Below are 56,365 nucleotides of genomic sequence, written 5' to 3' on the forward strand. Positions count from 1 at the left end.
GGCGAGGCGATCCTGCTGGGCGAGGTCAACCTGCCCTTCGCCGACCAGCCGCAGTTCTTTGGCGGCCGGGAGGGCAACGAGCTGACCATGATGTTCGACTTCGTCAGCATGCAGGCCGCGTACCTGTCCATGGCCCGCCAGGACGCTCGCCCGCTGGCCAACGCGCTGCTCGCCCGGCCGAAGGACAAGATCTCGCCCGACTCCCAGTACGCCAACTTCCTGCGCAACCACGACGAGCTCACCCTGGACCAGCTCTCGCCGGAGGAGCGCCAGGAGGTCTTCGACGCCTTCGGCCCCGAGCCGGAGATGCAGCTGTACGGCCGCGGCCTCAAGCGGCGGCTGCCGCCGATGCTCGACGGCGACCCGCGCCGGCTGAAGATGGCCTACTCCCTGCTGTTCGCGCTGCCCGGGACCCCGGTGCTGTTCTACGGCGAGGAGATCGGCATGGGCGAGAACCTGCAGATGCCCGGCCGCAACGCCGTCCGCAGCCCGATGCAGTGGACGGCGGAGGAGAGCGCCGGGTTCTCCACCGCCGACGCCGACAAGCTCGCCGCCCCCGTGGTCCCCGGTGGCTTCGGGCCCGAGTACGTCAACGTCGCCGCCGCCCGGAACGACCCGGACTCCCTCCTGAACCACGTGATCCGGATGGCCCAGCGGTACCGGGAGAGCCCGGAGCTCGGCTGGGGCAACCTGGAGGTCCTGGACCAGCCGCACCACGCCGTCCTCGCCCACCGCTGCACCTGGGACGAGGCATCAGTGGTGCTCCTGCACAACCTGGGGCCGGAGCCGGTCACGGTCCCGCTCACCCTGCCGGAGGCGGAGGGCACCGTCCTCATTGACCTCCTCCAGCAGGGGGAGTGTGCCGTGGACGCCGAGCACCGCGTCGAGCTGGCGCTGGACGGCTACGGCTACCGCTGGCTCCGGGTGAAGCGGCCGGGCGACCGCCGGCTGCCCTGAGACTGTGGCGGCGTGCTGCGAGCGTCAGCGGGTCAGCTGGTCAGCCGATCAGCGGGGCACGTCCGCCGGTCGTTTGCAGGAAGTAACACAATCTCGGGGCGGCCGTGATGTGATCTGGCGGAATCCCGCCGCGGCAGCGGCCGGTCACGCCGAGTTTGTGTTACTTCTCGCACAGACGAGCCGGATCTACCGGGGTCAGCGGGTCAGGTCGACCGGCGGGTCAGCAGCCAGATCGCCCGGGTCGACGAGGAAGCCGTCGTCGTCGGTGACCGCCCCGCCGGCGGCGGCGTGCAGGGCCGCGGTGGCGCGCTCGATGAGCTCCCCGGCCCGGGCCCGGGCGCGGCGGACCGCCGGAGCAGGCGCGGCGGCACGGGCCTGCTCGGGCAGGCGCGGGCGCCAGCGGACCTCGTACGTGACCACGCCGCCCTGCGCCCACTCCGTGCCGCGGAGCACCACCGGCGGCTCGTCCTCGCCGGCCACCTCCACGGCGAGCAGGTCCCCGCCGCCCAGGTCGGCGACCAGCGCGTAGCCCTCGAGCTCCTGCACCTCCGCCACCGCGGCGGGGACGTCGTCCAGGACCGACCGGACCTGCGGCAGCACCTGCGCCAGCACCCCCAGGCAGGCGTCGTGCTCGAGCCACACCGGGGAGTGCAGGGTGAGGTCGACGGCGGAGGCCGGGTCGGGCACCAGGACGGTCCCGGTCCCGGCCAGCAGCACACCGCCGTGCAGCCGCCGGGCGAGGGCTCGTAGGTGGCCCAGCGTCTCGGCCTCGGTGCCGGTGGGCACGCCCTCGGGGAAGGCGTCGAGGAGCGGGTCGACCCCGTGCAGCTCCAGCGGGAGCGCGCCGCTGCGCTCGGTCGGGGCGGTCAGGAGGTAGGCCTGGGCGGACCAGTCGGGCAGGCCCAGTCCGGCGCGGGCGCCGTCGTCCAGCCGCCACGGGCCGGTGAGCGTTGCGCCGGGGACGAGCTGGAGCTCCCCCGGGCCGACCCAGCCGGCCGCCTCGCTCCGGGAGACGGCGAGGGCCTCGACCTCCTCGGCGGTGACGTCGGCGGGCAGGACGAGGAGGTGGTGCGGGGCCGCCAGGCCGGGGTCGAGGGGCGGCGGCGCGTCGTCGTCGGGCATCGGGGCGCCGTCGTCGGGAACCGGAGCGCCGTCGTCGTGAACGGGGCCGTTCTCACCGGGCAGCCCCGGGGTGCCGTCGTCGCCCAGCCGGCCGCCGTCGTCGCGCATCATCCGACCGGGGTGCGGTGGAAGCCGAGGTGGGAGCGGGAGGCGGTGGGGCCCCGCTGCCCCTGGTAGCGCGAGCCGGTGGCGCCGGCGCCGTAGGGCCGCTCGGCGGCGGAGGAGAGCTGAAAGAAGCAGAGCTGGCCGATCTTCATGCCCGGCCAGAGCATGATCGGCATCGTCGCGGTGTTGGACAGCTCCAGGGTGACGTGGCCGGTGAAGCCGGGGTCGATGAAGCCGGCGGTGGAGTGGGTGAGCAGGCCGAGGCGGCCCAGGGAGGACTTGCCCTCCAGGCGGGCGGCGATGTCGTCGGGGAGGGTGACCAGCTCGTAGGTGGCGCCGAGGACGAACTCACCCGGGTGCAGGACGAGCGGGTCCTCGGCGCCGACGTCGACGAGCCGGGTGAGCTCGGGCTGGTCCTGGGCAGGGTCGATGACCGGGTAGCGGTGGTTGTCGAAGAGGCGGAAGTAGCGGTCCAGGCGCACGTCGATGCTGGCGGGCTGGATCATCGCCGGGTCGTAGGGGTCCAGCCGGACCCGGCCCGCGTCGACCTGGGCGCGGATGTCGCCGTCGGAGAGCAGCACGGGTGCGATTGTGCCATCGGGGCCGGTGGGCGCCCGTGGGCCGTGAGCGGCGGTCGCCTGGCGGCCTGCGTGGCCCCGGCCGGTCGCGCCGGCGGTGGCGTTCGATACTGCTCCCCGGCCTTGGGTATAGTGGCGGGCGCGCTGGAGGCAAGCGCGACGCGGGTGTAGTTCAATGGTAGAACTTCAGCTTCCCAAGCTGACGGCGCGGGTTCGATTCCCGTCACCCGCTCCACGCATCGCCGCGCGCACAGCACGCCGGCAGTCCATGGCCACGGCGCTCTGTGGTGTCCCTGCCATATGCGGCCCCTGAACACCGGGTCGCCGACGTCGCACACAGCCCGAAGCACTGGCTACCGCAGTCGAGACGGCCCCACCGGCCCGTCTGTGCTCTCTCGCGGGATCACCGTGTGCGGCGCGACGACCTCGATCGCAGGCCCATCGGGCTCCGCGATCCGCGCCGCGATGCGCGCCACCGCATGGTGGGCGATGAAGGGCGTATCCAGCGAGACGGTGCTCAGGCTCGGCCGCGAGTACCGGCCTTCCTCGATGTCGTCGACGCCGATGATCGCCACGTCCTCCGGGACCCGGAGCCCTGCGTCGAACACCGCACGCATCGCGCCCATCGCGAGCAGGTCCGAGTAGCAGAAGATCGCGTCGGGCCGCTCCGGCAGCGCGAGCAGCGCCCTCGCCGCCTCGTAGCCGTCGGCGCGCCGGTAGTGCTCGGCGGGCTGCAGGTATCGCGGGTCGACGTCGTGCCCGGCCGACACGAGCGCCTGCTCGTACCCGGCCGTGCGCTGCTGGGGTGTCGCATAGTCCTCTGCGGGCTGCACTCCGATCGCCGCAATGCGCGAGCGGCCGAGCGCCACCAGGTGCTCGACGGCGTCACGGGCAGCCCGGACGTTGTCGATCGCCACGTGGTCGTAGCGCCCGTCGAAGTCGTGCTCGCCGAGCAGGACAAGCGGCATCGAGGTCCGGGTGTTCATCTCGAGCAGCTCCGCCTTCGTGACGAGCGGGCTGAAGAGGATGCCGTCGAAGAGCATCGTCCGGTCGGTCCCCGCGAGCAGGTCCCGCTCACGCTCGTGGTCGTGCCCGGTCTGGTCGATCATCACCCGGTACCCAACAGCGGCTGCCGCGTCGATGACCTCCCGGGCGAGCTCTGCGAAGTACGGGACGTCGATCTCGGGGACCACGAGGGCGAGCACCCCGGTGCGCCCCGTGCGCAAGGTCCTGGCCACCGGGTTGGGGCGGTAGTCCAGCTCCTCGATCGCGGCCTGCACACGCCGGCGCATGCGCTCGCTGACGTGCTCGTAGCCGCTCACCACGTTCGACACGGTGCGCACCGAGACCTCAGCCCGTTCGGCCACGTCCCGCAGCGTTGCGGCCATACCGTCTCCCTGCCCTCGAGCTCCTCCGCACAGCATAGGCGTTGCAACGTTGGCAAACCAGGAGTACGTTTGCGCACGTTGGCAAACCGAGGCGGACGGCCCGCATCGGGAGAACGCACAAGGGAGTGCTCATGCACCTGCTCCACCACGGCCCACGCCGAGCCACCCCAGTCGGCGGCCACCGTCCCGCTGTCATGGCGGTCGGGTTCCTGGCGGCGGCCACGGTCCTCGCCGCCTGTGGCCCGTCCATCGCACCGGAGGGTGCATCCTCCGAGCCCACGGCCGCCGATCCGGACGCCCTCCAGGCCCCCACTGACGAGTCACCGTCGGGCGAGATCACCATCTGGGACCGGTCGGGTGACCTCTTCAACGTGTTCGACGCCGCCATCGCGGCGTTCAACGAGAAGTACCCGGACATCACCGTGCACCACGAGGCCGTCGACATCGACGCCAAGCTGCAGAACACGCTCATCACCGGCAGCGACGTGCCCGACGGGGTCTTCCTCGACGACGCCAAGGTGGCCGGCTTCGCCGACTACCTCTGGAACCTCGAGGGAGTGCTTGAGCCCTACGTCGACGACATCGCCCAGCAGAAGGTCGACGTCAACACCCTCGACGGCGGCATGTACGGCGTCCCGTTCGACCTCAACCCGGGCCTCCTCTACTACAACGCCACGGCACTCGAGGCGGCCGGCGTGGACGCCGCCACCATCGAGACGTACGACGACCTGCTCGAGGCGGCCCGGCAGTACAAGACCGCAGTACCCGCCGCGGGCCCGATCCACCTCGAGCAGTCGGCGTTCCTCGGCCAGCTCCAGCTCGACATGTACGCGAGCCAGCTCGGCACGAGCCTCGCCGACGAGAACGGTGCGCTGCGCATCGACTCCCCCGAGTACGCGCAGGTCCTCACCTTCCTCGACACCGTGCAGAAAGAGGGGCTCGGCACGCGCGCCGAGTACCTGACCCAGAGCGACGTCGGCGCGCTCGAGTCCGCGAAGCAGGTCTTCTACCCGTGGGCCATCTGGTTCAGCTTCGCGCCCCAGCAGCAGCTCACCGAGACGTTCGGTGACTGGCGCGCCATGCCGCTCCCCGCGTGGAGCGAGGGCGGCGCACGCAGCGGCGCCATGGGCGGCTCCTCGTTCGTACTCCCGAAGGACGGGGAGAACTCCGAGCTCGCGTGGCTGTTCTACGAGTTCCTGATGTACGACGAGGCCGGGTACACCGCGGTCTACGGTCCGAACGACGTCTACCCGAACGGCCTCAACACGTCGGTCCCGGCCTACGAGCCCGCCGCCGACCCCTCGCGTCCCCTGTTCGGGCCGCTCGAGGCCCTCGGCGGTCAGGACCTCTGGGCCGTCGCCGTGGAGGCGGGACGCCAGATCCCGGGCGGCGCACCGACCCCGGCGTGGTGGGCCGGGGCGGTCGACTACCTCGGCAACGACGTCCAGCGGATGCTCGACGGCGAGCTGACCCCCCAGGAGGTCATGGAGCAGTCGAGCGCCGCCATCCAGACGAACCTCGTCGATCGACAGTAGCCCCCCGCCCAGTCCCGACCGACGACGGACCGGAGGACTCTCCCTTGACCCTCATCACAGCCCCGCACCCGACGCGCGTGGCCTCGCCGCCCCCGCGGCGGCAGACCTCCCGCTCCTCGCTGCGCCGCAGGGCGGCTCCCTACTTCTTCATCGCACCGTTCCTCGTGCTGTTCGCCGCCTTCGCCGTCTACCCGATGCTCTTCACGCTCCGGCTCAGCTTCACCAACTGGCGCGGGTCGGGTGCTGCGGAGTGGGTCGGCCTCGGCAACTACACCTACCTCATCGGCAACGAGGCGTTCTGGGCGTCGCTCGGTAACTCCGCCACGCTGTGGCTGCTCATCGTCCCGGTCCAGCTGGCCCTTGCGCTGGTCGTCGCCGTGCTGCTCGACAACGCGAAGCTACGGCTCCGCGGCTTCTACCGCGTCGCATTCCTCGTCCCCTTCGTGACGCCGCTCGTCGCCGTCGCGCAGATCTGGGTCGTCGTCTTCGACCAGGACTATGGCGCCGTGAACAGCCTGCTCAACGCCGTCGGCCTGCCCGACGTCGGCTGGCTCACCACGAGCCAGTGGGCGAAGCCGACGCTCGCGCTGCTCTTCCTCTGGAAGACGACCGGCTTCATCGTGATCATCCTGCTCTCGGGGCTGCAGTCGATCGACCGGAGCGTGTACGAGGCCGCCTCCATCGACGGGGCCTCCCCTGCACGGCAGCTGTGGAGCATCACCGTCCCCCTCGTCCGGCGGACGCTGATGTTCTCCCTCGTGCTCCAGACGCTGGCCGTCTTCCAGATGTTCGCCGAGCCCTTCGTCGTGACCGACGGCGGGCCCTACAGCTCGACCACCACGGCCGGCCTGTACCTCTACGACCACATCACCCGTGCGGACCTGGGCACCGGCGCCGCCAACTCGTTCCTGCTGGTCATCGTCGTGATGGCGCTGTCGCTCTTCTTCGTGCGGCTGCTGCGGACGGAGGACTGACCGATGAGTGCACCGATCCTCGTGACCACCACCGCGGACCCGACGGGGGCGGCGTCGTCCGGCCGGCCCGCGCGAACCCTCGCGACCACCGTCGCCTCGCAGGCGTTCCTCGTCGTCCTGACGATCGCCTTTCTGGCGCCCGTGGTGTGGGCCATCCTCTCGGCGTTCAAGCCCGCACACGAGATCGTGGCCGACCCGCTCGGCTTCAGTCCAGGCGACGCGACGCTCGAGAACTTCACCCGGATGTTCGCCGACGTGCCGATCGGTCAAGGTTTCCTGAACACGACGATCGTGCTCGTGCTCAAGGGCACCCTGACTCTGGTGTTTGCGCCGCTCGCTGGCTACGCGTTCGCGAAGTACGAGTTTCCGCTGAAGAACCTGCTCTTCGGCACGGTGCTGATCACGCTCATGCTGCCCACGATCGTCCTGATCATCCCGCTGCTGCTGGAGATGAAGACGCTCGGCTGGGTCAACACGTACCAGGCCCTGATCCTCCCCGGTGCTATCGACGCATTCGCGATCTTCTGGATGCGCCAGGTGATCGCGGCCGTGCCCGACGAGCTGCTCGACGCGGCGCGCGTCGACGGGTGCAGCGAGATCGGCATCTTCGCGCGGATCATCGTGCCGGTGATCCGGCCGGCCCTCGCCGGGCTCGGCGTGCTCACCGTGATGAACATCTACAACGACTTCGTGTGGCCGGTCGTCGTCGCGAGCTCCGAGCGGATGGCGACCCTCCAGGTCGTGCTCTCGACGCTCGCCCAGAACATCACCGGCAACCGCATCGGCGCCGACTACGCGACCGTCACGGGCGAGCTCCTGGCCGCCGCTTCGATCGCGCTCGTGCCCCTCCTCGTCATCTTCGTCCTGCTCCAGCGCCACTTCATCAACGGCATCCTCGCCGGCAGCGTCAAGGGCTGACCCCCGTTCTCGAAAGGCTACGACCCCATGACCGACCTCGCCCCGGCGACCCCTGCCCTCGATCGTCCCCAGGGCGACGTGCCGCGTCCCGAGTACCCGCGTCCCGACCGGGACCGCTCCGACCGGTGGCTCAACCTCAACGGCACCTGGTCGCTCGACACGCCTGCCGGGAGCACGTCGATCACGGTCCCGTTCGCCTGGGAGACGCTCGCCTCCGGCGTCGCCCGGACGTGGCTGGAGCACGCGACCTACCGCCGCACCGTCACGGTCCCCGCGGGGTGGGCCGGCGCTCGCGTGGTCCTGTGCTTCGGCGCCGTGCACCACCGGGCGCGCGTGCTCGTCGACGGCTTCGAGGTAGGCACGCACGTCGGCGGCTACGACCCGTTCGAGCTGGACCTCACGGACGTCGTCGAGCCTGGTACCGAGTCGACGCTCGAGGTCGAGGTCGAGGCCCCGGCCGACAAGCGAGGGATACCTCACGGCAAGCAGCGCTCCATCCCGCGCGACGACTACGACGGTGTCTCCTTCCGGCCGACGTCCGGCATCTGGCAGACGGTCTGGCTCGAGGCCCGCGGCCGCACGTACGTCGACGAGGTCCGGCTGCGCGGCGAGTCCCTGGTCGGCTTCGACCTGAGCGGGACGCTCCGGGGTGACGCACCAGCGGGCGCCGTCGTGCACGCGCGCATCGTGGGGGGCTCCTCTACTGGTGAGCACGTCTCGCTCGTGGCCGACGCCGACGGACGCTTCGCCGGGCGGCTGGAGCCGGCCGACCCGCGGACCTGGGGGCCGGCCGACCCGCACCTGTACCAGGTCGAGCTGACGGTGGGCGCCGGAGCCGGCACCGACCGGGTCGTCGTCACCGGCGGCCTGCGGTGCGTCGAGGTGCGCGGCGAGCAGATCTTCCTCAACGGCGAGCGTCTGTACGTGCGCGGCGTTCTCGACCAGGGTTACTGGCCCGAGACGGGTCTGACCGCGCCCGACGACGACGCGCTGCTGCGGGACCTGGAGATCGCGGCAGGCGCCGGGTACAACCTCGTCCGCAAGCACGTCAAGCTCGAGGAGCCGCGCTGGCTGCACCACGCCGACCGCGTGGGCATGCTCGTCTGGGCGGAGCCGCCGGGCCCGAGCAGGTTCTGCGGTGCCGCGGCCGACGCCTTCGAGGCCCAGCTGGCCCCGATGGCCGCGCGCGACGGGAACCACCCGTCGATCGTCATCTGGGGCCTGTACAACGAGGAGTGGGGCCTTGACTGGGACATCTCTGGCTCCCCCGAACGGGCGGCGGCAGCCGCGCGGGCGTACGACACGCTGCGCGCGCTCGACGCCACCCGCCCGATCGTGGAGAACTCGGGCTGGTCGCACGTGCGGACCGACCTGGTGGACTGGCACTACTACGACGAGGATCCCGCGGCGTGGGCGACCAACGTCGCCGGCCTGGCCGACGGCACCCGCGAGACCTTTCCCGTGAAGCTGGGCCCCAACTTCGTCGTCGACAAGTCGCTCTACGGCACCACCGACCAACCGCGGACGGGGGTCCCGATCCTCAACAGCGAGTACGGCGCGGGCTTCACGAGCCTCGAGCGCGCGTGGAGCATGCGGTGGCAGACGCAGGAGCTGCGCCGCCACGACCGCTTCGCGGGGTACGTCTACACCGAGCTCGCCGACGTGGAGCAGGAGATGGCCGGCATCGTCGACTCCGACCGTCGCGCCAAGGACATGGGCGGTCTCGACCCGGCCGACGTCAACGCGGAGACGACGATCGTCGTCGACCTCGTTCCGCGGCACGCCGGGGCGGACATCGCCGTGCCGGACGGTCCACTCACGCTCGGGATCCACGTCTCGCACCACGGCAGAGCACCGGTCGCGGGGCATCTGCGCGCTGCATGGGTGAGCGCGGGGACGCCCTTCCGGGAGACGGAGTTCCGAGCGGAGATCGAGTCGGAGGCGGTCGAGGCGGAGCCGTTCGTCCTGACGCCCGTCGTGACTCTCCGCGTCCCGACGCCCGGGGCTGTCAGCGCTGCGCGCCTGCACCTGTGGTTCGTCGACGAGTCCGGGGAGACGCTGGCCCGGACCTTCGTCGACGCCGGACCGATCGAGCCTCCTAACCGACGGGGCGCGCGAACCTGAGGCAGCAAGGGCGATTGATGTCGCCTGGTACGTCCGTCACTGCCGGCTGCCGGCTGCCGGCTGCCGGCTGCCGGCTGCCGGCTGAGGAGCCTCGCCGACCCCGTCGTCAGCTCCACGCCGACGGGGGGTTCGATCTCCCCACCCGCTCCACCCGTCACTGCAGACCCAGCAGCGTTCGTACCGCGAGCCAGGCCCACCACGTCGCCGCCGCCAGCACGAGGGCGAAGCTGACCAGCCAGCACCACCGCGGTACGCGGGTCAGCCGGGCCAGCACGCCGACGTCGGAGCCGGGCCCGGGCCGTGCCGCCACCACCGCGAGGTGCCGCCAGGACCCGATGAGCTGGAACAGCCCGGTCCCGGCCAGGACCTGCGCCTGCCAGGTCGGCGGGGCCCACCACCACAGCGCCGCCGTCGCCACCCCCACGCCCACGACCACCGCCGCCGTGTAGAACGAGCGCACCCGGAGCAGGGCGAGGAGGAGGACGAGAACGGTGAGGCCGAGCAGCGGCGGCGCCCAGCCGGCCGCGGCTGCCTGGACGGCGGCCGCTCCCACGATCGCCGGTGCCGGGTAACCCGCCCAGGCCGTCAGCACCAGGCCCGGACCGCGGGCGGGGCCGACGGTGACGGCATGGCCGGACATGTCCCCCCGCAGCACCAGCCCGGTGAACCGCCGGCCGCCGAGCACCCCGACCAGGGCGTGCCCGAGCTCGTGCACCACCGTGACGAGCACCCGAAGCCGCCGCCACACCGGCCCGGCCAGCACCGCCGCCGCGACGGCCGCGAGCACGACCCAGGTAACCGCTCCGCCCGCGGGGTCGGGCTGCAGCCGGACCCAGACCTGCTCCCACCAGCCGCTCAGTGCCTCCACCCGGACATCCTCTCCCGGCTCTCGGCGGCTCCCCCGGGTCGTCGCGGAGGTCGGGAGTGTTCACGAACGACCACAAAGCCTTCCGGCGCACCGGCCGCAACCGCGGAATCGTGCGGATGCCGGCACCGGCACTCGGGCCCAGGAGGCCGCTTTCTGGTCGTCCGGCGACACCTGACCTCACGTCCGCGAGCCGGCACCGGGCCGTGCCCCCGGGCGATCCCGGCCGTCGACCCTGACCGTCCCCTGGCCGTCAGCCGGGGACAGGAGGGGGATCTCCCCTACGACTCCGGGACCACTGCCGGCCGCGGAGTTCATCCCAATGGCCGATGTCGCACGAGCAGCCCCCGGCCATGCTGGTCGCAGCCGGTGGCAGCAGGTCGCCGGCCGAGACGAGCAGAGGAGGTGAGGGCCGTGGCGGAGGTGACGACGGTCGGTCCCCCGCGCCACACCCTTGTCGCCATCGGGGCCGGCCTGCCCGCCATCGGCATTGTTGCCGGGCTCGCCCTGGCCCTCGCGCTGGAGTGGCTCTCGCAGGCCAGCCCGACCATCGACGGCGTGCTGGGCCGGGGCGACCACCTCGGCGAGCCCGTGGCGCTGATCATCGGCGCCGCCCTCGGTGCGGTGGTCGGAGCTGCCGGCGCGGCCGCAGCGCTCGCCGAGCGGCTCCGGGCGACCGTCTCCCCGCGCACGCTCACCCTGTCCTGGGACGACGCCCGGGTGAGCGTCCCGCGGGACGTCATCACCAGCGTCATCCTCGACGGCGACCTGGTCCTGCACGGCCCGCGCTCGGTGGAGCTGGCGCGGGTGCGGTGCGACGTCGACCGGCCGGCGCTGCGCGCCGCGCTCGCTGCGCACGGCTACCCCGAGCCTGCCCCGGAGGACCCGCACCGCGGCTGCTTCCGGTCCTGGCGCGCCGGTCAGGACCTCGACCGGGACGCGGACCGGCTCCTCGCCGCACGGGCGCGGGCGGTCGCCGCCCGCGCGCACGGAGACGCCGAGCTGTTGCGCCGCCGGCTCGCCGCCCGCGGCATCATGGTCCGCGATGTCACGGCCCCCGGCCGGCACGAGGTCCAGCAGCAGTGGCGGACGGTGGAGCTGCCAGAGCTCGCAGCCTGACCGGGCTGGCAAGTGCGCGGCCCCACCCGCCTACCCTGGCCGCATGACCCAGGCCCACCCCGACGGCCGCCGCCTCGTCGTGGCGGCCGCCGTCGTGGACCGCCTGCACCACCCGGCCGCGATCCTCTGCGCGCGGCGCTCGGCGCCGGCCGCGCTGGCCGGCCGGTGGGAGCTGCCCGGCGGCAAGGTCGAGCCCGGCGAGACGCCGGCGCAGGCCCTGCACCGCGAGCTCGGCGAGGAGCTCGGCATCACCGTCCGGCTGGGCGCCGTGCTGCCGGGACCGCGCGGGGGTGACTGGCCGATCCTGGGCGAGCGGACCATGCGGGTGTGGTGGGCGGAGGTCGTTTCCGGTACGCCTCACCCGCTGCAGGACCACGACGAGCTGCGCTGGGTGGCGCCGGCCGCCGTCGAGGAGCTGGACTGGCTCGACCCGGACCGGCCGATCGCCGCCGCCCTGCGCGCGGGCGCCACGGCCCGCACCGTGGCGGCCCGGTAGCGCCGGCAGCGCGGCCGAACAGCAGCACCGACCACCGGCACCGCGGCCAACGACTCCCCCGCCCTGACGACGACGCCGGCACCGCCCAGGGCGCCCGGGGCGCCTGCGTCGCGCTCCCCGCCCCGCGTTTCGCGACGATTCGTCGCAATCCGTCAGTAACTGGCATCATGGGCCGGTGCCCAAGATCCTCGGCGGCTCCCTGACGGAGCACCGCGAACGGACCCGCGACGCTCTGTTCGGCGCGCTCGCCCAGCTCCTCCGCGAGCGCGGCTTCGACGCCATCTCGCTGGCGGACATCGCCGCGCAGGCAGGCATCGGCCGGACCGCCGTCTACAACCACTTCCCGGACAAGGAGTCCGTCCTCCTCGGCTACATCGAGCACGAGACGTCCGCCTACGTCGCCGCGCTGGAGCGCTCCCTCGCCGGCATCACCGACCCGGTGGACCAGCTCCGCGAGTACGTGCGCCACCAGCTCGCCCTCGAGCGGACCTACCACCTCCCGCCCGGCCCTGACCTGCGCGAGGTCGTCTCGCCGGACGCGGCGAAGCGGCTGCGCGGGCACGTGCGCCAGGTAGAGACCGTGCTGCGCCGGATCCTCTCCGGCGCCATCGACGCCGGCGCGATCCCGGCCCAGCACCTCGACGCCGTCGTGCAGCTCGTCCACGCCTGCCTGAGCGGGCGCAGCGTGCCGACCACCGACCCCGAGCGCGGCGAGTTCGTCGCCGCCACCGAGCTCTTCGTGCTCCGCGCCGTGGGGGCCCGGGCCGACGGCGCCGTGCACGCGGTCGCGGAGCCGGTCACCGACGTGGCCTGATCCTCGGGGTCGCGGGACCGGTGGGCGGCGCCGCCTCCAACCGGCCGCGCCGCTGGGCGCTGCTTGTCACCAGTTCTTGCCGCTGCCCGACCCCCCGCCCGACCGCTGCTCCTGCTCCTGCCGGTCCCGCTCGGCCTCCCGGTTGCGCTCCTCCAGCTGGCGCTGGCGCGGGTCGCCCTGACCCGGGCCGGGGACAACGTCGCCGGACCCGTCCTGCCCCTCCGCCCCCGGGTCCTGCCCCCCACGCTGCTGCTGCTCGGCGGCGCGCTCCCGCTCGGCGCCCTCCGCCTTGCCCCGCTGGCGCTGCTCGGTGGCGTCCTGCTCCGTGCCGCCCGACGGCGACCCCGGATCGTCCGGGGGCTGCTGCTGCCCGCCGTCGGCAGGAGACCGCCCGTCGGAGGTGCACGCGCCGATGACCTCCATCGCCTCGGTGTAGTACGCCACCGCCATACCCGGGTCGGCGCCCGCGCGGGCGTCGTCGCCCATCGCCTCCAGCGCCAGGGACAGGTTGGTCCGCACCCGGCACTCGGCGGTGCCCGGGTCGGGCCGCCCGTCCCGGTCGGTGGTGCCCGCCGGCACCCGGTCCCAGGCCTGCCGGAGCTGCTCGACGGCGGCGAAGTGCTCCCCCGCGGCCAGGTAGGCCGTGCCGGCGTTGAACCACGCCTTCCACGGCTCGATGAGCACCGGGGTGAACCGCTGCTGGCCCTCGTACCGCTGGGCGGCGGTCAGCGGGTCGCCTCGGTCCAGGGCGGCGCGGGCGTGCAGGTTGCCCAGCGTGACCCCGATCAGCAGGGTCGCGGCCAGCAGCGCGAGGAGGACCGCCGGCGCCGAGAGGGCGAGCAGCCGGCGCCGGCGGCGCAGGTGCTCGGGCCGGCCGGCCGCCGGGGCCGGGTCCGGCACGGCTGGGGGCCCGGGCGGCGGGCCGAGGGGGCGCAGCAGGGTCATGCCGGCACCTCCGCGCGCGGCACCTGCTCGCGCAGCCGGCGCCAGGACCGGGCCTGGTGGTACGCCTCCCACGCCACCAGGGCGGCGAGGACGACGGCGGCCGGCCAGTACACGTCCCGGTAGGTGGTCGTCACCCGGCGGCCGTCGGCGGCGATCTGCTCCACGTCGATCCCGGCAACCAGGCCCTCCACGCCGGTCCGGCCGGTGCGGTGGGCGTAGTCGACGCCGAGGTCCGCGGCGAGGCGGCGCAGGGCGGTCTCGTCGAGGCGGGAGACGGCCGGCGGGTTGCCGGGCTGGGTCTGGTCGGTGATGTAGGGGGCGGAGGTGCCGGGGCCGGTGGCGTCGGTGCCGTCGTAGCTGCGCATCCGGCCGCCGTCGGCGGTGCCGTAGCCGAGCACGGCGCCGGCGTCGACGAGCGGCGCGAGGGCGGCGTAGCCGCCGACAGGCGGGCCGCTGTCGGCGCTCGCCTGCCGGGCACCGGCGGCGGCAGCGGCGTCGGCACCCGTGCCGCCGCCGTCGGCGAGATCGACGTTGGGGTCCGTACGACCGTTGGGGCGGAAAGCGGCACGGACGCCGTCGGTGTCCGTACCGACGACGTCCGCGTCCGCCCGGACGCTGTCGGCACCCGAACCGGCACCGGAACCCGCACCACCGCCCGCACCGGCGGTGTTCTCCCCGTCGGAGAGGAAGAAGACGATCCGCACGTGGGCCGGGTTGCGCTCGGCCGCGCCGGTCAGCGCCGTGGTCAGCGCGGTCAGCGGCCGCTCCACGCTGGAGCCGGCGGAGTAGCCGGTGATCTCCTGGCGCAGCGTCTCGGCCCAGCTGCGCACGGCCCGGGCGTCGGAGGTCAGCGGCAGCTGCCGGCTGGCCTGGGAGTCGAAGGCGATGACCGAGTACCGGGCGCCGGGCAGCGCCTCCAGGAGCCCGACCAGGTCCTCGCGCACCCCGGCCAGCCGGGGCCGGCCGCCGTCGTGGTCCTCCGCGGCCATCGACCCGGTGCGGTCCACCACGAAGAACACCTCGGCGTCGGTGGCCACCCGGACGGTCTCGGCCGGGACGGCGGGGGCCAGGCCGATGACGAGCGTGGCGAGCACCATCGCGGCCCGCCGCAGCCACGGCCCGCCGTCGTCCCCGCCGCGCCGGGCCTGCCACCAGGCCCACCCGCACAGCAGGAGCAGCGGGCCGAGCACGACGGCCAGCGCCCACAGCGGCCACACCAGGCGGAGGATCATCCGCGCACCCGCCAGAGCAGCACGAGCAGGGCGCCGAGGCCGGCGACCAGCCAGCCGAACCACCGGTCGGGGCGGTCGGTGAGGACGACCTCGGGGTTGGCGTCCAGGTCCACCGCCTGCTGGGCGTTGATCTCCTCGATCAGGCCGGCGACGGCGGCCGGGTCGTCGGCCTCGAGGAAGAGCCCGCCGCCGCCGGTGACCACCCGGGCGAGCTCGGCGCGGGCGGCCGCGGAGTCGGCGTCGGCCAGCGAGGCGTACAGGGCGTGCACGGTGATGTCCCGCTCGGCGGCCAGGGCGTGCGCCGCCGGCAGGGTGTAGATCGGGGCGCCCAGGACGAGGTTGTCGGTGGCCAGGATGATCGAGCGGGACCGGTCGGCGTCGGCCTCGTCGAAGCTCAGCGCGCAGGTGGCCAGCCCGTCCCCGACCAGGGAGGAGGCCTCGCTGTCCAGGGAGACGGTGCCGGTGAGGAACTCCTCCAGCCGGGCCACCGCCTCGGCGTCGTAGAACCAGGCGTCCAGGTCGAAGTTCAGCGTCTCGGCGGCCTCGTCGAGCTCGGCCCGGACCAGCGGGTAGTCGTCGGTGAGCGGGAAGACGGTGCGGGTGGTGTTGTTCCACACGTTCAGCGCGATCCGCTCGCCGGCGAAGGAGTCGACGAGCTCGCCGAAGGTGCGCACGATCTGGCTGTCGAGCTCGATCATCGACCCGGAGACGTCCAGGCACAGCACGATGTCCCGGGTGGCCAGGGCCTCGGCCCGCACGTCCCGGTCCACCGGGCGGGCGGCGAGCACCGCCGTCGCGACCGCGACGACGGCGAGTGCGCCGGCCGCCGCGCCCAGCCCGGTCCGCAGCCGCCGCAGCCGGCGGCGGAAGCCGGGCAGGGCGGCGAGGAAGGCGGAGTTGGCCACCCAGGCCCGTGGGGCGGGGCGGCCGCGGCGCAGCCAGCCGGCGACGGCGGCGCCGACGACGGCGAGCAGCACGGCGGGCACCAGCCAGGGGCTCACCACCGGGCGATCACCTCCCGGGCGCCGGCGACCGAGGCGGCGGCCTCGGCGTCGGAGCGGCGCGCGAACGCCGGCTCCTCCCACACCGCCAGCAGCGAGCCGAGCCGGCGGGTGGGGTCGTAGCCGGCCACGTCCGCCCGGGTCCAGGCGCGCACGTCCCGGCCGGTCCGGGCGGAGGCGAAGTCCCGCATGGTGCGGGCGAGCGCGAGGTGCAGGGCGCGCAGGTCCAGGGTCCCGGCGCGGTAGGCGGCGTGGTGCGCCTCGACCTCGGCGGTGTACCGGGCCCGCAGCACCCCGGCGGGCACCGTCGGCGCGGGGCCGGCCGGCGCCGGGCCGGCGGCGGCCGGGCGCGTGCGGCGGCGGACCCAGAGGGACCACAGGGCCACCGCGGCCAGCAGCGCGACGCCGAGCGCCGGCACCCACCAGGCGTAGGCCTCCGGCGGCAGGGCCTCACCGGCGGGCACGGCGCTGCCTCCGCAGCAGGTCCACCAGGGCGTCCACGACGTCGTCGGTGCCGGCGACGCTGACCTGCTCCACGCCGCGGCGGCGCAGCATCGCCCGCACCCGCGCGGTCCGGTCGGCGGCGGCCGCGCGGGCCTCGGCGTGCAGGTCGGGGTCGGCGCGCAGGTACGCGGGCAGGACCGGGCCGTCGACGTCGGCGGTGGGGCCGATGCCCGGGGCGGTGGGCAGGGCGTCGGCGACGGCGACCACCATCACCTCGTGCCGGGCGCGCAGCCGGCGCAGCGCGTCCTCGTGCGCGGGCTCGGGCCGGGCGTCGTCGGTGATGACGACGACGAGGCAGCGGCGGGTGGACCAGGTCAGCACCCGGTCGAGCACGCGGCCCAGGTCCGAGGGCGGGGCGGGCAGGGCCAGGGCGCGCTCGAGGGTGCGGAGCAGGGTCTCCAGGTGGGCGGTGCCGTGCCGGGCGGGCAGCTGGACCAGGCGCCCGGCGTCGCCGGCGACCAGCCCGACGAGGTCCCCGCGGGCCCGGGCCAGGTAGGCCACGACGTCGGCGACGGCGAGCGCGACCTCGGGCTTGGGCTCCCCGCCCGCGGCGGTGGCGGCCATGGTCCGGCCGGTGTCCACGGCCAGCACGACGGCGAGGTTCGACTCGCGCACGAACCGGCGGATGATCGGGGTGCCGGCGCGGGCGGAGGACTTCCAGTCGATGTCGGTGACGTCGTCGCCGGGGCGGTACTCGACCTGGTCGTCGAAGTCCTGGCCGCGGCCGGTGAAGACGGAGCGGTGGCGGCCCTCGAGCAGGCCGGCGGCGCGGCGGACGGTGGGCAGGTCCAGCCGGGCGCGGACCCGGGCCAGGCGGGACGCGGCGGACGCGGCGGGGGCGGGGGGCGCCGTCGGGCCGGGCGCCGCGGCCGGGCCGGGCCCCATGGCCGGGCCGGGTCCCACGGACCGGCCGGACGCCGTCGGCGTTCCCGGCCCGGGCGCCGTCGCCGTCGACGCACCGGGCGCCGGCGCGGGGCCGGGCTCCCCCGACGTCCCCGGGCCGGGCGCCGGGGACCTCGCCGACCGGGCGGTCGGCGGGCGGCGCAGTGGCAGGCGGGGCATCAGGGGGCCGGGACGGCGGCGAAGACGGCGTCGATCAGGGACTCGGGGGCGACGTTGTTCGCCAGGGCGTCGTAGCTGCGGACCAGCCGGTGGCGCAGGACGGCGTGCCGGAGCTGCTTGACGTCGTCGGGCACGACGTAGGCGCGGCCCTCCTGCAGGGCCACCGCCTGCGCCACCCGCATCAGCGCGATCCCGCCGCGGGGCGAGGCGCCCACCCGCACGTGGTCGCCCCAGCCGGGCAGCGGGCGCGGCCCGCCACCGCGGCTGGTGCTGACCAGGGCGACGATGTACCGCTTGATCGAGGTGTCCACGTAGACCCGGCCGACCAGGTTCTGCAGCAGGCGCACGTCGGCGAGGGAGATCGACCGGGCGGTGGCCGGGGCGGTGAGGGCGCCGGTGGAGGTGCGCTCGAGGATCTCCACCTCCTCGTGCGGGGTGGGGTAGGAGACCACCTCCTTGAGGAGGAAGCGGTCCATCTGGGCCTCGGGCAGGACGTAGGTGCCCTCCTCCTCGATGGGGTTCTGGGTGGCGAGCACCATGAACGGGCGCGGAACGGGATAGATCTCCCCGCCGATGGAGGTCTGCTGCTCCTGCATCGCCTCGAGCATCGCCGACTGGGTCTTGGCGGAGGAGCGGTTGATCTCGTCCAGCAGCACGAAGTTGGCGTGCACCGGCCCGAGCTGGGTGGTGAACTCCCCGGTGGCGTAGTTGTAGATCTGGGTGCCGACGATGTCGTTGGGCATCAGGTCCGGGGTGCACTGGATGCGGTGGAAGCTCGCCGAGACCGCGCCGGCCAGGGTCTGCGCGGCGGTGGTCTTGGCCAGGCCGGGCACCGACTCCAGCAGCACGTGCCCGCCGGCCAGCAGCGTGGTGAGCAGCGCGGTGCGCAGCCCGTCCTGGCCGACGACGCGCTGGGCGAAGACCTGCCGGACCCGGCGCAGCAGCGCCCCGGCGCGGTCGAGCTCGGCCGGCGTGATCGTGCCGCTGCCCAGGCCGTCCTCGTCGGGGATGGCGCTGCCCTCGGGTGGGGTGACGCCAGCGTCGTCCTCGGCCGGGCCGACGTCGACGTCGGCCGGGGTTGGCGCGGTCCGGACCCGCCCGTCCCCGGCACCGGGCCGCACCGTCGCGCCCGACGGCGCCCCGGGCCCGCCCGTGGGTGTGCTCATCGTGCCCCCAGCCTCGCAGGGTAGGTCCGCAGCCTATGTCAGCGACGGCGGCTCGAGCGCACCGGTCCTCCGCGGAGACGTCCCGGTTCCTTGCGCAGATGTCACTGTCAGTGGCCGTACCGTCGGGATTGTGGACGGGCAAGGTCAGCACAGTACAGGGGAGGTTGCACCGCACCGTCGGCGAGCCCTGCCGTGGTCCCGGCATCTGCGCGTCGACGGGAAGGAGCAGGGCACGGCCAGGGTGGGGCGCCTGGTCGTCGCAGCCGTGACGCTGGCCGTTGTGGCTGCTGCGGCGGGCCTTCTGCTGCACCGACCCGAGCCAGTTCCAGCCGAGGACCAGGGGGACATCACCGGGGTCAGCTACGTCGTGCTGCCGCACGCCGACGACGAGGCGCAGGTGTGGTCGTTGCTGGAGCACACACCACAGCGCTACAAGGTTTTCATCCTCGCGACCCGTAGCGAGCAGTCCGGCTACTGCGAGCCCGCGACCTACACCGGCAGCGGCTGGCAGCCAGACCTGGAGCCGGCAGCCACCCCGGCGCCGCAGGGACGCTGGAGCAGCGAGTGCGAGCAGGCGCGGCTGGCCAGCTTCGTCGGCTTCCTGACCCAGATGTCCCGGAGCGATCCCAGCATCCCCGGCAGGTTCGAGGCGCCCCGCACCGTCGGCCCCTTCCCGGCGGAGGGGACCGACCTGTGCCGGCGCGACACCCTGGAAGACGCCGGCTCCGCGGCCTGCACGCCGCAGGACCTCCGCGACGCGGGCGCCCGGGTGCTGCTGGACACGGAGGGCCGCGGCGCCGTCGTGCAGTTCAATCTTGGCGACGGCGACCTGACCGCCGAGGAGGTGGCCTGGGCGGTGCGCACGGTTCAGGGGCACCGAGCTGAGCTGGGGCTGAACACCACCGCGGTCGACCATGACGTGCTGGCCATCTTCTGGAACGAGGGCCTGCCGGACTGCAAGAGCTACCCGCACCCCGACCACCGGGCGGTGCACGAGGCGGTGCTGCACGTCGACTTCGGCGCGCGCTACCAGGCCGGTGCGACCTGCGCCAGCGACCCTCGCGCGCGCTGGTCGCGCACGCTGAGCCCGGCGAGCGTCCATGCCGCCTGGCAGCTGGGACCCGACCAGGAGCGCCTGGGGGCGCACGTCAGGAACTACGGCTGGCTCTACAACCCCTACTACCTGCTCGACGAGGAGGGGCAGGCGGAACTGTTCCACAGTCACCAGTCCTTCTGGCTCAGTCACCAGCACTGAGACCTGCTGCCTACGGACAGCGGGGTCTCCTCGTGGCCGAACTGTGCGCCTCGTGACGACGCTCGCTGCGCGTGCCCTTGGCTGCCCCGCTGACCGTCCGTTCCTTCTGTTGCGGCCTGCGTAGGCGGGCTCAGGGGCGCAGGTATATGCGGCGCTGATGCAGCAGGCAGGCCAGCGCCATCCAGGCCAGCACCGCCAGCACCGTCCAGGTGACCTGTGGGTGCCCGGCGATGGCGATGTCGTGGCCGAGCTGCTCGGCGAGCCCGGGCTCACCAGGCGCGGGAGGACGCATCAGCAGGGCCATGACCACGTGGGAGCCGAAGTAGACCAGCAGGCTGTTGCGACCCAGCGCGATCAGCGGCCAACTCACCGCCCGCAGCGGGCGCGGCAGTGCGGGGCGGTCGAGGAGGAGATGGGCCACCAGCAGCGCGAGGACCACCCCGGCGGCGACCTCCAGCGCGAAGGGCGCGGTCCACAACCGCTTCATCACCGGCAGCGGCGACCCACCCAGCCAGGCCGGCAGCTGCACCAGCAGCAGCGCGGCCCCCACCAGGCCGACGCCGAGCGCCCCGAGGCTCACCGTGGCCACCGCCCCGCCGCGCCAGGGACGCTCGGGCGTCTGGCGGGAGCGGAGGCTGAGCAGGAGATGGCCAACGGTGGCTCCGGCGGCGGCGGAGACGAGTGCTCCGCTGATGGCGACGACACCCTCCGGGTCATGGCCGAGAAGGCCGCCGGCGTACATGTGCGCCGGGGTCAGCAGCGCGGTGTCGAGGGCACCAGAGGGGTTGCACTCCAGCGTCAGGGCACCGCCGGGACAGCCGCGCGCCCAGGTGGCGAGCAGCAGCGTGTGGGCGCCGGCGCTGGCGGCGGTGAGCAGCGCCCATCCTCGCCAGGAGCGGGTCAGCAGATGTCCCAGCGTCATGACCGCGACGACGACGGCGTACAGCTGCAGCACCCCGCTGAAGCGCCAGGTGGCCGGGTCCCACGCGTTGACGGTCACAGCGTTGTAGAGCAGACCGACCAGCAGCAGGACGAGCACCCGCCGGACCAACGGGCGGACGTTGATGCGCCGGTGCATGGCGAAGGCGAGCCCGCAGCCGGTAAGGGTGACGAACACCGGGAAGATCAGATCGAGCGGGTGCACCCCGTCCCAGGGCGCGTGCTCGAACCACTCCGGTGCCGCCCACAGACTGTTGACCGAGACGCTGGCGATCAGCATGACGCCCCGCACGGCATCCAGGCTCTGCAGCCGCTTCGAGCCCGCGCGAGGCGCTGCCCGGGTCGCAGGTCGTTCCGCCGACAGCGACACGGCACTGCTGTCCGCCGACGAGCGGACCTGCCTGTCCGCCCCCTCGCTCAGGGACGTCGGCTGCTGGTCCACGACACCCATGTGCTTCGGCTCCCCTCCCCTGCGCTCTCCTGTGCCCGAGTATGGAGGCTAACCGGACAAGCGCACCGGGTGCCGACGACGACACGAGGTCAGGCCGAAGTCTGCGGTCGCCCGCCCTGGCAGGCCCGCCGCGTGAGAACACCCACCCAGTTGGAGCGGCGCCCCACCTGCTGACCGTTGACCAGGTGCAGTCGGTCAGTGCGCGAACTTCGTCCAGAAGTACTGATGCGTGTGGAAGATGTCCTTCTGCGTCGTGCGGGACAACGGGTAGTGCCAAACCGAGTTGCTGTTCTCAGCCGAACGGTTGACGTTCATCAGCCAGCCATAGTTGTTATTATGCGCGCCCGTGCTTACGGTACCGCTTACATCGTACTTCCAGGCCGCGTTGGCACTGGCGTCGGTTACCGTCTTGCTGCGCGTGACATCGGTGTCCATAGCACAGGTAGCGGCTGACTGATACTTCATGTTGAAGTCCGTCTTGTACAGCGCTAAGTGTACTGAGCGGTGGTCGCTGTGCGGATAGACCTTGCAACCGTCGGCGTAGGTGGTGCTGTTTGCGAAGGTGCCCAGCAGGTTGTAGTTGGGCAGACTGGTGTTCAGGCCCAGGGCAGCGCGGTTGTCGCGCACCGTCTTGACCGCCCAGACGGCCTCGGCCTCGGTCAGGTCGCCATCACCGAGGTTGAACATGACGATCGCGCCGCGGCCTTGGGTGTCGACGAGGACACGGGCAGTTGTATCCACCTTGTCCCTCGGGGAGGTGCCGGTGCTGTTGCACACGCCGTCCGGCGGCAGACTGTCTTCTCGGCAGATGGGTGTGCCGTTGGCAGGGAAAGGACCCTTGGTCACCTGGGGGCCGAAGGAGCCTGGAATGGTCGGGTCCGTGGCGCTCATCTGAGCGAAGAACGCCTTGAGGCTGTTCATGCGGGCGCTCTCGCAGGAGGCTGACCAGCGGCCCGTTGGTACGGGGTTCGCCGCCTTCTCTTTGCCTGACTGGTAGCCGCTCGGATACGTGGCCGGGTCGCAGTAGCCAGTCTCCTCGCTGCGGGTGGCGTAGATGAAGACCTTGTAGTTGGCGGGGGAGTTCTCGATCAGCGACCAGGCCTGGAACTCGTCGTCGGCGTGGGGGACGAGGATGTAGCTCATCCCTGTGGGGGAGGCAGCTGGAGCGGGCTGGGCGTGGACCACGGACCAACCCGCGAGAGCTACTACCAGGGCCGCGACTGCTGCAGCCAGGCGCAACTTCGTAGACGAGATCACCTGAGTCTCCGATCCATGACTTCGAGAGGTCCGGGTCTTGCAGATCTGATCACGGCCCACGTTGATGTTGTGGCCGCGGATCTACTCCTACGCACACGGTAGCCCACAACGCTGTCGGCGTTACAACAGTTGAGAGGAGCGGCAGTCCGGCGCTCTACGAAGCGACCGATGGTTCCCACTCGATGAGAATGGCCGACGGCGGTCCCGGCACGTACACGCCGTGCTGTCGGCTTCCAGCATGGACGCCAGGGCCGCGTGCTCGAGCGCCCCGGGTGCCGGCTGCCGGTGCGACATCCCCGACGCCTACCCTGGACGGGTGCGCACCCCAGCCCTGGCCCGCCCCACCTGGTGGTACCTGGCCGGGGCGCTGCCGCTGGCGCTGGTGGCGCTCGTCGGCGGGCTGCTCCTCACCGGGGCCGCCGCGCCGCACCCCCTCTTCGACCCGGGCCCGCTGGTGCGGCTGGGCCTGCCCGTCGTCCGCGTCCTGACCGACGCCGGCGCCGCCCTGACCCTGGGGGCGGCGGCGCTCTGCGCGTTCGTCCTGGCCCGCCCCGAGCGGCGCGGCGCCGGCCGGGCGGCGGCCGGGGCCGCGCCGTCAGCGCCGGCGGCCGATCGTGCAGCACCTGGGGCCGACCGTGCAGCATCTGGGGCCGACCGTGCAGCATCTGGGGCCGACCGTGCAGCATCTGGGGCCGACCGTGCAGCATCTGGGGCCGATCGTGCAGCGCCCGGGACCGCCCCGGCAGCGAAGGGCTCCGGCGCCGCCTGGACCCGCGCCGCCCGCACCGGCGCGGTGGCCGCCGTCGGCTGGGCGCTGGCCCAGCTCGCCCACCTGCTCCTCACCCACGCCTCCGTCGCCGGCACCGGCCTGGGCGGGCCCGACTACGGCCGGCAGCTGGCGCAGTTCCTCACCGAGATCCCTCTCGGCCAGACCCTGCTGTGGGCGACGCTGCTGACCGCCCTGGTGCCGCTGGCCGCCGTCGCCGTCGCGGGCTACGGCACCGCCCTGACGACCCTCGTCCTCGGCCTGGCCGCCCTGGTGCCGGTGGCCCTGACCGGGCACGCGGCCGGCGCGGCGAGCCACGAGCTGGCTGTGTCCTCCTGGTGGATGCACGCCGCCGGCGTCGCGCTCTGGGTCGGCGGGCTGGCCGTGCTCTGCCTGGCCGCGCCGGCCGCCGAGACCGCCCTGGCCCCGGTGGTGGCGCGGTACTCCGCCCTGGCGCTGTGGTGCTTCGTCCTCGTCGCCTTCTCCGGCGTCGCGAACGCCGCCGTCCGGCTGACCTCCCCCGCCGAGCTCCTCACCCACCCCTACGGCCGCCTGCTGCTGGTCAAGATCGTCCTGATGGCGCTGCTCGGGCTGGCCGGGTGGATGCACCGCCGGGCCGTGATCCCCGCCCTGGCCGGGGCCGACGGCGCCGCGGCCCGCCGGCGCTTCTGGCGGCTCGCCGGCGGGGAGGTGCTCCTGATGGGCGCCGTGGTCGGCGTCGCGGTGGCGCTGGGCTCCTCCGCCCCGCCGGTGCCTCAGGACCCGGTGGCCGACCCGACGCCGGTCTTCCTGCTCTCCAATGCCCCCGAGCCGCCCTTCCCCACGGTGGCCACATACCTCACCCAGTGGCGGCTCGACCCGCTGACCGCGGCCGCGGGGGTGGCGGGCGTCGTCGTCTACCTCCGCTGGATGGTCCGGCTGCGCCGGCGGGGGGACGCGTGGTCCGCGCCGCGGACGGTCGCCTGGGTGGCCGGGCTGCTGCTCTTCGCCTGGGTGACCAACGGCGGCCCGCGGGTGTACGGCTCGGTGCTGTTCAGCGCGCACATGATCGAGCACATGCTGCTCGTCATGGTGGTGCCGATCTTCCTCGTCCTCGGCGCGCCGATCACCCTGGCGCTGCGGGCGCTGCCCCGCCGGCGGGACGGCTCGCGCGGGCCGCGGGAGTGGCTGCTGGCCCTGGTGCAGTCCCGGTGGGCGGGGTTCTTCTCCCACCCGGTGGTCGCCGCGGTGAACTTCGCCGGCTCACTCGTCGTCTTCTACTACACGCCGCTGTTCGAGCTGGCCCTGACCACGCACGTGGGCCACGTGCTGATGATCGTCCACTTCACCCTCGCCGGGTACCTCTTCGCCAACGCGCTGATCGGGATCGACCCCGGCCCCACCCGGCCGAGCTACCCGCTGCGCCTGGTGCTGCTGCTCGGGACGATGGCGTTCCACGCGTTCTTCGGCATCTCCATCCTGTCGCTGAGCACGCTGCTGGCGGCCGACTACTTCGGGTGGTTGGGCCTGTCCTGGGGGGTGGACGCGCTAGCCGACCAGGAGAAGGGCGGGGCGATCACCTGGGGCATCGGGGAGATCCCCACCCTGGCCCTGGCGATCGCGGTCGCACTGTCCTGGGCCCGGGACGACGAGCGGGCCGCCCGGCGCCTGGACCGCAAGGCCGACCGCGACGACGACGCCGAGCTGCGGGCCTACAACGAGATGCTTGCCGCCCGCGCGGGGCAGGGGGCGGGACCCGGTTCGGGCGAGGAGCGCCGGCCGGGGTGACGGGGGCCCGAGGCCGCCGTCGTCGTGGGCATCCGCCGAGCGGTCACGGGTGGCCGTGGCCGCCGTCGTCGTCGGAGACCCGCCGAGCGGTGACGGGAGCGCCCCCTCACTCCTCCACGACGACGTCGCTGCCCTCCAGGGCCACGCGCAGGCCGTCCGCGGCCGGCTCCACCCCCACGACCCGCAGCCCGAGCGGCAGCTCCGGGACGGGGATCTCGACCTGCAGGACGTCCCGGCCGACGAGCGCGGCGAGCCGCTCGGCCTCCACCGTCCGGCCGCCGAGGGTCACCGAGCGGGCCTGCACCTGGAGCACCTCGCCGGCGAGGACCGGCTCGGCGCGCAGCGACAGCTCCGCCCCGAGCACCTCGGTCGTCAGGCGCACCCCGTCGGTGCCGGCGGCGACGTCGACGTCGAGGTCGGGCACCCGCGCGCGCACCAGGCGCTGGAGCTCGGCCGAGGTGACCGTGCCGGAGCCCGAGACGTGGGCGAGGGTGACCGGGCTGACGAGGGCGACGCCGCGGGCGTGGGCGGTGACGTCGGTCAGGACCAGCTCCTCGGCCGGCAGCTCTGCGGCCGTGGCGCGCACGCTGCCGAGCTCCCGGGCGGCGAGCTGGGTGAGGAAGGGGAAGCCCTCGATGGTGACGTCCGGCCGGGCGCCCACCTCCTGCTCGATCCGGTCCGCGGCCTGATCCTCGGCGCGGCCGGCGACCACCCGGTCCACCACGACGGCGGCCGCCAGCAGCAGGACCAGGGCCACCAGCACACCGAGGAGTCGCCGCACCGCCCCACCGTAGGGGCCAGCGGTGCTCTGACGTGGCGGGTTGTACCCTCGTGCGAGGTCTGACGAGGAGGTGGCAGTGGCGGACGACAGCGACCTGGCCCGGCAGGCGGCCGACCCGGCGACGCCGCTCACCACGCTGCAGCACCTCGCCCAGCACCACCCCGAGCTCCGCCCGGCCATCGCGGCGAACCCTTCGACCTACCCGGCGCTGCTGGAGTGGCTCGGCGACCTCGGCGTGCCCGAGGTCGACGCCGCGCTGGCCGCGCGCCGGGCCCCGCAGGGATCGGTCACGGTCGAGCGCATCCCCACCGCGGAGCGGCTGCGCCGGCAGGCCGAGGCCGGGCGTGCCCAGCGTGGCCGGCCGGTCTCCCGGGGCGCGTCGCCTGCGGCCGGGTCTGTGGCGGCCGGGACGACGGCGGCCCAGCCAGCCTCGGCGCAGCAGACCTCGGCCCCGCCGACGGCGGCCGGCACTGACTCGGCGCAGCCGGCACCGTCCGTGGCCCCGGCCGGGGCGACGCCAGGACAAGGCGTTGCGGCCACGTCAGGTAGCGAAGCTGCCGCCGAGCCCGACGGCGAACCGGCCACCCGCACAGATTCAGGACCGCACGCCGCCCAGCCAGGGCCGGCCGCCACCGAGCTTGACGCCGGACCGCCGTCCAGTGCCTCATCGGCCACTGCCCGGCCCGAGCGGGCCCAGCCCGAGAGCGGCCGACCCGGCCGACCTCCGGTGTTCACCCCGGCCACCCCGCGGTCCGAACGGCCGACGGCGGCACGGCCGACGGAGTCCCCCACCGAGGTCTTCCGCGCGGTGCAGGCCGGCGATCGCGCCGACGCCGCACCAGCCGACGCCGCATCCGGCGACGCACCGACCACCACCTCGCCGACCCGCACGTCGGCGGCTGCCGCAGCCGCGGCGACCCCGCGGTGGGCCGGGGTGCGCCGGGAGCCGGCCGCACCGACGTCGGCCGCGCCCACGACCGTCGGCGCGGCGGTCGGCGCGAGCGCCCGCCAGGCCACCGCCCCCGCCGCCAACGCCCCCGCCGCCAACACCCCCGGCGCCCCCACCGCCGACGCCCCCACCCGCGACGCCCCAACCGGCCCGACCGGCAACGGGCCCGGACGGCGGGCCCTCCTCGCGCTGCTCGCCGTCGTCGGGGTGCTGGTGCTGGTCATCGTGGTGTGGGCGCTGACCGACCGGACCGCCGACGACCCCACCGCCACCCCGACGGGCGACGCGCAGGGCACCACCAAGGCTGCGCCCGAGACCGGCGCCGCCGAGGAGCCGGCCGACCCGGCCGCCGCCCTCGCCGCCCTTCCCGAGTCGTCCAGCTGCTCGGACCCGGCCGCGGACGCCGCGGTGCTCACCGGGTTCGCCGGCCAGGCCGCCGAGGGCGGCCAGTGGGCGGACCCGGCCGACGGCCAGCGGGTCATCGACGCCCTCACCGGCCTGCAGCAGAGCTGCTCCCCGGTGCACGCGGTGGCCGTCAGCGACGCCGCCGCCGCCGACCCGGGCGCGCCGGAGGCGCTGCGCACGACGCTGACCACCACCACCGACTGGGTGGAGCTCGCCCGGCCGGCACCGCCGGGCGCCGAGGAGCGCACCAGCTTCGCCACCCCGTCGGGCAACATCGCCTGCACCCTCGGCGGGACGACGTCGTGCACGATCTCCGACGTCGGCTTCGAGCCGCCGGCGGGCTGCACCGGCTCCGTCACGCTCGTCGTCGGGCTGGTCGACGAGGCGCGGGCCGACTGCGCCGCGCCGGCGGCCACCGGGGACGGCACCCTGGAGTACGGCCAGGCCGCCACCGCCGGCCGCTTCGCATGCACGAGCGAGGAGAGCGGCGTGACCTGCTGGAGCACCCTCACCGGCCGAGGCTTCTCGGTCGCGCGGGCCGGGATCGAGACCTTCTAGGCCTGCCGGGCTCAGCTGGTGCTCGGCCCGCTCGGCTGGTGCTCGGTCCGCTTGGCTGGTGCTCCGCCGGCTCGCGCGGCCCCGCCCCTAGGCTCCGCCCGCCGACGACGCCTGGCCCGCCCAGGCTCGCAGCCCCTCGACGACGGCCGCGGCGTAGCGCGTCCGGCCCTCCGGGCTCTCGGTGAGCGCGGCCTCCTCGGGGTTACGCATCTCGGCGAGCTCGAGCAGCACCGCCGGCCGCTGGGAGTGGTTCAGCGTGGCCATGTCCGGCCGTTCGCTGAGCGCCCCGGGGTAGAGGGACGACGGCGGGAACCCGGCCGCGGCGAGCGCGTCCAGGAGGGCGGCGGCGAGCTCGCGGGAGGGCGTGCCCTGGGCGTCGTGCACCGGCGGGGCGGCCACGATGGCGAAGTAGCCGCGCGGCTCCGGGCTGGGCGAGCCGTTGGCGTGCAGCGAGACGAGGACGTCCGCCCCGGCCTCTTGCGCGGCGCGGCCGCGGGCGTCCACGCACGGCCCGACGCCGTCGTCGGTGGTCCGGGTCAGGGTGACCTGGGCGCCGTCGGCCTCGAGCAGGTCCCGGGCGCGCAGCGCGACGTCGAGGGTGAAGGCGTGCTCCGGGTAGCCGCCCACCGTTGCGGTGCCGACGGTGTTGCAGGGCTTGGTCCCACCCCGACCGTCGTCGACGGGCGCGGCGATCTCGGCCGCGGCGGCGGCGTTGCCGCCGTTGTGGCCAGGGTCGAGCACGACGTGCAGGCCGGCCAGCGGCGGTGCCGGCGTGGTCGGCGCCGGCTCGGCCGCGGGCGACGGCGTCGCGGCGGGGGCCGGCTGCTCCCTGCCCGGCGCGGGGAGCGTGACCGGCCGGGCGCCCAGCACGAGCCCGGCGACGGCGACGGCGAGGACCGCGACGACGGCGAGCACCCGCCCGGGCCACCAGCGGCGCGCGGCGGGCGGGGCGGGAGGGGGCACGGCGCCCATCCTCGCACCCGCACCCGACGCCCCCCGGCGGGGCCGGCCGCCGTCGTCCGGTGCCGTGCCTGCCGGGTGCCATCACCGCCAGGCCCCGGGCCGGGCCCGGGCGCCGTCGTCAGAGACGGAGGACGAGCGCCTCGCGGTCGAAGCGCCTGACGAGCACGGTCACCACCACGATGTCGAGGACCACGACGATCGCGGCCAGCGCGAGCGCGAACCGCACGTCGAAGAGCGCGACGCCCGTGACCTGCCCGATCACGAGGGCGACGAGCGGGAGCACCAGGAACGCGGCGACCGACTGCGCCGACTGCACGGTCCTGGCGTGCAGCGACGCGCCGACGACCAGCCCCACGACGAGGAACGCGACCGCCGGCGCGAGCAGCACGGCGAGCACGGCCCAGGACGCCGTCGGGAGGATGGCGCCGCCGAACAGGCCGCTGCCGAGGGTGTTGACGACCACGGCGTACAGCACGAACGCGAACCACGTGAGCACGATCGACGGCAGGAAGGACGCGACGATCTTCGCGGGCACGAGCTCGCGGGCGCGCAGCGGGCTGTACAGCAGCCCCTCGAGCGTGCGGCGCTCGCGCTCCCCGGCGAAGCTCTGGCTCGCGGCAGTAACCGACGCCGCGACCGGGATGAGCAGGAACATCGGGGCGAAGAAGTAGACGAGCAGCGCGTAGACGGTGGTCTGCGTCTCGTCGTAGCCGGCCGGCACGACCCCGTCGGGCAGGTTGTCGAGGAACGCGTCCATGCCGTTGACCGCCCCCGTGACGGCGGGGTTGCCGCCGAGCACGATGAGCAGCGCCGGCAGGACGCCCACGAGGACGAGCGGGAGGACCACGACCGGCACGACCGCCTGCGGATTCCGCAGCAGCTCCTTCCAGTCCTTGACGACGACGGCCGCGATCCGCTGCCGGCTCACCGTGCGTCCTCCTCGATCGCGTCGAAGTAGAGGTCCTCGAGACCGCGCTCCCGCCTGGCCACGCCGAGCACCGGCACGTCGGCCGCGACGAGCGCGCGGACGACGGCGGGCGCGGCGTCCGCGGCCTCTGCGGCCTCCGCGGCCTCCGCGGCACCTGCGGCCTCGACGCGCGCGAGGATCCGGGCGGAGGACCGGCCGCTCCCCTTCTCCGCCCCGGTCGTCGTGCCGGGCACGGCGCGGACGATCGCGTCAACCGCCCGCGCCAGGTCAGCGGGGGGCACGTCCACCTCGATCTCGGTCTGCGGCCAGCGCGCCGCGATGACCTCGGCGACAGCGCCGTGCACCAGGACCTGCCCGCGGTCGATGATCGCGACGTCGTTGCAGATCGGCTGGATCCCCTCGAGCTGGTGGGTGCACACCATGATCCCGATGCCCGAGGAGTCACGGAGCCCGACGAGGATCGCGTAGAGGTCGCGGACCGATCCCGGGTCCAGCCCCGCCGTCGGCTCGTCCAGCAGCAGGACCTCCGGCCGCGCGAGGATCGCGCGGGCGAGCGCGACCCGCTGGCGCAGCCCCTTGCTCAGCGTGCTGAGCCGGGAACTGCGGCGGTCGCCGATCGAGAAGAGCTCGAGCAGCTCGTCGACCCGCCTCGCGCGGTCCTGCGGGCCGAGGCCGTACAGCCGTCCCCACAGGTCGAGGTTGTCGTGCACGGTGAGCTGCTCGTACAGGGCGCCGTCGCTCTGTACCCCGAAGGCCGACCGCAGCCGGTCGGCGTTGGCCGGCGTCAGCCGCTCGCCGAGCACCTCGACGTGGCCGGCGTCCGGTCGGACCAGGCCGGTCATCGTGCGCACGCTCGTGGTCTTGCCCGCGCCGTTCGGCCCGAGGAGCGCGAGCAGGCGGCCCTGCGCGATCTGCAGCGAGACGCCGTCGAGCACCGTCCGGTCCTCGATCCGCTTCGTTACGCCGACCATGGCCACGAGCGGCTGGTCGGTCGCCGGCAGAGCGGTGCGGCTTCGCGACAGAGGCCGTCCGGGCCGGTGGACTTGATCAGGGCGGTCGAGGGTGGCGTCAGGCACGTCGCGATGTCTCTCCGGTGGGTGGCGTCGGAACTCCCATCATCGGGCGACTCCTACCCCTGGCCGGTCAGCGACGCGCACCCGCGCAACACCCACAACGGTGCGCCCTGTCCACCCACAAGGAGATCCCACTGTCTGTTGACAGCGCAGCCGGTAACCCTCACCGGTGAGGAGCCAGTAGTCCTCGCCTGTGAGGAGCCGGCAGTCAAGCGGGCACACGGAACGTCGGCTCGGCGCGCCCCCGGCGTCCCGGGGACGCGCCGAGCCGGTGCGCGGTGCGGCCAGCAGCACCGCGCGAGATGAGCCCGTCCGATCCCCCGGCGGGCGGGCCCATCAGTCTCTCAGTACTTGTACCCCGGCCAGCAGAGCGCGCACTGGGTGCCCTCGGCCTTGGCGCTCGAGGGTGCGGCGGTCATCCCGAGCATCGCGAGGGCGAGCAGGGCACTGGCGCCAATCTTCTTCAGCATGATCTCTCCTTGGTCCGGTTCGGGGCCGGGCTGGCCACCCGTCCCGATCATCTCGAAGCCCGGGTTGTGCAGACCCGCGCCACCGTGGCCGCTTCGTGCCATGGCAGGAAGTCCCCCTTGTGGATAAACGGACGGCGGGCAGTCTGGTGAGGCCGAGATGCCAAGCGGAGGGAGTTGGTGAGCAGCGGCGGCTACGCCCTAGCATCGGACCAGGCGCAGATCAGGAGGGTCATGTTCGAACCACTGGGCCTGGATGACCGCGCCGTGGAGGTCTACCTGGCGCTGCTCGCCGCACCGGGAATCCCGCTCGAACGGTTGGCCGCGCGCACCAGCACCGATCCCCTCGAGCTCCACCGCTACCTCCAGCTGCTCGAAGAGAAGCAGCTCCTGCGCCGCTCCCACACCGACCCCCGGGAGCTGCGCACCGAGTCACCCGAGGTCGCCTTCGAGCGGCTCGTCGGGCGGCGGGAGGCCGAGCTCCACCGGACGCAGGAGGCCCTCAGCGCGGCCCGGGCCCGGGCCGCCGAGCTCATTGAGCAGTACCACCGCACCATCCAGAACACGCGCCTCGGGCAGATCGAGCACATCGTCGACACCGACGCGATCGTCGCCCGCCTGCTCGAGCTGAGCCAGAACGCTGCTCGCAACATCGACTCCATGCTGACCAAGGCCCCCACGCGGCACATGCTCGACCAGGCGAAGGTGGACGAGGGCATCGTGGCTGCCCGCGGGGTGCGGGTGCGGTCGCTCTTCCCGGCGGCCGCTCGCCATGCCGACGGGGTGATGGAGTACGCGGAATGGCTAACCAGGCAGGGGGGTGCGGCCCGAACCGTGCCCAGCATCCCCAATCGCGTGCTGGTCTACGACGGCGAGGTCGCCGTCGTCATGTTCGATCCCGCCAACCCCGACCAGGGCGCGATCGTGCTCAGCGCACCCGGGGCTGTGGCGTCCCTGCACGCTATGTTCAGGCTGCTCTGGGACACCGGGATCGACCTGGTCGCCCCGCAAGAGACCGAGTTGCGCCCCGAGGAGCGGGAGCTGCTCCGGCTCCTCGCCCGCGGCATGAAGGACGAGGCGGCGGCCCGCATGCTCGGGCTCTCCATCCGGACCGTCCGACGTCTGCTGACGACCCTCAGCGAGCGGCTGGACGCACCCAGCCGGTTCACGCTCGGTGTCCGGGCCGCAGAACGCGGCTGGCTGTGATCCGGTGTTAGTCGTGGGTCAGCCGATGGGTTAGCCGGGCGTTCGCCGGCGGCGACGACAGGCCGGAAGATGACCAGCCGTTGGCCAAGGCCATCCACCCCGGCCATCTGCCGGCATCACCAGCAGTTGGCGTCACCAGAAGAACGGGATGCGCCGGTCCTCCGCGCCGAGCAGGGTCTCCAGCGCCAGCAGGATGCCCGCCGTCCCGGAGACGAGGTCGACCGGGGCCGTCCCGCCGTCGTCCAGGGACGCCGTCGACGCGCTGTCCGCACCGGTCGGCAGGCCGAGCCGCTCCAGGTGCGGGTGCAGGATCGTCCGCCGCCGCTCCGGGGTGTCCCACGGCGTCCGGCGGAGGTACCACAGGGCGACGGCGGTGCCGGCCCGCCCGTCGAAGAGCCCGGGCGCCTCGGGGACCTGCACCTCGCAGGCGAGGGTGATCCAGTCCAGCGCCTCAGCCAGCCAGGGCGCCGAGAGGTGCTCGCGGGCCTCGCGCAGGACCATCGCCAGCCCCGCGCTGCCCGGGCCGAGGACCGGCCGGTCCCACCACTGGCCGGCGTTCTCCGATGTCCCGGTCTCCAACGTCCCCGGCGGGCCCCAGCCCAGCCGGTCGAGATCCTGGCGCAGGGCCCTCTCGACGGCGGGCAGGAGCGTCTCGTCCTCGGTGAGGTCGACGAGCCCGAGGAGGAACAGGGCAGCGCCCGTGCCACCGTCGAGAACGCCCGCGCCGGACGGCTCGTCCTCGAGACGGTCGACGAGCTCGGCGGCGAGCTCGGCCAGCCGGGCCATGAGGCACGTCTCGTCGGGGATGGGGCTGCGTTCGAGCAGGGCGAGGCCGAGACCGGCCAGCCCGCGGGTGACCGAGACGTCGAGGTCGGCCAGCGGGGCCTGGGCCACGCGGTCCCAGATCCGGGCGGCCTGCGCCGACCGGCCCAGCTTGTCCAGGGTGAGCGCGACGCCGCTGAGGCCGTCGAACAGGCCGGGGCCGGCGTCGAGCCGCTCTGCCGCGGCGCTGAACCAGTCCACGAGCGGCTCCGGCACCTGCGCGCCCACGTCCGCGAGCGCGTAGAGGACGCCGGCGGCGCCCCGGCCGAAGGTGACGGCGTCGGGCCCGCCCGGGCCGGGGAAGAGACGCTCGGGATCCTGCGGGGTGGCCGCGGCGAGGATGCCGGCGACCATCCGGTCCTTGAGGAGCTGGTAGTCGGCGCCGGGGTCGGGGAGCATGAGGTCCTCGGCCGGCTGTGACGGCGCGGGGCCGGGCGAGGCGAGGGTGCGGACCGGGGCAAGGGCCGGGCCGTCCGGCGCGGGCCGGAGCGGCTCGGTGACGAGCAGCTCCAGCACCGCGCCAGACCTGATCTCGGACGCCGCCTCCAGGGAGGACAGGTCGGCTCGTGCCAGTGCCAGCGCTGGTGCGACGCGGTGCGGCTCGGCCGGTTGCACTCTCGCCCTGTCCATAGCGACCCCTCCTGGGTGTCCGGATCGTCGCCCCCGGAACCCTCCATCCGGGGGCGACGTCTCGAACGTAGGCGGCCGGGATCGGCCGGGGCCAGCATTACGGCTGGCCGGAACGTGCCATGTCCGGTTCCGGCCACGGGAGGTCCGGGGGGCGCCTGGTGGATCGCGGGCTCAGGTGAGGCGTGGAGCGGGCGCCGGACGCCGTCGCCACGGGGGCTCAGCCTGCGCCGGCCGCCGTCGGCGCGGCCTGCGTCAGCCCCAGACCAGCCCCTGGGCGGGGTCCTGTAGCACGCGGGCGACGTCGGCGAGGACCATGCACCCCAGCGCGCCGTCCACGAGGCGGTGGTCGAAGGAGAGCGCCAGCTGGGCGACGTGCCGAGGCTTGACCTGGTCGTGGTGCACCCAGGGGCGTTTGGCGATCGTGCCGACGGCGAGGATCGCCGACTCCCCCGGGTTGAGGATCGGGGTGCCGGCGTCGGTGCCGAACATCCCGATGTTGGTGATGGTCACGGTGCCGTCGGCCATGGCGGCCGGCGGGGTACGGCCGGCGCGGGCGGTGCTGACCAGGTCGCCGAGGGCGGCGGCCAGCTCGCGGAGGTTCAGCCGGTGGGCGTCCTTGATGTTGGGGACCAGGAGGCCGCGGGGGGTCTCCGCCGCGATGCCGAGGTTGACGTAGTGCTTGTAGACGATCTCCTTGGCGTCGTCGTCCCAGCTGGCGTTGACCTCGGGGTGGCGGCGGATGGCCAGCAGGAACGCCTTCATCACCACGAGCAGCGGGGTCACGTGCACGCCGGCGAACTCCCGGTCGGACCGCAGCCGCTCGACGAGCCGCACGGTCCGGGTCACGTCCACGGTCTGGAAGACCGTCACGTGCGGGGCGGTGAAGGCCGAGGCGACCATGGCCTCGGCGGTCCGCCGGCGCACCGCCTTGGCGGGGACCCGGGTCTGGCGGCCGTCGGCCGAGACGGTGCCGCCGGCCAGCCACGGCCGCTCCTCGTCGGCGGTGGTCGGCGTGCCCGGCTCGACGGCCGCCTCGGCGCCCGGTCGGAAGGCCTCGACGTCCTCCCGGGTGACCAGCCCGCCCGGCCCGGTGCCGACGACGGCCTCGAGGTCCACGCCCAGGTCCTTGGCGAGCTTGCGCACCGGCGGCTTGGCCAGGGCCCGGGCAGGCGCCGGGGCCGCGGGCGCGGGAGCTGCGGGCGCGGGGGATGCCGCCGGCGATGCGGCCGGAGCCGGGGCTGCGGCCTGGGGCGCCGGCACCGGGGCTCCGGCCGAGGGCGCGGCCGGGGCAGGCGCTCCGGCCGGTGCGGGGCCTCCGGGTCGACGGCGGCGCCGGGCGGCAGCACCGGGCCGGGTGCCGTAGCCGACGAGCACGCTGCCGGAGGAGTCGGGCGCCGTCGCCGCCTGCCCCTGGCCGGCTGACGCCCCCTCACCCGCCGCGCCTGCCGCGGCCGCCGTCTCGGCCGCGACCTCGCCCACCTCGGCCACCACCTGGGCGGCCTCGCCGGCCGCGGCCTCGCCCGCCGAGGCCTCGCCGGGCCCGCCCGGCGCCGCCTGGCCGCGCTGGCCGTTCGCGGCCGGCTCGCTGCCCGCCGCGCCCCGCGCCCCGCCGTCGTCCGACGGCGCCCCGCCCGGGTCGACGTCGATGACGATGATCGGCGAGCCGACCGGGACGGTGGCGCCCTCGGGGGCCACCAGCTCGTGCACGACCCCGGCGAACGGGCTCGGGAGCTCCACCACGGACTTCGCCGTCTCGATCTCGCAGAGCTGCTGGTCGACCTCGACCGTGTCGCCCACGGCGACCGACCAGGCGACGATGTCGGCCTCGGTCAGGCCCTCGCCGACGTCGGGGAGGCGGAACTGCTGGTAGCTGGGCACACGGGCTCCTTCTCGCTCATCGGGCGCCCGGCCCGCCCGCCGGGGCACGCCGGGCTGTCGTGACGTCAGTACGCCAGGCTGCGGTCGACGGCGTCCAGCACGCGGTCGAGCCCGGGCAGGTACTCCTCCTCGTGCACCGCCGCCGGGTAGGGGGTGTGGAACCCGCCCACCCGGAGCACCGGGGCCTGGAGCAGGTAGAAGCAGCGCTCGCTGATCCGCGCGGCGAGCTCCGCGCCCGGGCCGAAGAAGACCGGTGCCTCGTGGACGACGACGAGCCGGCCGGTGCGGGCGACGGACGCGGCGACGGCGTCGACGTCGAGCGGGGAGACCGAGCGCAGGTCGATGACCTCCACGCTGGTGCCCTCCCCGGCGGCCACCTCCGCGGCGGTCAGGACGGTCTTCACGGTGGGGCCGTAGCCGACCACGGTGACGTCCTCGCCGGGTCGGACCGTGCGGGCCGCGTGCAGCCCGGTGGTCACCGCGCGCTCGTCGAGGTCGACGGCGGCGGTCAGGTCCACCTCGCCCTTGTCCCAGTACCGGGACTTCGGCTCGAGGAAGATGACCGGGTCGGGGGCGGCGATCGCCTGCTGGATCATGGCGTAGCCGTCCGCCGCGGTGGCCGGCGTGACGATCCGCAGGCCGGCGGTGTGCGCGAACAGCGCCTCGGGGGACTCGCTGTGGTGCTCCACCGCGCCGATCCCGCCGCCGAACGGCATCCGGATGACGACCGGCAGGCTCAGGTAGCCGTTGGAGCGGTAGGTGAGCTTGGCGAGCTGGGAGGTGATCTGGTCGAAGCCGGGGAAGACGAACCCGTCGAACTGGATCTCGCACACCGGCCGGTACCCGGCCATGGCCAGCCCGATCGCGGTGCCGATGATCCCGGACTCGGCCAGCGGGGTGTCCACCACCCGGGCCGGGCCGAAGTCCTTGTGCAGGTCGGCGGTGACCCGGAAGACCCCGCCGAGGGGGCCGATGTCCTCCCCCATGAGCATGACCTTCTCGTCGTGCTCCATGGCCCGGCGGAGCCCGGCGTTGATCGCCCGGGCCAGCGGCATCGCGCTCACTGGTCCGCCTCCGCGAAGGAGGCCTCGAACGCGGCCTGCTCGGCGCGCTCGGCGTCGATGAGGGGGTGCGCGGCGGTGTAGACGTGGTCGAACATCGCCGAGTGCGGGGGCGGCTCCAGACCCCGGGCGAAGGCGCGGACCTCCGCGACGAGGGCGGCGGCGTCGTCGTCCACGCCCGCGACGAACGCCTCGTCCGCCAGGCCCTCCGCCTCCAGGTGGGCCCGCAGCCGGGTGATCGGGTCCCGGGTGCGCCACAGGTCCTCCTCGGCCCGGTCCCGGTAGCGGGTGGGGTCGTCGGAGGTGGTGTGCGCGCCCATCCGGTAGGTGACGGCCTCGATGAAGGTCGGCCCGCCGCCGGACCGGGCCCGCTCCAGCGCCTCGGTGGCGACGGCGTAGCAGGCCAGCACGTCGTTGCCGTCCACCCGCACCGACGGCATGCCGAACCCGCCGCCGCGAGAGGCGAGCGGGACCCGGCTCTGGGTGGTGGACGGCACGGAGATGGCCCACTGGTTGTTCTGGCAGAAGAAGACCACCGGGGCGTTCGTGGAGGCGGCGAAGACCAGGGCCTCGTTGGTGTCCCCCTGGGAGGTGGCGCCGTCGCCGAAGTAGGCGACGACGGCCCGGTCCCGCGCCGGGTCCCCGGTGCCGACGTCGCCGTCGCGCTGGACGCCCATGGCGTAGCCGACGGCGTGCAGGGTGTGGGCGCCGATGACGAAGGTGTAGATGTGGAAGTTGTGCGTGCGGGGGTCCCAGCCGCCGTGCCGGGTGCCGCGGAAGACCGGCAGCAGCTCGCGCAGGTCCAGCCCCCGCACCTGGGCGACGCCGTGCTCCCGGTAGGAGGGGAAGACGAAGTCCCGCGGGCGCAGGGCGTGGGCGGAGCCGACCTGGGCGCCCTCCTGCCCCTGGCACGGCGGCCACAGGCCGAGCTCGCCCTGGCGCTGCAGAGCGGTGGCGGCGGTGTCGAAGGCGCGCGTGAGGACCATGTCGCGGTACATCGTCCGCAGCTGGTCGGTGGTCAGTCCTGCCGCGAGCGGTCCGTAGAGCGGGTGATCGTGTCGCCTGCCTTGCGGATCCAGGAGCTGGACCTGCGGGCCGGGTGCGGCCTCGGGTCCGACGATCGCGGTGAGCGGTTCGGTCACGCAACCTCCTCGGCGACGGTGCCTCGTTCCGGGCACGCTACCTCACCTGTCGACGCCGTGCCCGCGGTTCCTGGTGGGTTCCGCGGGCGCGGCGCGGTCCGGACCGCCGGGGGTGGTGGCGGCCGCGAACCTACGCCAGCGTAGGCTACGGCTGCGTAGGTACAGGTTTGCCGGATCCTCCAAGTTTGGGATGGCTGGGATGGCAGAGCTGGCAAAATCTTGTCCGGTGTCTACAGATGGCTGGCGCGCAGGGCCCGAGTGCGGGCGTCCGGGCGGTACGGCCGCCCCCGAGGCCGCGCCGCCGGTCTGTGGGGCACCGAGAATGGCAAAACGGTTGTGATCAACAACCGTTACTAAGGCGGTCGTAAGTAGGTCGACTCCGGCGGCCTTTTCTGCCATAATGGTTCTATGCGCGACAACGACGGCCGGAAGCTGGACCACGCCACCTTGGAGCAGATGCGGTTCCGCGCGGTGGACGCGGTAGAGGCCGGGGCCCACCCGGAAGATGTCGCGAAGATGCTGGGGATGCACGCGAAAACGGTGTACGGGTGGTTGGCCAGAGCGCGTGAGGGTGGCCGGGATGCGTTGAAGGCCAAACCGGTCCCGGGTCGGCCACCAAAGCTGGACGGAAGCCAGCTGCGCCGGCTTTACACACTGATCGTCGGGACCAACCCGCGCCAGCTCCAGTTCGACTTCGAGCTGTGGACCCGGGCGATGGTGCGTGAGGTGATCCGGCGCGAGTTCGGGGTGCACCTGTCGGAGGTGTCCGTGGGCCGGTTGCTCAGGAAGCTCGGCCTGTCGCCCCAGCGCCCGCTGTGGCGGGCCTGGCAGGCCGACCCCGAGGCGGTGGAGCGGTGGAAGGCGGAGGAGTTCCCCGCGATCCGGGCGGCGGCCAAGGCCGAGGGCGCGACGGTGTACTTCGCGGACGAGGCCGGCATCCGCTCGGACTACCACGCCGGGACCACCTGGGCCCCGGTCGGGCGCACCCCGGTGGTCAAGGCCACCGGGGCCCGGCACTCCCTGAACATGATCTCCGCGCTCACCCCCGCCGGAAAGCTGCGGTTCGCCACCTACACCGGCTCCTTCACCGCCGACCAGTTCATCAGCTTCTGCAAGAAGCTGCTCGCCGACACCGGCCGCGACGGCGGCGGCGGGGTGTACCTGGTCGTCGACGGTCACTCCACCCACAAGGCCAAGAAGGTCAAGGAGTTCATCGCCTCCACCGACGGCCGGCTGAAGGTGTTCATCCTGCCCGCCTACTCACCACAGCTCAACCCCGACGAGTGGGTCTGGAAGAACGTCAAGCACGACCGCGTCGGGCGCACCGCCCCACGCACCGCCGAGGAGTTCAAGAGCAACGTCATCGCCGCGCTCCACCGCCTCCAGAAACTACCGCACCTGGTACGCGGGTTCTTCGCCGATCCAGATCTCCGCTACATCACCGCATAACGGACCGGAGTCGACTTACTTACGTTCTCCTTAGTATGCCAGTTTCGATGCGCAGCCAGGGCCGGAGCCGCCGGGAGGTCCCCGGGGAGGAGCCCCGGCCGGAGCACCGAGGCAGTCGAGCGTCAGCCGCGCCTGCGTCCGTGCGGACGCCCGCGCCGCCGGTCGCCGCGTCAGGAACCCACGCGCTCGATCCACCCCTGGGCGACCTCGAGGAAGAGGTCGTTCCCCTCCGGCTCGCCGACGGAGACCCGCACCCCCTCCCCGCCGAAGGCGCGCACCAGCACGCCGCGGTGCCGGGCGGCCTGCGCGAACGTCGTCGACCGGCGGCCCAGGGCCAGCCAGACGAAGTTCCCCTGCGGGTCGGGCACCTGCCAGCCCTGCGCGCGCAGCCGGCCGACGACCCGGTCCCGCTCGGCGACCACCTGCACCACCCGCGCCCGCACGGCCTGCTGCTCGGGCAGGGCGGCGAGCGCGGCGGCCATGGCCAGGGAGCTGACGCCGAAGGGGGTGGCGGTGGCGCGGAAGCCGGCGGTCAGGCGGCGCCGGGCCAGGGCGTAGCCGACGCGGAGCCCGGCGAGGCCGTAGGCCTTGGAGAAGGTGCGAAGCACCACGAGGTTCTTGTGCGCGGCCAGCAGGGCGGGCCCGTCGGTGGCGTCGGGCTGGCGGACGAACTCGATGTAGGCCTCGTCCAGGACGACCAGGACGTTCGCCGGCACGGCGGCGAGGAAGTCGGCGACCTCGGTCTGGGTCAGCGCCGGGCCAGTGGGGTTGTTCGGGCTGCACAGCAGGACCGCCCGGGTGCGCGGGGTCACCGCGGCGGCCATGGCGGTCAGGTCGTGCCGACCGGCGGCGTCGAGGGGGACGGTGACCGCCATCGCCCCGGCCACCTGGGTCGCGATGGGGTAGGCCTCGAACGACCGCCAGGGCAGGACGACCTCGTCGCCGGGCTGGCACACGGCGGAGAGGATGTGGGCCAGGACGGCGACCGAGCCGTTGCCCACGGTCACCCGCTCGGCACCGACGCCGTGCCAGGCGCCGAGGGCCTCGACGAGCGCGGTGGCGTGCATGTCCGGGTAGCGGTTGACGTCCGCGGCGGCGTCGGCCAGCGCGGCCAACACGGCGGGCAGGGGCGAGAACGGGATCTCGTTGCTGGAGAGCTTGAAGACCTGGGTGCCGACCGGGCGCTCGCCCGGCACGTAGGCGGGCAGGGACTCGATGTCCGGGCGCAGCCGGACGGCGGGGCTCTTCGGCATGGGCCCAAGGATGGCACCTGCCGACGGCGCCCGTCCGGGGTGGCCGTCGAGGTCGGGTCCCGCCTGCCCGTTGAGGTACCCGTCCCAGTTGCCCGTCGAGGTACCCGTCCCATTTGCCCGTCGAGGTGCCCGTCCCAGTTGCCCGTCGAGGTGCCCGTCCCAGTTGCCCGTCGAGGTGCCCGTCCGGGCGGGACGGTACCGTCAGCGGTCGGCGATGGATCCCGCCGGGGCCGCGCTCAGGCCCGAACCGCCGCCAGGCTGATGGTTCCTGTCTCGTCGACCCACGGCGGGCAGGACCGTGCCCGCGGGAGGAGATCCACGATGCGACCACCTGCCTGGTCCCAGATCGGCCGGATGAGCGTCCTGGTCGCCGTCGGCGGCTCGATCGGCACCGCTGCCCGCGCCTGCCTCGAGTCCGTCTTCCCGCCGCCACCGGGCGGGCTGCCGTGGGTCACGCTGGTGATCAACGTCGCCGGCTCGTTCGCGCTCGGCCTCATCCTCGAGCTGCTGCTCCGCGGCGGACCGGACAGCGGATGGCGCCAGGCCCTGCGGCTGGGCTGCGGCACCGGCGTGATCGGCGGCTTCACCACGTACAGCACCTTCATCCTCGAGATCGACCGGCTCGCCCGGGAGGGCGCCCTCGCGACCGCCGTCGGCTACACGGCGCTGAGCGTCGGCCTCGGCCTCGTGGCGGCGGGCACGGGCATCGCGACTGCGATCCGGATCGCCCGGCACTCACGGCCCGCTGGGTCCGCAGGGTCCGCAGGACCCGCCCGGTGATCGCCCTGCTCGCCGCGCTCGCCGGCGGGCTCGGCGCCGCCGCCCGCTTCCTCCTCGACACCCTGGTCGCCCGCCACAACCCGCTCGGCGTCCCCCTGGGCACGATCGTCGTCAACGTCACCTCCTGCCTCCTGCTCGGGCTCCTCACCGGCTGGGCCATCGCCCACCCCGCCGGGACCGCGGTCACGACCGTCCTCGGCGTCGGCCTCCTCGGCGGTTACTCCACCTTCAGCACCGCCACCGTCGAGGGTGTGCGCCTGCTCCGCGGCGGTGACGCGTGGGCGGCGCTCGTGCACACCGGCGGCATGCTCGCCCTGAGCCTCGCCGCCTCGACGCTGGGGCTCCTCGTCGCTGCGTGAGGCCCCGATGCTCCCGCCGCGCAAGGACGCGCAGATGCCTCCCGCCCGGTAAAGACGAGGCCCGGGGCACCGGCGATGGCATGATCGGGGACCATGTCGCTGCTCGTCAGGTTCGTGGTCAACGGCGTCGCGCTGTGGCTGTGCTCGCTCATCGTCCCCGGCATCGCGCTGCCCCCGGGGGCCACCACCGGCGAGCAGCTGCTCGGCCTCGCGGTCGTCGCGGCGGTGTTCACCCTGGTCAACCTCGTGGTGCGGCCGGTGGTGAAGCTGCTCTCGCTGCCCTTCTACCTGCTCACGCTGGGCCTGTTCTTCCTCGTGGTCAACGCCCTGATGCTGCTGCTGACCGGCTGGCTCTCCGGGCTGACCGGCTTCGGGCTGGAGGTGGATGGGTTCTGGCCGGCGGTGCTGGGCGGGCTGATCATCTCGGTCGTCAGCTGGATCCTGCACGCGGTGATCCCGGGCGACCACGACTGACCGCACCCGTCAGCGCCCTGGCTGCTGGACCGTCAGCGCCCCGGTCGCTGAACCCGTCAGCGAGCGCCCGGGCCGCTGGACCCGTCAGCGCTCCGCCCGTTCCTCCGTCGTCCGGAAGACCTCGAAGACGATCGCGTCGGTGCGGGCGCCGGGCACCCCGGCCGCCCGGGCGGCGTCGTCCCGCGCGAGCCACGCCTGCACGCCCGGGTCGTCGATGCCGCGGAGCAGGTCGGCGGTGCGCTCGTAGCCGGGCAGCCGGTGCGCCTGGCCGGCCGCGGCCTCCCCGCCGGCGACGGCGACCGTGACGTGGTTGAGGCGCGGCGCGTTCGGCTGGCCGTCCAGGCCGACCACCGGGTCCTCGACGTCCTCCAGGCTCAGCACCGCGACGTCGTCGGGCAGGCGGACCGGCCCGATCGGGCTGCCGGCGGTGAGCACCGTGGTGATGGCGTACCGGGCGCGGACCACCGGGTCGGCGGCGAGCCGGGCCGCGACCAGGCCGCCCTGGCTGTGCCCGACCAGCGTGACCGGCTCCCCGGGCCTGACGCCGGCCTGGTCCAGCGCGGTGGTCACCCCGGTCTCCATGTCGCTGGGCAGCCCGGCGAGGGTGCGCAGGTTCGTCTCGTTGTCCATCGGGTTCGCCCCGCCCGCCCAGGGGCTCTGCGTGCCGGGGACGACGACGGTCCAGCGCCGGGCGCCGTCGGGCGTGGTGGTCCGCAGCACCTCCACGGCACCGGTGCCGCGCTGGCGGATCTGCCGCTCCAGCGCCGGGATCCGGCCGAGGACCTGGGCCGGGCCGGCGGGGGTGGCCACCGGCCGGGCCAGGGCGGTGGCGACGGCGGTCGGCGGGCCGAAGGTGCCCCCGCCGCCCTGCCACGCGCCGGCCGGCGCCGCGCCGTCGGCCGGCGGTCGACCGGGCGCGGCGGGCGGACCGGTCCGCCGCCCGGTGCCGGTGGTGCCCGTGGCCCTGCCCGGGTCGGTGGCCCGGACGGTGAGCCCGGGCAGGTCGCCGTGCCCCAGGAGCACGCTGGCGCCACCGACGACCGGCAGCAGCCCGACCGCGGCCCGCTGGACCGGGGTGAGGTCGGTGACGTCGACCATCTCGCCGTCGACGAAGACGATCCCAGTCAGGGCGGTGTCCTCGAGGAACTGCAGGTCCTCCCCCAGGGCACGGACGTGGCGCTGCACGGCGACGGCGTCCGGGCCGTCCTCGCCGAGGGTGTCCGCGGTGGCGCCGACGTGGCCGGCGATGTTGACCAGCTCCGCGGCCCGCGCGGCGAGCCGGAGCCGGACCGGGACGAGCCGGGTCGGCAGCCAGTAGACGAGGTAGCGCCACAGCGGTGGTCGGAAGCTCGCGACGACCTGCTGCTCGGCCTCCTCGTACCACTGCTGCTGGAGCTCCAGGTCGGCGGCGAGGTCGCGGACGGCGGGCGCCAGGCTGCGGAGGGAGGGCGTGCCCCAGCGCAGCTCCTGGATGCGGGCGTCGACGGCGTGGGCGGCGGGGACGGTCTCGACGTAGTACCCGAGCAGCGTCCCGCCGGCCGCGCCGAGCGCGGCGTCCGCGCCCTCGGCGCTGTCGGCGGCGGCGAGCAGGGCCTGGCGCAGCGCTGACATCTCGGCGGTGTCCACGGCGGTGCCCGGTCCGCCGGTGATCATCACGGTCGGGCCGGCGCCTTGCCCGGCGCCCGCATGCGAACCGGTGCTTCCGCCCGGGCCCGGCCCGGGCCCTGACCCCTGATCGTGCAGCGGACTGGGGTCCAGGGAGTAGACCCGCCCGGCGGTCACGTCCCGGCCCTCACGGCGCGGAGGGCCTCGCGCTCCTGGTCTGCCGTGAGCGCGGCGGTCAGCACCCCGGCGAGGGCGGGGTAGAGGCTGTGAACCTGGTTCAGCAGCGCCCCGACCGCCTCGGCGTAGGCGCGGGCGCCGCTGCCCGACCACTGGGCGGGCAGCGCGTCGGTCAGCTGGGCCGCGGCGGTGCCGAGCGCCTCCCGGCTGGCGCGGAGGTGGCTGACCAGGTCGGAGGGCACCGGCGGTGCCCACGGCAGGCACTGCTCGGCGGCGGGGATGCTCACCGCGGCACCTCCTCGGGTCGGGCCTGGCTGGACGCTAGGCCGCGGCGCTGCCGGCGGGACCACCCGGGCCGAGGGGCTGTGGAGGAGGAGACCGACCGACAGGTGCTGTGCGGAGGCGGGCGTTGGCGCGGCACCTGGCGGTGCCGCTGCCTTCCGAGAGCGCGATGCTCAGGGCGGCGTACCGCAAGTCCGGACGACCTGCGTGTCGTGAGAGGCGTATGCCGGGAAGCAGCTCGAGCCAAGGGCGGTGCTGGCCCGGCACCCGCGCGGCCGACGCGCCAGGATGTCTCCATGTCCACCTTCCGCAAGCAGGGTTCGGCAGCGACCGTCGGCTTCGAGGCGGCCGGCCTGCGCTGGCTCGCCGCCGCCCCGGACGGGGCCGCCGTCGTCGAGGTGGTCGACGCCGGGGAGTGGTGGCTGGAGACCCGGCGCATCGCCGAGGGCCGGCCGGACGCCGACGCCGCGGCCGCGTTCGGCCGGGCCCTGGCGCGCACCCACGCCGCGGGCGCGCCGCACCTGGGCTGCCCGCCGGCGGGCTGGGACCAGGACGGCTTCATGGGCCGGGCGCCCCTGCCGCTGCACCCTACGCCCGGGCCGTCGAGCTGGGGGGAGTTCTACGCGGCCGACCGGCTGCTGCCCTACCTGCCGGCCGCCGTCGACAACGGCGCGATCGACGCCGCCGGGCTGCAGACGGTCGAGCGGCTGGCCGCCCGGCTCGCCCGCGGGGAGCTCGACCACGACCAGCCGGCGGCGGTGACCGGCGCCGCGGCCCGGCTGCACGGGGACCTGTGGGCCGGCAACGTGCTGTGGGCGGCCGACGGCGGCCAAGGCCGCTCGGCGGTCGCCGGCACCCTCATCGACCCGGCCGCGCACGGCGGCCACGCCGAGTCCGACCTGGCCCAGCTCGGCGTCTTCGGCGCCCCGCACCTGGACCGGATCGTCGCCGGCTACCAGGAGATCTCCCCGCTGGCCCCCGGCTGGCGGGAGCGGGTCGGGCTGCACCAGCTGCACATGCTCCTCGTGCACGCCGCGCTCTTCGGCGGCTCCTACGGCGTCCAGTCGGTGGCGACGGCGGCCCGCTACGTCTGACCGGTGTCCGGGGCGCCGGCAATCCGGCCTGCGGGGCCGGACGCCAGCTGATACTCCTCGCCCACCGGGGCGGGCTACCTATGCGCCTATCGACGTCGGTGCTCAGCACCCACCCTCGTCCATACTTCTGGAGCCGCGACCGGGCATGTGCGGGCCGCCACCTCCGGCCTTCCGTGGCTCGCTAGCTGACCGAGCCGGACTCAGCGCCGAACCGGGGGCACCTTGCGGTGTCGCTCGGCCGCGGCGTCGACACGACGCAGGTACTCGTCATGGTCGATCGCGCCGCGAGCACGATCGGTCAGGTTCTCCACGTCCTCACGGTTAGGGGTCCAACCCTCGTGCCAGGCCGACGCGAGCGACTGCACCACGGCGCGCCGCTGAGTCTCGTCGAGCTGCGCGAACAGCTCGGGCCACCGCTGCTCAATGTCGAACTCCTCGGCCATGACGGGCCTCCCCTCTCGGTGGTCTCATGGTGGTCTGTCTCAGCTCAGACTACCGGAGTTCCCGAAAACGATGTAGGGGTAGCTCTGAGTGAGTTCGTTTCGGTCGCCCGAGGTCCGAACGTTGCGTTTTGCCACGCATGTGGCACGATTACGTTAATAACCTTGTAACGGTTGGCTCTGGGGGGCGTGGAGTGCGGGCACTGGCTCACGTGGATAGGTTCGGAACTTCGGGTTCCGAGAGCCAGCCATTATCGGCAGGATCACCTGCCCTTCATGACTGCCGCGACCGTCGCCGACGGGTGTGCAACTCCGTGGGGGCACGAGCTTGAGCCAACGGAGATGCAACCGATCGCCGCCGCATCCATCACCACTTCGCCGCTACCTGCGGACGCTATGGAGACTTCGCCGCCAGATGCAGGAACCAGCATCCTCGGTGACACGGAAATTTACGATGCCACACCTATATGACACCGCCAGCTAAATGTACGGTTGCGTGAGACGTAGCACCGACCCACAACTCATACCTGCAGGGCTGCGTAGCCCGCGCAGGAGTAGTTTGGGGCGGCTGGAATATCGGATCGATGGGTAGGCGAGAAATATGTGCCCAAGGACTGCTGTGCCGAGAGAAACGATCTTCGGCAAGATCGCCCACCGTCGGGACAGGCCGCGACTGTTGCCGATCGTCAGAGTGGTCAGGCGAACAGTCTGGTCATGTAACGCTACTGGCTGTGCCGGCCATGTAGGGGTGACAGGCACTACCGAGCACAGGGAGACCGGATGTCCGACGAAGACCGGTTCGAGGACCTCTACCGTCGGCACCGTCCCGACGTCGAACGGTTCGTGCGCCGTCGGGTACCTCCTGCCCAGGTCGAGGACGTTGTGGCGGACACCTTCCTGGTCGTTTGGCGCCGGCTCGACGATGCGCCCGACTCGCCACGCCCGTGGCTGTTCGGCATCGCACGCCGGACCATCCTCTCCACCACTCGGTCGCACGGACGTTGGGAGGCCCTCAGGGTCCGCATCGCATCCGAACCCCACCTGGTCGACGGCGAGCTGGCGAGCGAGGTGGCCTCGCGCGCCGATCTGCTAAGGGCGTGGCGGCGGCTCAACGATGGCGAACGCGAGGTACTCAGCCTCGTTGCCTGGGACGGGCTGAGCGTTCGCGAGGCGGCCATCGTGCTGGGCTGCCAACCCGGCACCTACCGAGTGCGACTGCTGCGGGCTCGCCGCCATCTGCTGCACATCCTCGAGCACATCCCGCTCACCGACTTCATTCCTGCCGTCCCGCTCAGCGAGGGAGCACAGTGATGACCACGATTGACCGGACACTCGTGTCCCGTCTCGCCGACTTCGACCCAGTGCGCCACGAAGCCCCGGCGCCACAGGAGGAGGCAGAGGCCACCCTCCAGTGGGTCCTCGCGCACGACCGCCCGCAACCTCCCGCCGAGCGTCACGTCGCCAGGCGCAATGTCCTCGTCGGAGCCGCCGCGGCCGTCGCACTCGCCGTCGGCTCCCTCACGCTGCCGTCCCTGCTGGGCGAGAGCGCGATTCCGAGGGCGGCCGCCATCCCGATGCTCGACTACGCGCAGCCCAACGGCACCGACGCCGCCACCGACCTCAATCACCTCGCCGACCAGCTGCGTGGCTCATCGGCCACCGCCAACGACGAGGCTGGCCGGTACCACTTCGAGCATCGCCGGTACGTCGGCTACTCAACGCACGAGGCAGAGGTGTCGGAGGGATATTGGGAGGTCGACGGGCTCGAGCTCAGCGAGGTCGACTCGTATTACTGGGTTGACACCACTGACTTCTCCGGCGGGCGGCGGGATGTCGGAGGTCCCACCTTCACCATCCCTCCAGGTGAGGCCGGAGGTCAGGGCGGCGTCCCCGACACACCAGAGGCTCTCTACAACATCATGCTAGACAGCGACCAGCGTCAACGCTTCCCGGGCCATTACCTAATCGACGCCTATAATCATCAAGCCAACCGACTCGGCTACGACGACCGGGCTACTTTCCTCAGCGCGATCGCCCTTGCGGACGACGTCACCTCCTACGGTCAGGTCACAGACCGAGACGGGCGCGTCGGGGTTGCCTTCGGCGCCTCGCGCGCGGAGGAAGACGAAGAGGGCGAGATCGTAGAGATCGAGCTGATCATGGTCATCGAGCCCTCCACCGGGAAGGTGCTCGAGACGGACACGATCTACCCCAACGATCTCCCCGGCGCTCCAGACGTCGTCGAGGAGTACGAGCTCGTGGTGGAATCCCGTTACACCGACACGCTGCCGTCCTGTGGGAGCGCCACCTGCCCTGGCGCGAGTACTACCTACAATTAGGCTATCGGGCTATCGGATCAGGCGCACCCGTATAGGAAGGTCGAGGTCGACCCAAGCTCTGTCGGCGGTAAGGACTACGGGAGGGTTGCTCCGCACCGCGAGCGCGAGGCAGCACCTGTCGCCGAGGGAGAGGTTCGCCCCTCCCTCCAATGCGCGCATGGCTCCTGCAAGCTCAGCGTCTTCTTCGAGTACCGGCTCGATCTTCACGCCTGCGGTGACGAGTAGAGCGCGGACACGGGTGACATCAGCTCGCGCGTCCACCAGCTTTCCGATCACCTCTGCCAAGTTGGCCGCGCCCAGCGATGCCGAGGGCAGCTCGGCAGCCACCATGTCCGCACCGGGCTCGCCATGGACGAGCGCGAGGACGGCCGAGGCGTCGAGGACGCTCACTCGGCCCTCGACGCCGCGAGGCGTCGTTCGGCCAAGAGTTCATCGACCAGCGAGCGCGATCCGGGAACCTGGTGAGCCAACCCCCGCAGCTCAGCAACTGCATCTTGTGGCCGCTCGAGCACGACACGCTGACCCGACACCCGCATGTGCAGCCGATCTCCGGGGGCAAGCCCGAGAGCTGCCCGGACCTCCACCGGGATCACCAAACGACCTTGTTGGCCGAGCACCAGTGTGGCATCCATCCCCCGATCATGCCATGTCGCCGGGAGCCCTGCCACACCGCGCCAGCCCTCAGGCCGTTGGGTAACGCCCGGAGCCCGACCGTGCAGGCACTGGTCTGCCGCAGGTGTGTGAGGAGGCCCGGGCTGGAGCCGGCGGCGCGGGTACGAGGGCACCGCCAGGGACACCACCGTCCGGCACCTGTTCTACGAACCGAAGCACGCCACCGTGAGCGTTGACCTGACCCCGCTGGAGGGCACCGGCCCGACTGGTGGACATGGCCGGCAGCCGGTCGAACCAAGTGCTCAAGGACTGGCTCGGCGCCCGCCTGCCGAGCGCACGGACGCCATCACGTTCGTCGCCTTGGAGAGGCTCACCGGCTCCGCACAGGGCTTCCGCAACCGCACCTGCTACATCACCACGTCCCTGATCCAGGCCGACGGGCCCCGGCTCCAGCTGCGCCTCGATCGTGAGGAGCCGGGTCACTTCGCCCGGCTCCTGGGACTTCTCGCGATTCGTTCGCACACATGCATGAATATCCTCAGGATGGGGGTATGGGGGTCTACTCGACGGACGAGCGAGATGCCGACGTGGTACGACGGCGGACGCCTACCGCGTGATGATCGTGCAGCCCCGGCCGTCGGGTGAGCGCGTACAACATCGACGCGGCGACCGTCGAGGACGTCAAGGCGTGGGCGGTTCACAACGCTGGGCAGGGCGGGTACTCTCGGGCCGCTCGTTTCGGCCAGTCAGCGGGGTATCACCCTCATGTGGCTGACCCCGCCCCCCGAGGGCGTGATGGAACAGCTGGACCGCTAGCGAGCAGGGGCAGCGACTCTAGCCAGACTCGCCCCGGCACCGACCCGCACTACCCGCGCGGCTGCCTCGCCACCCACTCCGCCAGCGGCACCCGTGGGCCGGTGTAGAACGGCACCTCCTCGCGCACGTGCCGGCGGGCGCCCACGCCCCGGAGCTCGCGCATGACGTCCACGATCCGGTGCAGCTCGCCGGCCTCGAAGGCGAGGATCCACTCGTAGTCGCCCAGGGCGAAGGCGGAGACGGTGTTGGCGCGCACGTCCGGGTAGTCCCGGGCGGCCATCCCGTGCTCCCGGAGCAGGTCCCGGCGCTCGTCCTCGGGCAGCAGGTACCACTCGTAGGAGCGCACGAAGGGGTAGACGCACAGGTAGGCGCCCGGCTCCTCCCCGGCCAGGTAGGCCGGCACGTGCCGGCGGTTGAACTCGGCGGGCCGGTGCAGCCCAACGACCGACCACACCGGCGCCAGGTGGGCCCCGAGGTCGGAGGCCATCAGGCGGTGGTAGGCGTCCTGCACCTGCTCCACCGCGGGCGCGTGCCACCACACCATGAGGTCGGCGTCGGCGCGCAGGCCCGCGACGTCGTACCAGCCGCGCAGCACCACCCCCGCGCCGGCCACGGCCTCCTCGGCGGCGGCCACCAGGGCGGCCCGCTCGGCGTCGTCGGACGGCAGCGGGGCGGCGGTCGCGAACACCGACCACATGGTGTAGTCGATGGTGGCGTTGATGCTCTCGGTGTCGGCGCCGGCGCCGATGCGGGCCGGGCTGGGCTGGGTCATGCGGACCTCCTGATCTGGGTGGGACGGGCGGCGGGGTGGCGACGGTGCGGGGCGCGGGGCGCGGTCCGCCGTGGGCGCGGGGCCGGGCGACGACGCCGGCTGGTGCGGCCGGGCAGGGCCGACGACGGCGGCGCCGGCAGCGCGCGGGTCAGCGCACCGCCACCGGGGCCTCCTCGCACGCCGCCGGGACGGCGTCGGCGCCCTCGCGCACGAGGCAGCACCCGGGCGGGCAGACGTCGTGCCAGGGGCCGGCGGTGCCGACGGCGACCCGCGGGACGTCCTCGCCGCGCTCGGTGGCGGCCCGCTCCACGAGCAGGTCCACCAGGCCGCCGACGAACCGGGGGTGGGTGCCCGCGGTGGCCGCCCGGGCCATGGTCAGGCCGAGCCGGTCGGCGGTCTCCCGGGCCTCGGTGTCGAGGTCGTAGATGACCTCCATGTGGTCCGAGACGAAGCCGATCGGGGCGAGGACGACGGCGCGCGCGCCGCCCGCGACGACCTCGGCCAGGGCGTCGTTGACGTCCGGCTCGAGCCACGGCGTCGCCGGGCTGCCGGACCGGGAGCAGTACGCCAGGCGCCAGTCCAGCCGGTGGCCGAGCCGCTCCTCCGCGGCGGCCACCACCAGCGCGCCGATGTCGAGGTGCTGGGCGGAGTAGGTCGACCCGCCCGGCGCCCGAACCCCGGACGCCACCTCCATGGCCGTCGGGATGGAGTGGGTGACCAGCAGGAGCGGCGCGTCGGCGCCGGCCTCACCGAGGCTGGCGTAGGCGTCCACGACGGCGTCGACGTTGGCGTCGACGAACCCCGGGTGGTTGTAGTACGGGCGCACCTTGTCCACCACGAGCTCGCGCCCCTCGCCGGCCAGGGTCGCCAGCGCGGCGGCGATGTTCTCCCGGTACTGCCGGCACCCGGAGTAGGAGCCGTAGGCGCTGGTGACCAGGGTGAGGACACGCCGCGCCCCGTCGTCGTGGAGCTCGCGCAGGACGTCGGTGAGGTAGGGGTCCCAGTTCCGGTTCCCCCAGGCCACGGGCACCTCGACGCCGCGGGCGGCGAGCTCGCCCCGCAGCGCGGCGAGCAGGTCCCGGTTCTGGTCGTTGATCGGGCTCTTGCCGCCGAAGGCGTAGTAGTGCTCGCCGACCTCGGCGAGCCGCTCGTCCGGGATCCCCCGCCCGGCGGTGACGTTGCGCAGGAAGGGCACCACGTCCGCCGGGCCCTCGGGGCCGCCGAAGGACAGCAGCAGCACGGCGTCGTAGGGGCGCAGGGTGGTCATCTCGTCAGCTCTCTCTCGGCGGGGCGGCCGGCGACGGCGGCCGGCGGGTGGTCGGCGGTGCGGCGGTGGGGCGCGGTCGCCCGCGGGGCGGTGCGTCGGCCGGGGGCGGTGCCGGACCTGCCGACGGCGGCGGGCTCGGGGTCGGCGACCGGCTCCGCGGGCACGGCGGCCGGGGCCGCGCCGACGGCGGCCGGCTCGGGGCGGCGTTCACGGCGGGCTGCGCGACGACGGCGGCCGGCTCGGGGACGGCGACCGGCTCCGGGGTGCCGGGCACGGCGGGCGCCGCGGCGCCGTCCGGGGCAGCGCCGTCGTCGTCGGCCGGCCCGGGGACCACCAGGCCCAGCGCCTGCTCGAGGGCGCGCAGGTGCTCCTCGTCCCGGCCCTGGCGGCCGGCGGCCCGGGCCCGGACGGTGGGGGTGTGGACGAGCCGCGCGGCCAGCCGGCGCAGGGCGTGCGCGGCCCGGTCGGCGGAGACCGCTCCGCCGGGCAGGCGCTCGATCTCCTCCGCCACGGCCGCCTCGACGGACTCGCGCAGCGCGACGACGGCGGCGTCCATGCGTCGCTCGGCGGTCTCCTCGGCCAGCTCGCGCACCCCGGCGTCGACGAGCGCGCGGGCGCGGGCGACCTCGGCGGTGGTGGCCACCGGTGCGTGCGCGCGCACCGCGCCGAGATCCACGAGCAGGACGCCGTCGAGGTCCGCCACGGCGGGGTCGACGTCGTGGTGCAGCGCGAGGTCCACCAGGACCAGCGGCTCCGGCGCACCGGTGCGGGCCCGGGCGGCGCGGGCCGCGGCGACCGTGGGGACGTCCAGCAGCGGGGTCCCGGTGCCCCGGCAGGTGACCACCAGGTCGGCCGCGGCCAGGCCCGCGCCGAGGTCCGTCGGCGCCGGCCGTACCCCGTGGTCGGCGGCGAACGTCTCGGCCCGGCCGGAGGCGGACCACACCCGGACGTCGGTGGCGCCGCGCGCGCGGAGCGCGGCCAGCGACGCGCCGGCGTAGGCGCCGGTGCCCATGAGCAGCGTGCGCCGGCCGGCCCATGCGCGGGCGGCCGGGGCGGTCTCGGGCGTCCCCGCCGCGCCGGGGAGGACCGTTCCCGCCCGGTCGGCGGGCACCGCGCCGGGGGCGGCCGTCCCGGCCGCGTCGGCCTGGACCGCGCCGGCCGCGCCAGCCCGGTCCGCGGCCAGGTCCAGGGCGACGGCGACGACCGACCGGCCGGCCCGGGCCAGGTCGGTGCTGACCGCGATCCGCCGCGAGGTGCGGGTGGCGTGCTGGAGGACCCGCTCCAGCAGCGGGGTGGTGGTGCCGGCGGCGCGGGCGGCGGCCAGCGCCCGGCGGACCTGGCCGATGATCTCCCGCTCGCCGACGACGAGGGAGTCCAGCCCCGCCGCGACGGCGAAGGCGTGCGCGACGGCGGCCTCGCCCGTGGCGGACCGCATCAGCCGGGCGACCTCGGCGGGTGCGGTGCCGCTGGCGACGGCGACGGCCTGGTGCCCGGCGGCGCGGGCCGCCTCGGTGTCGGTGGCGTCGAGGTAGAGCTCGAGCCGGTTGCAGGTCGCGAGGACGACGGCCCCGCGCACCGCCGGGCTGGCCGCCACGGCCGCCGGACCCATCGCGGCGGCGCCGACGGATAGGCGCTCGACGTCGCTGAGGTCGAGGTCGTGGTGGTTAGCGGAGAGCAGCACGAGCACCACGAGTCAGTAGTGAACCATTTTTTCGGCGGCACGGCACAATGACCGGGTGACCCATTCCCCCACCGCCGCCCCCGGCGCCGGTCAAATCGCCGTGCCGCCGCTGATCGAGGCCTTTTCCGGGCGCCGCCCCAGCGCCATCCCGGTGTGGTTCATGCGCCAGGCGGGCCGGTCGTTGCCGGAGTACCGGGCGGCCCGCGCCGGGGTGGGGATGCTCGAGGCGTGCCTGCGCCCGGACCTCGCCGCCGAGCTGACCCTGCAGCCGGTGCGCCGGCACGGCGTGGACGCCGCCATCTTCTTCTCCGACATCGTCGTCCCGCTGCGGCTGGCCGGGGTGGACGTGGACATCGTGGCCGGGGTAGGCCCGGTGCTGGCGGAGCCGGTGCGCTCCGCCGCCGACGTGGACCGGCTCACCGCCCGCCCGCCGGGGGACCACGCGGCGATCGCGGAGGCCGTGCGCCTCGTCGTCGCCGAGCTGGGCACCACCCCGCTCATCGGGTTCGCCGGCGCCCCGTTCACCCTGGCCGCCTACCTGGTGGAGGGCCGCCCGTCCCGCGACCACCTGGCCGCCCGGACGCTCATGCACGCCGACCCGCAGCGGTGGGCCCAGTTGCTGACCTGGGCCGCCGACCTGTCCGGGGCGTTCCTGCGCGCGCAGGTCCAGGCCGGGGCCCGCGCCGTCCAGCTCTTCGACTCCTGGGCCGGGGCGCTGTCGCTGGCGGACTACACCCGCCACGCCGCCCCGTTCAGCGCCCGGGCGGTCGCGCCCGCGGCCGCGCTGGGCGTGCCCGTGGTCCACTTCGGCACCGGCACCGGGGAGCTGCTGGCGGCCATGCGCGACGCCGCGGCCGACGTCGTCGGGGTGGACTACCGGCTGCCGCTGGACGTGGCGAACGAGCGCCTGGGCGGCCGGACCCCGGTGCAGGGCAACGTCGACCCGGCCCTGCTCGCCGCGCCGTGGCCGGTGCTCGAGGCGCACGTGCGCGAGGTCATCGACCGGGGCCGCAGCGCGCCGGCGCACGTGGTCAACCTCGGCCACGGCGTCCCGCCGACCACGGACCCCGGCGTCCTCACCCGGGTCGTCGAGCTGGTGCACGCGCAGTGAGCGACGACGCCGTCATGCCCACCGCCCGTGCCGCCCGCACCACCGCCACAGCCCCCACCACCAGCACGGCGCGGACCCCCGCCGACGGCGGCCGGGACCGAGCCGACGGCGGCCGGGACCCCGACGTCGTCGTCGTCGGCGGCGGGATGGCCGGCCTGGTGACCGCCTACGAGCTCACCCGCCGGGGCCGGCGGGTGCACCTGCTGGAGGCCGCCGCCGACGTCGGCGGGCTGGTCGCCGGCGCGGAGCTGGGCGGGACGGTGGTGGACCTGGGCGCCGAGGCGTTCGCGCTGCGCCGGCCCGCGGTCGCGGCCCTGGCGGCCGAGCTCGGCCTGGCCGTGCAGCAGCCGGCCGCCGGGTCCTGGCTGTGGGCCGCCGGGTACGCCACGCCGGTCCCGGCCCGCTCGCTGCTCGGGATCCCGGCCGACCCCGGCGCCCCCGACGTCGTCCGGGCGCTCGGCCCGGCGGGCGCCGCCCGGGCCGCCCGGGACGCCGACCTCGGCCCCGACGTCGGCGCGGACGCCGCCGACCTGGCCACCCTGGTGGCGGCCCGGATGGGCCCGGCCGTGCTGGACCGGCTGGTCGCCCCGGTGGCCGGCGGCATCCACTCCGCCGACCCCGCCGCCCTCGCCGTCGACGCCGTCGCCCCCGGGCTGCGGCGCGCCCTGCGGGACCGAGGCTCGCTGGCGGCCGCCGTCGCCGCGCTGCTCGACGCCGCCCCGCCCGGGGCGCCGGTGGCCACCGTCGTCGGGGGATGCACCGCCTGCCGGCGGCCCTGGCCGCCACGGTGCGCGGAGCCGGCGGCCGGATCAGCACCGGCGCGGCGGTGACCGCGGTGCACCGCGGCGGGGCCGGGTGGGCGGCGGACGTGGCCGGCACCGGGCGGCTGCACGCGCCCGCCGTCGTGCTGGCGACGCCGGCCCGGACCGCCCTGGGCCTGCTCGGCCCGGCCGGGGCCGGCTGGGACCTGCCGGCCGGCAGCGCGATCACCCACCTGACCCTGCTGCTCGCCGCGCCTGCCCTGGACGCCGCCCCGCGCGGGTCCGGGGTGCTCGTCGCGCCGGGCCCGGTGCGGGCCAAGGCGCTGACCCACCTGAGCGCGAAGTGGCCCTGGCTGCGGGCGGCGCTGGGGCCGGGCCGGCACGTGGTCCGGCTGTCCTACGGCCGGCCCGGGGAGGACGTCGGCGACGTCGACGGCGCCCGGGCGGTGGCCGACGCCGCCACCCTCCTCGGGGTGCCGCTGGCCGAGGAGCAGGTGCTGGCGCACCGGGTCGTCCGGCGCACCGACGTGCTGGCCGCCCCGACGCCCGCGCACCGGGCCCGCGTCGCCGAGCTGCTCGCCGCCCTCCCGCCGGGCCTGGCCGTCACCGGCGCCTGGGTGGCGGGCACCGGCCTGGCCGCGGTGACCGAGCACGCCCGGGCGGTGGCGGCCGAGGTGGCCGGCGCACCGGCCGGCGGGTGGCTCGGCGACCGGTCCGCCGGGGCCGACGCCACGGCCGCCGCCCGGAAATGACGCAGCGTCACAAAAAGCCGCCGACGGCGAATATGTCGCCTGCGTCACTGTGGGAGCACCCTTGTCCGCGCGATTCCGGCCGGCGCCCTGCGGTGGTTCCGGGACATTCCTGACGCCGTGTCAGGAAAGGAGGTGACG

At 74.3% G+C, this 56,365-nt stretch carries 52 protein-coding genes, 1 tRNA gene and 1 riboswitch (1 of these 54 only partly in view); of the genes, 23 read left to right on the forward strand and 30 right to left on the reverse strand.

Annotated features, from left to right (window positions below):
- Positions 1-957, forward strand: the 3' portion of a protein-coding gene (locus MF406_RS17670) for an alpha-amylase family protein (RefSeq protein ID WP_242895906.1). The gene continues 726 nt to the left of window position 1, outside the view; 957 of the gene's 1,683 nt are visible here — the last part of the coding sequence; its start codon lies off the left edge, out of view; the stop codon is at positions 955-957.
- 195 nt (positions 958-1,152) lie between these two features.
- On the opposite strand, the gene MF406_RS17675 is transcribed toward MF406_RS17670, so the two are convergent.
- Positions 1,153-2,190, reverse strand: a complete 1,038-nt coding sequence (locus MF406_RS17675; protein ID WP_242895907.1) for a hypothetical protein — start codon at positions 2,188-2,190, stop codon at positions 1,153-1,155.
- Positions 2,187-2,765, reverse strand: a complete 579-nt coding sequence (gene dcd / locus MF406_RS17680) for a dCTP deaminase (RefSeq protein ID WP_242895908.1) — start codon at positions 2,763-2,765, stop codon at positions 2,187-2,189. Before dcd ends, MF406_RS17675 begins: the two co-directional genes overlap by 4 nt.
- 158 nt (positions 2,766-2,923) lie before the next feature.
- On the opposite strand from dcd, the gene MF406_RS17685 reads away from it, so the two are divergent.
- Positions 2,924-2,997, forward strand: a tRNA-Gly gene (locus MF406_RS17685).
- A gap of 118 nt (positions 2,998-3,115) precedes the next feature.
- Here MF406_RS17685 and MF406_RS17690 read toward each other — a convergent pair.
- Positions 3,116-4,150, reverse strand: a complete 1,035-nt coding sequence (locus tag MF406_RS17690) for a LacI family DNA-binding transcriptional regulator (RefSeq protein ID WP_242895909.1) — start codon at positions 4,148-4,150, stop codon at positions 3,116-3,118.
- Between the two features lie 194 nt (positions 4,151-4,344).
- On the opposite strand from MF406_RS17690, the gene MF406_RS17695 reads away from it, so the two are divergent.
- From MF406_RS17695 to MF406_RS17710, 4 genes are read left to right on the forward strand one after another with little or no spacing between them, the layout of a single operon-like run.
- The gene (locus tag MF406_RS17695) at positions 4,345-5,685 is read left to right on the forward strand and encodes an ABC transporter substrate-binding protein (protein ID WP_242895910.1); all 1,341 of its coding nucleotides are present in this window, start codon (positions 4,345-4,347) and stop codon (positions 5,683-5,685) included.
- A 44-nt stretch (positions 5,686-5,729) separates the two neighbouring features.
- Entirely contained in the window at positions 5,730-6,659 is a 930-nt protein-coding gene (locus MF406_RS17700) for a carbohydrate ABC transporter permease (RefSeq protein WP_242895911.1), read from the forward strand.
- A 3-nt stretch (positions 6,660-6,662) separates the two neighbouring features.
- Positions 6,663-7,577 (forward strand): carbohydrate ABC transporter permease, encoded by a 915-nt coding sequence (locus MF406_RS17705; RefSeq protein ID WP_242895912.1) that lies wholly within the window; start codon positions 6,663-6,665, stop codon positions 7,575-7,577.
- A gap of 27 nt (positions 7,578-7,604) precedes the next feature.
- Positions 7,605-9,701 (forward strand): glycoside hydrolase family 2 protein, encoded by a 2,097-nt coding sequence (locus tag MF406_RS17710; RefSeq protein WP_242895913.1) that lies wholly within the window; start codon positions 7,605-7,607, stop codon positions 9,699-9,701.
- A 154-nt stretch (positions 9,702-9,855) separates the two neighbouring features.
- On the opposite strand, the gene MF406_RS17715 is transcribed toward MF406_RS17710, so the two are convergent.
- The gene (locus tag MF406_RS17715; RefSeq protein WP_242895914.1) at positions 9,856-10,569 is read right to left on the reverse strand and encodes a M50 family metallopeptidase; all 714 of its coding nucleotides are present in this window, start codon (positions 10,567-10,569) and stop codon (positions 9,856-9,858) included.
- A 402-nt stretch (positions 10,570-10,971) separates the two neighbouring features.
- Here MF406_RS17715 and MF406_RS17720 point away from each other — a divergent pair, with 402 nt between their 5' ends.
- From MF406_RS17720 to MF406_RS17730, 3 genes are all read left to right on the forward strand, one after another.
- Positions 10,972-11,685: a hypothetical protein gene (locus MF406_RS17720; protein ID WP_242895915.1), complete on the forward strand. Its 714-nt coding sequence runs from the start codon at positions 10,972-10,974 to the stop codon at positions 11,683-11,685.
- 43 nt (positions 11,686-11,728) lie between these two features.
- Positions 11,729-12,181, forward strand: coding sequence for a (deoxy)nucleoside triphosphate pyrophosphohydrolase (locus MF406_RS17725; RefSeq protein WP_242895916.1), 453 nt, complete (start codon positions 11,729-11,731; stop codon positions 12,179-12,181).
- Positions 12,182-12,356: 175 nt separating this feature from the next.
- Positions 12,357-12,995 (forward strand): TetR/AcrR family transcriptional regulator, encoded by a 639-nt coding sequence (locus MF406_RS17730; RefSeq protein WP_242895917.1) that lies wholly within the window; start codon positions 12,357-12,359, stop codon positions 12,993-12,995.
- 66 nt (positions 12,996-13,061) lie between these two features.
- Here MF406_RS17730 and MF406_RS17735 read toward each other — a convergent pair whose 3' ends face one another.
- From MF406_RS17735 to MF406_RS17760, 6 genes are all read right to left on the reverse strand, one after another.
- Positions 13,062-13,940: a hypothetical protein gene (locus MF406_RS17735; protein WP_242895918.1), complete on the reverse strand. Its 879-nt coding sequence runs from the start codon at positions 13,938-13,940 to the stop codon at positions 13,062-13,064.
- The gene (locus MF406_RS17740) at positions 13,937-15,172 is read right to left on the reverse strand and encodes a VWA domain-containing protein (protein ID WP_242895919.1); all 1,236 of its coding nucleotides are present in this window, start codon (positions 15,170-15,172) and stop codon (positions 13,937-13,939) included. The genes MF406_RS17735 and MF406_RS17740 overlap by 4 nt, the downstream gene beginning before the upstream one ends.
- Entirely contained in the window at positions 15,169-16,173 is a 1,005-nt protein-coding gene (locus tag MF406_RS17745) for a hypothetical protein (RefSeq protein ID WP_242895920.1), read from the reverse strand. Before MF406_RS17745 ends, MF406_RS17740 begins: the two co-directional genes overlap by 4 nt.
- The gene (locus tag MF406_RS17750) at positions 16,170-16,637 is read right to left on the reverse strand and encodes a hypothetical protein (protein WP_242895921.1); all 468 of its coding nucleotides are present in this window, start codon (positions 16,635-16,637) and stop codon (positions 16,170-16,172) included. Before MF406_RS17750 ends, MF406_RS17745 begins: the two co-directional genes overlap by 4 nt.
- The gene (locus MF406_RS17755; RefSeq protein WP_242895922.1) at positions 16,624-17,562 is read right to left on the reverse strand and encodes a DUF58 domain-containing protein; all 939 of its coding nucleotides are present in this window, start codon (positions 17,560-17,562) and stop codon (positions 16,624-16,626) included. The genes MF406_RS17750 and MF406_RS17755 overlap by 14 nt, the downstream gene beginning before the upstream one ends.
- 176 nt (positions 17,563-17,738) lie before the next feature.
- Positions 17,739-18,905 carry a MoxR family ATPase gene (locus MF406_RS17760; RefSeq protein ID WP_242895923.1) on the reverse strand — a complete coding sequence of 389 codons (1,167 nt, stop codon included), beginning with the start codon at positions 18,903-18,905 and terminating at the stop codon, positions 17,739-17,741.
- A gap of 280 nt (positions 18,906-19,185) precedes the next feature.
- Here MF406_RS17760 and MF406_RS17765 point away from each other — a divergent pair, with 280 nt between their 5' ends.
- Positions 19,186-20,160 carry a hypothetical protein gene (locus MF406_RS17765; protein ID WP_242895924.1) on the forward strand — a complete coding sequence of 325 codons (975 nt, stop codon included), beginning with the start codon at positions 19,186-19,188 and terminating at the stop codon, positions 20,158-20,160.
- 130 nt (positions 20,161-20,290) lie between these two features.
- On the opposite strand, the gene MF406_RS17770 is transcribed toward MF406_RS17765, so the two are convergent.
- Together MF406_RS17770 and MF406_RS17775 are read right to left on the reverse strand one after the other, a co-directional pair.
- Positions 20,291-21,550: a heparan-alpha-glucosaminide N-acetyltransferase domain-containing protein gene (locus MF406_RS17770; protein ID WP_256463912.1), complete on the reverse strand. Its 1,260-nt coding sequence runs from the start codon at positions 21,548-21,550 to the stop codon at positions 20,291-20,293.
- Between the two features lie 195 nt (positions 21,551-21,745).
- Positions 21,746-22,693, reverse strand: coding sequence for a hypothetical protein (locus MF406_RS17775; RefSeq protein WP_242895926.1), 948 nt, complete (start codon positions 22,691-22,693; stop codon positions 21,746-21,748).
- 430 nt (positions 22,694-23,123) lie between these two features.
- On the opposite strand from MF406_RS17775, the gene MF406_RS17780 reads away from it, so the two are divergent.
- The gene (locus MF406_RS17780; RefSeq protein WP_242895927.1) at positions 23,124-25,340 is read left to right on the forward strand and encodes a cytochrome c oxidase assembly protein; all 2,217 of its coding nucleotides are present in this window, start codon (positions 23,124-23,126) and stop codon (positions 25,338-25,340) included.
- A 106-nt stretch (positions 25,341-25,446) separates the two neighbouring features.
- On the opposite strand, the gene MF406_RS17785 is transcribed toward MF406_RS17780, so the two are convergent.
- Complete coding sequence (locus MF406_RS17785) at positions 25,447-26,121, reverse strand: DUF2993 domain-containing protein (protein WP_242895928.1); 675 nt, start codon at positions 26,119-26,121, stop codon at positions 25,447-25,449.
- A gap of 76 nt (positions 26,122-26,197) precedes the next feature.
- On the opposite strand from MF406_RS17785, the gene MF406_RS17790 reads away from it, so the two are divergent.
- On the forward strand, positions 26,198-28,033 hold the full coding sequence (locus tag MF406_RS17790; RefSeq protein ID WP_242895929.1) for a hypothetical protein: 1,836 nt from the start codon (positions 26,198-26,200) through the stop codon (positions 28,031-28,033).
- Between the two features lie 87 nt (positions 28,034-28,120).
- On the opposite strand, the gene MF406_RS17795 is transcribed toward MF406_RS17790, so the two are convergent.
- The 4 genes from MF406_RS17795 to MF406_RS18795 form a co-directional block, all read right to left on the reverse strand.
- Positions 28,121-28,996: an N-acetylmuramoyl-L-alanine amidase gene (locus MF406_RS17795; protein ID WP_242895930.1), complete on the reverse strand. Its 876-nt coding sequence runs from the start codon at positions 28,994-28,996 to the stop codon at positions 28,121-28,123.
- 118 nt (positions 28,997-29,114) lie between these two features.
- Positions 29,115-29,924: an ABC transporter permease subunit gene (locus MF406_RS17800; protein ID WP_242895931.1), complete on the reverse strand. Its 810-nt coding sequence runs from the start codon at positions 29,922-29,924 to the stop codon at positions 29,115-29,117.
- Positions 29,921-30,895, reverse strand: a complete 975-nt coding sequence (locus MF406_RS17805; protein WP_242895932.1) for an ABC transporter ATP-binding protein — start codon at positions 30,893-30,895, stop codon at positions 29,921-29,923. Before MF406_RS17805 ends, MF406_RS17800 begins: the two co-directional genes overlap by 4 nt.
- 446 nt (positions 30,896-31,341) lie before the next feature.
- On the reverse strand, positions 31,342-31,467 hold the full coding sequence (locus MF406_RS18795; protein ID WP_256463913.1) for a hypothetical protein: 126 nt from the start codon (positions 31,465-31,467) through the stop codon (positions 31,342-31,344).
- Positions 31,468-31,698: 231 nt separating this feature from the next.
- Here MF406_RS18795 and MF406_RS17810 point away from each other — a divergent pair, with 231 nt between their 5' ends.
- Entirely contained in the window at positions 31,699-32,670 is a 972-nt protein-coding gene (locus MF406_RS17810; protein ID WP_242895933.1) for a helix-turn-helix domain-containing protein, read from the forward strand.
- A 132-nt stretch (positions 32,671-32,802) separates the two neighbouring features.
- On the opposite strand, the gene MF406_RS17815 is transcribed toward MF406_RS17810, so the two are convergent.
- The 4 genes from MF406_RS17815 to pdhA form a co-directional block, all read right to left on the reverse strand.
- Positions 32,803-34,122: a lanthionine synthetase C family protein gene (locus tag MF406_RS17815; RefSeq protein ID WP_242895934.1), complete on the reverse strand. Its 1,320-nt coding sequence runs from the start codon at positions 34,120-34,122 to the stop codon at positions 32,803-32,805.
- A gap of 252 nt (positions 34,123-34,374) precedes the next feature.
- The gene (locus MF406_RS17820) at positions 34,375-36,000 is read right to left on the reverse strand and encodes a dihydrolipoamide acetyltransferase family protein (RefSeq protein WP_242895935.1); all 1,626 of its coding nucleotides are present in this window, start codon (positions 35,998-36,000) and stop codon (positions 34,375-34,377) included.
- Positions 36,001-36,065: 65 nt separating this feature from the next.
- The gene (locus MF406_RS17825) at positions 36,066-37,055 is read right to left on the reverse strand and encodes an alpha-ketoacid dehydrogenase subunit beta (RefSeq protein WP_242897872.1); all 990 of its coding nucleotides are present in this window, start codon (positions 37,053-37,055) and stop codon (positions 36,066-36,068) included.
- 5 nt (positions 37,056-37,060) lie between these two features.
- Positions 37,061-38,203, reverse strand: coding sequence for a pyruvate dehydrogenase (acetyl-transferring) E1 component subunit alpha (gene pdhA, locus MF406_RS17830; RefSeq protein WP_242895936.1), 1,143 nt, complete (start codon positions 38,201-38,203; stop codon positions 37,061-37,063).
- A gap of 408 nt (positions 38,204-38,611) precedes the next feature.
- On the opposite strand from pdhA, the gene MF406_RS17835 reads away from it, so the two are divergent.
- On the forward strand, positions 38,612-39,652 hold the full coding sequence (locus tag MF406_RS17835; RefSeq protein ID WP_242892089.1) for an IS630 family transposase: 1,041 nt from the start codon (positions 38,612-38,614) through the stop codon (positions 39,650-39,652).
- A 170-nt stretch (positions 39,653-39,822) separates the two neighbouring features.
- Here the strand turns inward: MF406_RS17835 and hisC are convergent, their stop codons facing one another.
- Positions 39,823-40,905: a histidinol-phosphate transaminase gene (gene hisC / locus MF406_RS17840; RefSeq protein ID WP_242895937.1), complete on the reverse strand. Its 1,083-nt coding sequence runs from the start codon at positions 40,903-40,905 to the stop codon at positions 39,823-39,825.
- 201 nt (positions 40,906-41,106) lie between these two features.
- Positions 41,107-41,183, forward strand: a riboswitch (Fluoride riboswitch).
- A gap of 43 nt (positions 41,184-41,226) precedes the next feature.
- Between hisC and MF406_RS17845 the strand changes: the two genes are divergently transcribed.
- The 3 genes from MF406_RS17845 to MF406_RS17855 all read left to right on the forward strand — a co-directional run bounded on the left by MF406_RS17845 (position 41,227) and on the right by MF406_RS17855 (position 42,518).
- A complete protein-coding gene (locus MF406_RS17845; protein ID WP_242895938.1) occupies positions 41,227-41,685 on the forward strand; it encodes a CrcB family protein in 459 nt (152 codons plus the stop codon).
- The gene (locus MF406_RS17850) at positions 41,682-42,044 is read left to right on the forward strand and encodes a CrcB family protein (protein WP_242895939.1); all 363 of its coding nucleotides are present in this window, start codon (positions 41,682-41,684) and stop codon (positions 42,042-42,044) included. The genes MF406_RS17845 and MF406_RS17850 overlap by 4 nt, the downstream gene beginning before the upstream one ends.
- Before the next feature lie 93 nt (positions 42,045-42,137).
- A complete protein-coding gene (locus MF406_RS17855; protein ID WP_242895940.1) occupies positions 42,138-42,518 on the forward strand; it encodes a phage holin family protein in 381 nt (126 codons plus the stop codon).
- Between the two features lie 84 nt (positions 42,519-42,602).
- Here MF406_RS17855 and MF406_RS17860 read toward each other — a convergent pair whose 3' ends face one another.
- Positions 42,603-44,174 (reverse strand): alpha/beta hydrolase, encoded by a 1,572-nt coding sequence (locus MF406_RS17860; RefSeq protein WP_242895941.1) that lies wholly within the window; start codon positions 44,172-44,174, stop codon positions 42,603-42,605.
- A gap of 122 nt (positions 44,175-44,296) precedes the next feature.
- Complete coding sequence (locus MF406_RS17865; protein WP_242895942.1) at positions 44,297-44,587, reverse strand: hypothetical protein; 291 nt, start codon at positions 44,585-44,587, stop codon at positions 44,297-44,299.
- Positions 44,588-44,878: 291 nt separating this feature from the next.
- On the opposite strand from MF406_RS17865, the gene MF406_RS17870 reads away from it, so the two are divergent.
- On the forward strand, positions 44,879-45,676 hold the full coding sequence (locus MF406_RS17870; RefSeq protein WP_242895943.1) for a fructosamine kinase family protein: 798 nt from the start codon (positions 44,879-44,881) through the stop codon (positions 45,674-45,676).
- Positions 45,677-45,876: 200 nt separating this feature from the next.
- On the opposite strand, the gene MF406_RS17875 is transcribed toward MF406_RS17870, so the two are convergent.
- On the reverse strand, positions 45,877-46,119 hold the full coding sequence (locus MF406_RS17875; RefSeq protein WP_242895944.1) for a hypothetical protein: 243 nt from the start codon (positions 46,117-46,119) through the stop codon (positions 45,877-45,879).
- 777 nt (positions 46,120-46,896) lie between these two features.
- Between MF406_RS17875 and MF406_RS17880 the strand changes: the two genes are divergently transcribed.
- Positions 46,897-47,427, forward strand: coding sequence for an RNA polymerase sigma factor (locus MF406_RS17880; RefSeq protein ID WP_242895945.1), 531 nt, complete (start codon positions 46,897-46,899; stop codon positions 47,425-47,427).
- Positions 47,427-48,455 (forward strand): hypothetical protein, encoded by a 1,029-nt coding sequence (locus MF406_RS17885; protein WP_242895946.1) that lies wholly within the window; start codon positions 47,427-47,429, stop codon positions 48,453-48,455. Before MF406_RS17880 ends, MF406_RS17885 begins: the two co-directional genes overlap by 1 nt.
- A 9-nt stretch (positions 48,456-48,464) precedes the next feature.
- Here the strand turns inward: MF406_RS17885 and MF406_RS17890 are convergent, their stop codons facing one another.
- From MF406_RS17890 to MF406_RS17910, 5 genes are all read right to left on the reverse strand, one after another.
- Positions 48,465-48,845 carry a type II toxin-antitoxin system VapC family toxin gene (locus MF406_RS17890; protein ID WP_242895947.1) on the reverse strand — a complete coding sequence of 127 codons (381 nt, stop codon included), beginning with the start codon at positions 48,843-48,845 and terminating at the stop codon, positions 48,465-48,467.
- Positions 48,842-49,087: an AbrB/MazE/SpoVT family DNA-binding domain-containing protein gene (locus MF406_RS17895; RefSeq protein WP_242895948.1), complete on the reverse strand. Its 246-nt coding sequence runs from the start codon at positions 49,085-49,087 to the stop codon at positions 48,842-48,844. The genes MF406_RS17890 and MF406_RS17895 overlap by 4 nt, the downstream gene beginning before the upstream one ends.
- Before the next feature lie 845 nt (positions 49,088-49,932).
- Complete coding sequence (gene hemQ / locus MF406_RS17900; RefSeq protein WP_242895949.1) at positions 49,933-50,655, reverse strand: hydrogen peroxide-dependent heme synthase; 723 nt, start codon at positions 50,653-50,655, stop codon at positions 49,933-49,935.
- Between the two features lie 148 nt (positions 50,656-50,803).
- Positions 50,804-51,922, reverse strand: coding sequence for a ferrochelatase (locus MF406_RS17905; RefSeq protein ID WP_242895950.1), 1,119 nt, complete (start codon positions 51,920-51,922; stop codon positions 50,804-50,806).
- A gap of 4 nt (positions 51,923-51,926) precedes the next feature.
- Positions 51,927-53,612, reverse strand: a complete 1,686-nt coding sequence (locus tag MF406_RS17910; protein ID WP_242895951.1) for a glutamyl-tRNA reductase — start codon at positions 53,610-53,612, stop codon at positions 51,927-51,929.
- A 46-nt stretch (positions 53,613-53,658) separates the two neighbouring features.
- Between MF406_RS17910 and hemE the strand changes: the two genes are divergently transcribed.
- Genes hemE through MF406_RS17925 form a run of 3 tightly spaced genes read left to right on the forward strand, consistent with a single transcriptional unit; the run spans position 53,659 to position 56,227 of the window.
- On the forward strand, positions 53,659-54,714 hold the full coding sequence (hemE, locus tag MF406_RS17915; RefSeq protein ID WP_242895952.1) for a uroporphyrinogen decarboxylase: 1,056 nt from the start codon (positions 53,659-53,661) through the stop codon (positions 54,712-54,714).
- Positions 54,711-55,544, forward strand: coding sequence for an FAD-dependent oxidoreductase (locus MF406_RS17920; RefSeq protein WP_242895953.1), 834 nt, complete (start codon positions 54,711-54,713; stop codon positions 55,542-55,544). Before hemE ends, MF406_RS17920 begins: the two co-directional genes overlap by 4 nt.
- The gene (locus MF406_RS17925) at positions 55,469-56,227 is read left to right on the forward strand and encodes an NAD(P)/FAD-dependent oxidoreductase (RefSeq protein WP_242895954.1); all 759 of its coding nucleotides are present in this window, start codon (positions 55,469-55,471) and stop codon (positions 56,225-56,227) included. Before MF406_RS17920 ends, MF406_RS17925 begins: the two co-directional genes overlap by 76 nt.
- Positions 56,228-56,365 lie beyond the last annotated feature (138 nt).

Source organism: Georgenia sp. TF02-10 (assembly GCF_022759505.1).
Taxonomy (GTDB): Bacteria; Actinomycetota; Actinomycetes; order Actinomycetales; family Actinomycetaceae; genus TF02-10.

Excerpts from the sequence above, each read along its gene's own strand:
- hemQ (WP_242895949.1), bottom strand. The coding sequence starts at position 50,655 with ATGACCCAGCCCAGCCCGGCCCGCATCGGCGCCGGCGCCGACACCGAG.
- MF406_RS17690 (WP_242895909.1), bottom strand. The coding sequence starts at position 4,150 with ATGGCCGCAACGCTGCGGGACGTGGCCGAACGGGCTGAGGTCTCGGTG.
- MF406_RS17880 (WP_242895945.1), top strand. The coding sequence starts at position 46,897 with ATGTCCGACGAAGACCGGTTCGAGGACCTCTACCGTCGGCACCGTCCC.
- MF406_RS17695 (WP_242895910.1), top strand. The coding sequence starts at position 4,345 with ATGGCGGTCGGGTTCCTGGCGGCGGCCACGGTCCTCGCCGCCTGTGGC.
- MF406_RS17770 (WP_256463912.1), bottom strand. The coding sequence starts at position 21,550 with ATGGGTGTCGTGGACCAGCAGCCGACGTCCCTGAGCGAGGGGGCGGAC.
- MF406_RS17815 (WP_242895934.1), bottom strand. The coding sequence starts at position 34,122 with ATGGACAGGGCGAGAGTGCAACCGGCCGAGCCGCACCGCGTCGCACCA.
- MF406_RS17675 (WP_242895907.1), bottom strand. The coding sequence starts at position 2,190 with ATGATGCGCGACGACGGCGGCCGGCTGGGCGACGACGGCACCCCGGGG.
- MF406_RS17740 (WP_242895919.1), bottom strand. The coding sequence starts at position 15,172 with ATGATCCTCCGCCTGGTGTGGCCGCTGTGGGCGCTGGCCGTCGTGCTC.
- MF406_RS17775 (WP_242895926.1), bottom strand. The coding sequence starts at position 22,693 with ATGAGCTACATCCTCGTCCCCCACGCCGACGACGAGTTCCAGGCCTGG.
- MF406_RS17705 (WP_242895912.1), top strand. The coding sequence starts at position 6,663 with ATGAGTGCACCGATCCTCGTGACCACCACCGCGGACCCGACGGGGGCG.
- MF406_RS17735 (WP_242895918.1), bottom strand. The coding sequence starts at position 13,940 with ATGACCCTGCTGCGCCCCCTCGGCCCGCCGCCCGGGCCCCCAGCCGTG.
- MF406_RS17825 (WP_242897872.1), bottom strand. The coding sequence starts at position 37,055 with ATGCCGCTGGCCCGGGCGATCAACGCCGGGCTCCGCCGGGCCATGGAG.
- MF406_RS18795 (WP_256463913.1), bottom strand. The coding sequence starts at position 31,467 with ATGCTGAAGAAGATTGGCGCCAGTGCCCTGCTCGCCCTCGCGATGCTC.
- MF406_RS17710 (WP_242895913.1), top strand. The coding sequence starts at position 7,605 with ATGACCGACCTCGCCCCGGCGACCCCTGCCCTCGATCGTCCCCAGGGC.
- MF406_RS17835 (WP_242892089.1), top strand. The coding sequence starts at position 38,612 with ATGCGCGACAACGACGGCCGGAAGCTGGACCACGCCACCTTGGAGCAG.
- MF406_RS17760 (WP_242895923.1), bottom strand. The coding sequence starts at position 18,905 with ATGAGCACACCCACGGGCGGGCCCGGGGCGCCGTCGGGCGCGACGGTG.
- MF406_RS17755 (WP_242895922.1), bottom strand. The coding sequence starts at position 17,562 with ATGGGGCCCGGCCCGGCCGCGGCGCCCGGCCCGACGGCGCCCCCCGCC.
- MF406_RS17845 (WP_242895938.1), top strand. The coding sequence starts at position 41,227 with ATGCGACCACCTGCCTGGTCCCAGATCGGCCGGATGAGCGTCCTGGTC.
- MF406_RS17885 (WP_242895946.1), top strand. The coding sequence starts at position 47,427 with ATGACCACGATTGACCGGACACTCGTGTCCCGTCTCGCCGACTTCGAC.
- MF406_RS17805 (WP_242895932.1), bottom strand. The coding sequence starts at position 30,895 with ATGGTCGGCGTAACGAAGCGGATCGAGGACCGGACGGTGCTCGACGGC.
- MF406_RS17875 (WP_242895944.1), bottom strand. The coding sequence starts at position 46,119 with ATGGCCGAGGAGTTCGACATTGAGCAGCGGTGGCCCGAGCTGTTCGCG.
- MF406_RS17925 (WP_242895954.1), top strand. The coding sequence starts at position 55,469 with ATGCACCGCCTGCCGGCGGCCCTGGCCGCCACGGTGCGCGGAGCCGGC.
- MF406_RS17905 (WP_242895950.1), bottom strand. The coding sequence starts at position 51,922 with ATGACCACCCTGCGCCCCTACGACGCCGTGCTGCTGCTGTCCTTCGGC.
- hisC (WP_242895937.1), bottom strand. The coding sequence starts at position 40,905 with ATGCCGAAGAGCCCCGCCGTCCGGCTGCGCCCGGACATCGAGTCCCTG.
- MF406_RS17870 (WP_242895943.1), top strand. The coding sequence starts at position 44,879 with ATGTCCACCTTCCGCAAGCAGGGTTCGGCAGCGACCGTCGGCTTCGAG.
- MF406_RS17855 (WP_242895940.1), top strand. The coding sequence starts at position 42,138 with ATGTCGCTGCTCGTCAGGTTCGTGGTCAACGGCGTCGCGCTGTGGCTG.
- MF406_RS17725 (WP_242895916.1), top strand. The coding sequence starts at position 11,729 with ATGACCCAGGCCCACCCCGACGGCCGCCGCCTCGTCGTGGCGGCCGCC.
- MF406_RS17895 (WP_242895948.1), bottom strand. The coding sequence starts at position 49,087 with ATGGATGCCACACTGGTGCTCGGCCAACAAGGTCGTTTGGTGATCCCG.
- MF406_RS17810 (WP_242895933.1), top strand. The coding sequence starts at position 31,699 with ATGTTCGAACCACTGGGCCTGGATGACCGCGCCGTGGAGGTCTACCTG.